This window comes from Pseudomonas sp. TR47 (genome assembly GCF_044143025.1).
Classification (GTDB): domain Bacteria; phylum Pseudomonadota; class Gammaproteobacteria; order Pseudomonadales; family Pseudomonadaceae; genus Aquipseudomonas; species Aquipseudomonas putida_E.
In genome coordinates, this window is record NZ_JBHFCS010000017.1 from 54,720 (window position 1) to 111,362 (window position 56,643).

The 56,643-nt window shown below is 61.3% G+C and carries 53 protein-coding genes and 1 pseudogene (2 of these 54 running past the window's edge); 21 read left to right on the plus strand and 33 right to left on the minus strand.

The genetic code is table 11. The features are described 5' to 3' along the window. Both ACEWE8_RS17890 and ACEWE8_RS17895 read right to left on the minus strand, forming a co-directional pair. Positions 1 to 68: the 5' end (the start) of a GNAT family N-acetyltransferase gene (locus ACEWE8_RS17890; protein ID WP_046785827.1), read on the minus strand. It extends 502 nt beyond the left edge of the window; 68 of the gene's 570 nt are visible here — the first part of the coding sequence; it begins with the start codon at positions 66 to 68; the stop codon falls past the left edge of the window. A 108-nt stretch (positions 69 to 176) separates the two neighbouring features. Beyond that, the gene (locus tag ACEWE8_RS17895) at positions 177 to 602 is read right to left on the minus strand and encodes a potassium channel family protein (protein WP_046785828.1); all 426 of its coding nucleotides are present in this window, start codon (positions 600 to 602) and stop codon (positions 177 to 179) included. Positions 603 to 836: 234 nt separating this feature from the next. Here ACEWE8_RS17895 and ACEWE8_RS17900 point away from each other — a divergent pair, with 234 nt between their 5' ends. From ACEWE8_RS17900 to ACEWE8_RS17930, 7 genes are read left to right on the plus strand one after another with little or no spacing between them, the layout of a single operon-like run. Continuing rightward, positions 837 to 1,514, plus strand: a complete 678-nt coding sequence (locus ACEWE8_RS17900) for a thermostable hemolysin (protein ID WP_046785829.1) — start codon at positions 837 to 839, stop codon at positions 1,512 to 1,514. Then, positions 1,504 to 2,967, plus strand: a complete 1,464-nt coding sequence (locus ACEWE8_RS17905; RefSeq protein WP_046785830.1) for an AMP-binding protein — start codon at positions 1,504 to 1,506, stop codon at positions 2,965 to 2,967. Before ACEWE8_RS17900 ends, ACEWE8_RS17905 begins: the two co-directional genes overlap by 11 nt. Before the next feature lie 8 nt (positions 2,968 to 2,975). Continuing rightward, the gene (locus ACEWE8_RS17910; RefSeq protein ID WP_046785831.1) at positions 2,976 to 3,656 is read left to right on the plus strand and encodes a TenA family transcriptional regulator; all 681 of its coding nucleotides are present in this window, start codon (positions 2,976 to 2,978) and stop codon (positions 3,654 to 3,656) included. Beyond that, positions 3,643 to 4,449 (plus strand): SDR family oxidoreductase, encoded by an 807-nt coding sequence (locus ACEWE8_RS17915; protein ID WP_046785832.1) that lies wholly within the window; start codon positions 3,643 to 3,645, stop codon positions 4,447 to 4,449. The genes ACEWE8_RS17910 and ACEWE8_RS17915 overlap by 14 nt, the downstream gene beginning before the upstream one ends. Further along, positions 4,446 to 5,087, plus strand: a complete 642-nt coding sequence (locus ACEWE8_RS17920) for a hypothetical protein (protein WP_046785833.1) — start codon at positions 4,446 to 4,448, stop codon at positions 5,085 to 5,087. Before ACEWE8_RS17915 ends, ACEWE8_RS17920 begins: the two co-directional genes overlap by 4 nt. Positions 5,088 to 5,089: 2 nt before the next feature. Continuing rightward, complete coding sequence (locus ACEWE8_RS17925) at positions 5,090 to 5,752, plus strand: response regulator (protein WP_046785834.1); 663 nt, start codon at positions 5,090 to 5,092, stop codon at positions 5,750 to 5,752. Continuing rightward, positions 5,749 to 7,113, plus strand: coding sequence for a sensor histidine kinase (locus ACEWE8_RS17930; protein ID WP_046785835.1), 1,365 nt, complete (start codon positions 5,749 to 5,751; stop codon positions 7,111 to 7,113). The genes ACEWE8_RS17925 and ACEWE8_RS17930 overlap by 4 nt, the downstream gene beginning before the upstream one ends. Here ACEWE8_RS17930 and chrA read toward each other — a convergent pair. Next, a complete protein-coding gene (gene chrA / locus ACEWE8_RS17935; protein WP_046785836.1) occupies positions 7,088 to 8,314 on the minus strand; it encodes a chromate efflux transporter in 1,227 nt (408 codons plus the stop codon). The two genes, ACEWE8_RS17930 and chrA, sit on opposite strands and share 26 nt — an antisense overlap. A gap of 48 nt (positions 8,315 to 8,362) precedes the next feature. After that, positions 8,363 to 8,671: a hypothetical protein gene (locus ACEWE8_RS17940; protein ID WP_052750418.1), complete on the minus strand. Its 309-nt coding sequence runs from the start codon at positions 8,669 to 8,671 to the stop codon at positions 8,363 to 8,365. Positions 8,672 to 8,785: 114 nt separating this feature from the next. Between ACEWE8_RS17940 and ACEWE8_RS17945 the strand changes: the two genes are divergently transcribed. After that, the gene (locus ACEWE8_RS17945) at positions 8,786 to 9,346 is read left to right on the plus strand and encodes a hypothetical protein (protein ID WP_046785837.1); all 561 of its coding nucleotides are present in this window, start codon (positions 8,786 to 8,788) and stop codon (positions 9,344 to 9,346) included. A gap of 18 nt (positions 9,347 to 9,364) precedes the next feature. On the opposite strand, the gene ACEWE8_RS17950 is transcribed toward ACEWE8_RS17945, so the two are convergent. The 10 genes from ACEWE8_RS17950 to nikA all read right to left on the minus strand — a co-directional run bounded on the left by ACEWE8_RS17950 (position 9,365) and on the right by nikA (position 19,809). Beyond that, positions 9,365 to 10,099, minus strand: a complete 735-nt coding sequence (locus ACEWE8_RS17950) for a peptidase (RefSeq protein WP_046785838.1) — start codon at positions 10,097 to 10,099, stop codon at positions 9,365 to 9,367. Between the two features lie 78 nt (positions 10,100 to 10,177). After that, complete coding sequence (locus ACEWE8_RS17955; RefSeq protein ID WP_046785839.1) at positions 10,178 to 10,957, minus strand: transglutaminase family protein; 780 nt, start codon at positions 10,955 to 10,957, stop codon at positions 10,178 to 10,180. Beyond that, on the minus strand, positions 10,954 to 11,904 hold the full coding sequence (locus tag ACEWE8_RS17960; RefSeq protein ID WP_046785840.1) for an alpha-E domain-containing protein: 951 nt from the start codon (positions 11,902 to 11,904) through the stop codon (positions 10,954 to 10,956). The genes ACEWE8_RS17955 and ACEWE8_RS17960 overlap by 4 nt, the downstream gene beginning before the upstream one ends. A 3-nt stretch (positions 11,905 to 11,907) precedes the next feature. Beyond that, a complete protein-coding gene (locus ACEWE8_RS17965) occupies positions 11,908 to 13,317 on the minus strand; it encodes a circularly permuted type 2 ATP-grasp protein (RefSeq protein WP_012314860.1) in 1,410 nt (469 codons plus the stop codon). A gap of 308 nt (positions 13,318 to 13,625) precedes the next feature. Next, positions 13,626 to 14,672, minus strand: a complete 1,047-nt coding sequence (locus tag ACEWE8_RS17970) for a diguanylate cyclase (RefSeq protein WP_046786381.1) — start codon at positions 14,670 to 14,672, stop codon at positions 13,626 to 13,628. Between the two features lie 188 nt (positions 14,673 to 14,860). Next, complete coding sequence (gene nikE, locus ACEWE8_RS17975) at positions 14,861 to 15,682, minus strand: nickel import ATP-binding protein NikE (RefSeq protein ID WP_046785841.1); 822 nt, start codon at positions 15,680 to 15,682, stop codon at positions 14,861 to 14,863. Beyond that, positions 15,679 to 16,449 (minus strand): nickel import ATP-binding protein NikD, encoded by a 771-nt coding sequence (gene nikD / locus ACEWE8_RS17980; RefSeq protein ID WP_046785842.1) that lies wholly within the window; start codon positions 16,447 to 16,449, stop codon positions 15,679 to 15,681. The genes nikE and nikD overlap by 4 nt, the downstream gene beginning before the upstream one ends. Then, positions 16,450 to 17,295: a nickel ABC transporter permease subunit NikC gene (gene nikC, locus ACEWE8_RS17985; RefSeq protein WP_046785843.1), complete on the minus strand. Its 846-nt coding sequence runs from the start codon at positions 17,293 to 17,295 to the stop codon at positions 16,450 to 16,452. Further along, a complete protein-coding gene (gene nikB, locus ACEWE8_RS17990) occupies positions 17,292 to 18,233 on the minus strand; it encodes a nickel ABC transporter permease subunit NikB (protein WP_046785844.1) in 942 nt (313 codons plus the stop codon). The genes nikC and nikB overlap by 4 nt, the downstream gene beginning before the upstream one ends. A 1-nt stretch (position 18,234) precedes the next feature. Beyond that, positions 18,235 to 19,809 (minus strand): nickel ABC transporter substrate-binding protein, encoded by a 1,575-nt coding sequence (nikA, locus tag ACEWE8_RS17995; RefSeq protein WP_046785845.1) that lies wholly within the window; start codon positions 19,807 to 19,809, stop codon positions 18,235 to 18,237. 87 nt (positions 19,810 to 19,896) lie between these two features. Here nikA and nikR point away from each other — a divergent pair, with 87 nt between their 5' ends. Next, positions 19,897 to 20,313 (plus strand): nickel-responsive transcriptional regulator NikR, encoded by a 417-nt coding sequence (nikR, locus tag ACEWE8_RS18000; protein ID WP_012314853.1) that lies wholly within the window; start codon positions 19,897 to 19,899, stop codon positions 20,311 to 20,313. Positions 20,314 to 20,358: 45 nt separating this feature from the next. Here the strand turns inward: nikR and ACEWE8_RS18005 are convergent, their stop codons facing one another. From ACEWE8_RS18005 to ACEWE8_RS18015, 3 genes are all read right to left on the minus strand, one after another. Then, the gene (locus ACEWE8_RS18005; RefSeq protein WP_046785846.1) at positions 20,359 to 20,850 is read right to left on the minus strand and encodes a DUF1543 domain-containing protein; all 492 of its coding nucleotides are present in this window, start codon (positions 20,848 to 20,850) and stop codon (positions 20,359 to 20,361) included. 119 nt (positions 20,851 to 20,969) lie between these two features. After that, positions 20,970 to 23,123 carry a TonB-dependent siderophore receptor gene (locus tag ACEWE8_RS18010; RefSeq protein WP_046785847.1) on the minus strand — a complete coding sequence of 718 codons (2,154 nt, stop codon included), beginning with the start codon at positions 23,121 to 23,123 and terminating at the stop codon, positions 20,970 to 20,972. A 62-nt stretch (positions 23,124 to 23,185) separates the two neighbouring features. Then, positions 23,186 to 23,536, minus strand: a complete 351-nt coding sequence (locus tag ACEWE8_RS18015) for a DUF2946 family protein (protein ID WP_144415465.1) — start codon at positions 23,534 to 23,536, stop codon at positions 23,186 to 23,188. Positions 23,537 to 23,831: 295 nt separating this feature from the next. Here ACEWE8_RS18015 and ACEWE8_RS18020 point away from each other — a divergent pair, with 295 nt between their 5' ends. From ACEWE8_RS18020 to ACEWE8_RS18030, 3 genes are all read left to right on the plus strand, one after another. Beyond that, complete coding sequence (locus tag ACEWE8_RS18020) at positions 23,832 to 24,137, plus strand: DUF6482 family protein (protein WP_046785849.1); 306 nt, start codon at positions 23,832 to 23,834, stop codon at positions 24,135 to 24,137. 8 nt (positions 24,138 to 24,145) lie between these two features. Then, entirely contained in the window at positions 24,146 to 25,672 is a 1,527-nt protein-coding gene (locus ACEWE8_RS18025) for a cryptochrome/photolyase family protein (protein ID WP_046786382.1), read from the plus strand. 137 nt (positions 25,673 to 25,809) lie between these two features. Next, positions 25,810 to 26,748 carry a LysR family transcriptional regulator gene (locus ACEWE8_RS18030; RefSeq protein ID WP_012314847.1) on the plus strand — a complete coding sequence of 313 codons (939 nt, stop codon included), beginning with the start codon at positions 25,810 to 25,812 and terminating at the stop codon, positions 26,746 to 26,748. Here ACEWE8_RS18030 and ACEWE8_RS18035 read toward each other — a convergent pair. Then, positions 26,725 to 27,864, minus strand: coding sequence for a porin (locus tag ACEWE8_RS18035; RefSeq protein ID WP_046785850.1), 1,140 nt, complete (start codon positions 27,862 to 27,864; stop codon positions 26,725 to 26,727). The genes ACEWE8_RS18030 and ACEWE8_RS18035 overlap by 24 nt on opposite strands. A 378-nt stretch (positions 27,865 to 28,242) precedes the next feature. On the opposite strand from ACEWE8_RS18035, the gene ACEWE8_RS18040 reads away from it, so the two are divergent. Together ACEWE8_RS18040 and ACEWE8_RS18045 are read left to right on the plus strand one after the other, a co-directional pair. After that, positions 28,243 to 29,544, plus strand: coding sequence for an MFS transporter (locus ACEWE8_RS18040; protein ID WP_046785851.1), 1,302 nt, complete (start codon positions 28,243 to 28,245; stop codon positions 29,542 to 29,544). A gap of 1 nt (position 29,545) precedes the next feature. Next, positions 29,546 to 30,730, plus strand: a complete 1,185-nt coding sequence (locus ACEWE8_RS18045) for a M20 aminoacylase family protein (protein ID WP_046785852.1) — start codon at positions 29,546 to 29,548, stop codon at positions 30,728 to 30,730. 11 nt (positions 30,731 to 30,741) lie between these two features. Here ACEWE8_RS18045 and ACEWE8_RS18050 read toward each other — a convergent pair whose 3' ends face one another. The 6 genes from ACEWE8_RS18050 to ACEWE8_RS18075 form a co-directional block, all read right to left on the minus strand. Next, a complete protein-coding gene (locus ACEWE8_RS18050; RefSeq protein WP_046785853.1) occupies positions 30,742 to 31,704 on the minus strand; it encodes a 2-oxoglutarate and iron-dependent oxygenase domain-containing protein in 963 nt (320 codons plus the stop codon). A 57-nt stretch (positions 31,705 to 31,761) separates the two neighbouring features. Next, complete coding sequence (locus tag ACEWE8_RS18055; protein WP_046785854.1) at positions 31,762 to 32,871, minus strand: BMP family ABC transporter substrate-binding protein; 1,110 nt, start codon at positions 32,869 to 32,871, stop codon at positions 31,762 to 31,764. A gap of 87 nt (positions 32,872 to 32,958) precedes the next feature. Beyond that, complete coding sequence (locus tag ACEWE8_RS18060) at positions 32,959 to 33,885, minus strand: ABC transporter permease (protein WP_012314841.1); 927 nt, start codon at positions 33,883 to 33,885, stop codon at positions 32,959 to 32,961. A gap of 58 nt (positions 33,886 to 33,943) precedes the next feature. After that, entirely contained in the window at positions 33,944 to 35,044 is a 1,101-nt protein-coding gene (locus ACEWE8_RS18065) for an ABC transporter permease (RefSeq protein ID WP_012314840.1), read from the minus strand. Between the two features lie 12 nt (positions 35,045 to 35,056). After that, positions 35,057 to 36,598, minus strand: a complete 1,542-nt coding sequence (locus ACEWE8_RS18070; protein ID WP_046785855.1) for an ABC transporter ATP-binding protein — start codon at positions 36,596 to 36,598, stop codon at positions 35,057 to 35,059. A gap of 498 nt (positions 36,599 to 37,096) precedes the next feature. Next, positions 37,097 to 37,339 (minus strand): hypothetical protein, encoded by a 243-nt coding sequence (locus ACEWE8_RS18075; RefSeq protein ID WP_046785856.1) that lies wholly within the window; start codon positions 37,337 to 37,339, stop codon positions 37,097 to 37,099. 611 nt (positions 37,340 to 37,950) lie between these two features. Here ACEWE8_RS18075 and potE point away from each other — a divergent pair. Together potE and ACEWE8_RS18085 are read left to right on the plus strand one after the other, a co-directional pair. Then, entirely contained in the window at positions 37,951 to 39,282 is a 1,332-nt protein-coding gene (gene potE / locus ACEWE8_RS18080) for a putrescine-ornithine antiporter (RefSeq protein WP_046785857.1), read from the plus strand. After that, the gene (locus tag ACEWE8_RS18085) at positions 39,282 to 40,220 is read left to right on the plus strand and encodes a transporter substrate-binding domain-containing protein (protein ID WP_223255102.1); all 939 of its coding nucleotides are present in this window, start codon (positions 39,282 to 39,284) and stop codon (positions 40,218 to 40,220) included. Before potE ends, ACEWE8_RS18085 begins: the two co-directional genes overlap by 1 nt. Here the strand turns inward: ACEWE8_RS18085 and ACEWE8_RS18090 are convergent. Next, the gene (locus ACEWE8_RS18090; protein WP_262982427.1) at positions 40,217 to 40,633 is read right to left on the minus strand and encodes a DUF2252 domain-containing protein; all 417 of its coding nucleotides are present in this window, start codon (positions 40,631 to 40,633) and stop codon (positions 40,217 to 40,219) included. The two genes, ACEWE8_RS18085 and ACEWE8_RS18090, sit on opposite strands and share 4 nt — an antisense overlap. A 92-nt stretch (positions 40,634 to 40,725) precedes the next feature. Next, a pseudogene (locus ACEWE8_RS18095) lies at positions 40,726 to 41,631 on the minus strand (DUF2252 domain-containing protein); the annotation flags it as partial. Between the two features lie 349 nt (positions 41,632 to 41,980). Between ACEWE8_RS18095 and ACEWE8_RS18100 the strand changes: the two are divergent. Next, entirely contained in the window at positions 41,981 to 42,523 is a 543-nt protein-coding gene (locus tag ACEWE8_RS18100) for a DUF3237 domain-containing protein (RefSeq protein WP_395589340.1), read from the plus strand. Between the two features lie 205 nt (positions 42,524 to 42,728). Here the strand turns inward: ACEWE8_RS18100 and ACEWE8_RS18105 are convergent, their stop codons facing one another. Continuing rightward, positions 42,729 to 44,363 (minus strand): phosphoethanolamine transferase, encoded by a 1,635-nt coding sequence (locus ACEWE8_RS18105; RefSeq protein WP_196996487.1) that lies wholly within the window; start codon positions 44,361 to 44,363, stop codon positions 42,729 to 42,731. Between the two features lie 261 nt (positions 44,364 to 44,624). Continuing rightward, positions 44,625 to 45,308 carry a response regulator transcription factor gene (locus ACEWE8_RS18110; RefSeq protein ID WP_012314833.1) on the minus strand — a complete coding sequence of 228 codons (684 nt, stop codon included), beginning with the start codon at positions 45,306 to 45,308 and terminating at the stop codon, positions 44,625 to 44,627. 168 nt (positions 45,309 to 45,476) lie between these two features. Here ACEWE8_RS18110 and ACEWE8_RS18115 point away from each other — a divergent pair, with 168 nt between their 5' ends. The 4 genes from ACEWE8_RS18115 (at position 45,477) to ACEWE8_RS18130 (ending at position 48,438) form a co-directional block, all read left to right on the plus strand. Beyond that, complete coding sequence (locus ACEWE8_RS18115; protein ID WP_069974011.1) at positions 45,477 to 46,238, plus strand: phosphatase PAP2 family protein; 762 nt, start codon at positions 45,477 to 45,479, stop codon at positions 46,236 to 46,238. A gap of 148 nt (positions 46,239 to 46,386) precedes the next feature. Then, positions 46,387 to 46,776: a hypothetical protein gene (locus tag ACEWE8_RS18120; RefSeq protein ID WP_196996485.1), complete on the plus strand. Its 390-nt coding sequence runs from the start codon at positions 46,387 to 46,389 to the stop codon at positions 46,774 to 46,776. A 136-nt stretch (positions 46,777 to 46,912) separates the two neighbouring features. Beyond that, positions 46,913 to 47,602, plus strand: a complete 690-nt coding sequence (locus tag ACEWE8_RS18125; RefSeq protein WP_046785860.1) for a histidine phosphatase family protein — start codon at positions 46,913 to 46,915, stop codon at positions 47,600 to 47,602. A 2-nt stretch (positions 47,603 to 47,604) separates the two neighbouring features. Further along, a complete protein-coding gene (locus ACEWE8_RS18130) occupies positions 47,605 to 48,438 on the plus strand; it encodes a phosphatase PAP2 family protein (RefSeq protein ID WP_046785861.1) in 834 nt (277 codons plus the stop codon). A gap of 336 nt (positions 48,439 to 48,774) precedes the next feature. Here ACEWE8_RS18130 and ACEWE8_RS18135 read toward each other — a convergent pair whose 3' ends face one another. The 5 genes from ACEWE8_RS18135 to ACEWE8_RS18155 all read right to left on the minus strand — a co-directional run. Then, positions 48,775 to 50,562 (minus strand): thiamine pyrophosphate-requiring protein, encoded by a 1,788-nt coding sequence (locus tag ACEWE8_RS18135; protein WP_046785862.1) that lies wholly within the window; start codon positions 50,560 to 50,562, stop codon positions 48,775 to 48,777. 161 nt (positions 50,563 to 50,723) lie between these two features. Next, a complete protein-coding gene (gene leuS / locus ACEWE8_RS18140; protein WP_046785863.1) occupies positions 50,724 to 53,318 on the minus strand; it encodes a leucine--tRNA ligase in 2,595 nt (864 codons plus the stop codon). 1,634 nt (positions 53,319 to 54,952) lie between these two features. Beyond that, positions 54,953 to 55,576, minus strand: coding sequence for an RraA family protein (locus tag ACEWE8_RS18145; protein WP_046785864.1), 624 nt, complete (start codon positions 55,574 to 55,576; stop codon positions 54,953 to 54,955). Beyond that, on the minus strand, positions 55,573 to 55,962 hold the full coding sequence (locus ACEWE8_RS18150) for a RidA family protein (protein WP_046785865.1): 390 nt from the start codon (positions 55,960 to 55,962) through the stop codon (positions 55,573 to 55,575). Before ACEWE8_RS18150 ends, ACEWE8_RS18145 begins: the two co-directional genes overlap by 4 nt. Positions 55,963 to 56,020: 58 nt before the next feature. Next, positions 56,021 to 56,643, minus strand: partial view of an OprD family porin gene (locus ACEWE8_RS18155; protein WP_046785866.1) — the end only. 685 nt of this gene lie beyond the right edge of the window; only the last 623 of its 1,308 coding nucleotides appear in the window; the start codon falls outside the window, past its right edge; its stop codon occupies positions 56,021 to 56,023.

Genomic DNA, 56,643 nt, shown 5'->3' on the forward strand with positions numbered 1-56,643 from the left:
CAGTGTTCGCCGGTCGTGGCAGGAAATGCCGGTGCTGCTTGTGGGCGGGGTGTTTCGGCGGGTGCCATGGCAAGCCTCCTTACATTCAGGGGTGTACAAAGGAGGTTCAGTTTCAGCGCCTCGCCTTCTGCGCGCTTGATAGTTGTCAATTGCCGCGCCTTCAGGCCCACGCCTCGCTACTTGGCCTTCCAGTACTTCTGCATTTCCAGAAACAGAAAGGAGGCCGTCCAGGTGATCATCACCAGGCCCGTGAGTGCCTGCAGGCCTGTGAGGTATTTGAGGTCGCCGCTGGGCGAAATATCGCCGAAACCGATGGTGGTATAGGTGGTGAATGAGAAGTACACGCAGTCCATGAACGTGCCGTCGAAGTTGCCGCTCAGCGTGCCCCAGCCTTCGGCACTGGCCATCAGATAATAGACCAGGGCAAAGCACCAGACTTCCAGCGCGTGGGCCGCCAATGCGCCGAACACACCGATGACGATGCGAAACCGGCTCCAGAGCTTGAGCCGCGGCAGCCAGTCGTTCAGGCGCAGCAGGCATTCGTAATGAATCACCACCACCAGCACCACGACCAGCGCGTTGATCAGCGTGACGGTAAGCATCGACGGCTCCCTTGTGGCCCTGACAGAAGTTTGGCCGGTAATGGCCTTCGTGTCGGTTTTACACCTGAACATCAGTTGATGATTGATAAAGATCACTGCGTGGGCCCTGTAGGAGCCGGCTTGCCGGCGATGGCTGCGTAGCAGCCCAACAACGCAGGTCGAATCCGTCACTTCAGATTACCTTCAGATTGACCACTGATACTCACCCCATCAAGCCCAAACGGGGGGAGTTTCATGACCCAGTCTCAGTGGAGCAGCCTGCTCCCATTGCCTATCGGCAGCCACGTCGACCATCACGCCCACTTGTCGCTTCATTTGCACAAGGACCCAGGGCGCGATGAGCTTGAGCACTTCATCCACCAATGTTTTGCCAGCGTGCATCACGCTGATGTGCACCATTACCTGCCAGAACTGCTGGCGCTGCAGGACAGCCAGGGTCGGCTGGTGGCTGCCGCAGGCATGCGCCCGGCCAGCAGCGGGCCGCTGTTTCTGGAGCACTATCTGGACGAGCCGCTGGAAGCTGCAGTATCACGCGTGGCGGGCTGCACCCTTGAGCGCGCGTGCATGGTCGAAGTCGGCAACCTGGCTTCGCTCAGTGCCGGTAGCGCGCGAATCATGATCATAGCGGTGACCTGGTTGCTGGCCACACGCGGCTTGCGGTGGGTGGCGTTCACCGGCGCGACGACATTGATCAACAGCTTTCAGCGCCTGGGGTTGGTGCCATCGGTGCTGGCGTCGGCCGACCCGGCCCGGCTGAATGGGCAGGTGGACCAATGGGGTACCTACTACGCCCAGCACCCACAAGTCTTTGCCGGCAATATTGGTCATGGCTTCGATGCCTTGAGCAAGGCCGGGGTGTTCCAGCGCCTGGGGTTGCCAACGGCCCTTGAGGAGACTGGTCATGCCGCATGAGCTGGAGCGCTTTCATCAACTGCTGGTCACGTTTGCACGTGATCACGGTGACGCGATCGCCATACAAGATGAGACACAGCGCTTCACTTACAGGCAATTACTGGCAGAGGTGCAGTTGCGCACCCACAACTTGCGTAGCCGCTCGCCAGGCACGCTGGTACTGGCCCTGGATAATGGCCCGCAGTTGCTGTTCTGGGATCTGGCGGCGCTTTTTGCCCAGCGTCCCTGCGTGATCGTGCCCTCGTTCTTCAGTGCCGCTCAATTCAGCCATTGCATCGAGCAGAGCGGTGCCAGCCATGTGCTGTGCGACCCGCAATGGCGCGGTACGCTGGCCGAGCTGGGGTTCGCCCAGCAGGACGGGTTCTGGGTTCGCCAGGCACAACCCGCTGCGGCGCTGCCTGCCGGTACCGCCAAGATCACCTACACCTCCGGCAGCACGGGCAAGCCCAAGGGCGTGTGCCTGTCGTCCGAAGCCCTGCTGCGTGTAGCCCGGGAACTGGAGGTGGCCAGCCGGCCCAGTGAACCTCAGCGTTACCTGGCGGTGCTGCCGCTTGGTGTGCTGCTGGAAAACCTCGGTGTCTACGCCGCCTTGATGGCCGGGGCGAGTGTGCTGCTGTACCCCCAGGCGCTTCTGGGCATGGGCGGTGCGAGCCAGGTCGATTTCAAGCGCTTGCTGGGGGCGATCGCCCTGAGCGGCGCGCAGAGCCTGATTCTGGTGCCGCAGTTGTTGATGGGGCTGATCGCTGCCATCGAGCGCGGGCTGATGCGCGTGGGGGCGCTGCGGTTCGTTGCCGTCGGCGGTGCCCGGGTGGCGCCCAGCCTGTTGGCCCGCGCCGAAGCGATCGGCCTGCCGGTGTTCGAAGGCTATGGCTTGTCCGAGTGCGCATCGGTGGTGGCCTTGAACCGGCCTGGCGCAACCCGCCGGGGCAGTGTCGGCAAGCCGCTGCCCCATGTGCAGGTGCGTATCGCCGAAGACGGGGAGGTGCTGGTGGCGGGCTCGGTGTTGCTCGGCTACCTGGAGGAACCACCCGTCTGCGATAGCTGGTGGGCTACAGGCGACCTCGGCCATTTCGACGAGCAGGGCTACCTGTACCTCGATGGCCGCAAGAAACACCAGTTCATCACCAGCTTCGGGCGCAACGTCAACCCGGAATGGGTGGAGGCTGAACTGACCCAGAGCGGTGTGATCGCCCAGGCGTTCGTGCATGGCGAGGCCCTGCCAAAGAACCTGGCATTGCTCTGGCCGCTGGACCCAGCTACCCCCGACACACTCATCGACCAGGCCGTGCAGCAGTGCAATGCCTCGCTGCCCGACTACGCCCGGGTCCATGCCTGGCGTCGCCTGCCGCGCCCACTGTCCAGTACCGACGACACACTGACCGCCAATGGCCGCCCGCGACGCGAGGCCATCCTGCGGCGTTACCACTCCCAGTTATCCGATATCCCGTTGTGAGGTCCGCCATGTCCTTTTTTGACACGCTGCAACTGCAAACCACCCAGGAGCGTCAGGCCCTGTTCGCCGTGCCGGTCATACGCGATGCGTTGGCGGGGCACGTCAGCCTCGACAGCTATGTGGCCTTCCTGACCCAGGCCTACCACCATGTGCGCCATACCGTGCCGCTGATGATGGCGTGCGGCGCGCGCCTGCCTTCGCGCCTGGAATGGCTGCGCGGCGCCGTGTGCGAATACATCGAGGAGGAGTACGGCCACGAGCAGTGGATCCTCGATGACATCAAGGCCTGCGGTGGCGACTGGCAAGCGGTGCGTGACGGTCGGCCGGCACTGCCGATCGAGCTGATGGTCGCCTACCTTTATGACGTGATCGCCCGGGGCAACCCGGTCGGGCTGTTTGGCATGGTCAACGTGCTCGAAGGCACCAGCATTGCCCTGGCCACCCAAGCCGCCGGCACGATCCAGAGCACTTTGGCGCTGCCGGACCGGGCCTTCAGCTACCTCAGCTCCCATGGCGCGCTGGACCAGGACCACATGGTCACCTACAAGCGGCTGATGGACCGCCTTGATGATGCTGATGACCAGCGGGCTGTGATTCATGCGGCCAAAGTGGTTTACCGCCTGTATACCGACATGTTCCAGGGGCTGCCGCGTGCGGGCCTGCAAGAGGTGCGTCATGCGCTTGCCTGAGTGTGTGGTGATACTCACCGGCGCCAGCGGCGGCATCGGCCTGGAGCTGGCCGAACAGTTGTGCGCAGCCGGTGCCCGGGTACTGGCGGTGAGCCGGCAGATGGGCAAACTCGCCGGCCTGATGAACCGTTACCAGGGCAGGCTGCTTTGGCAGTCGGCCGACCTGCGCAGCCATGAGGGGCGTGAGCAGGTGCTTGCCCGTGCCCGGGAGATGGGTGGGGTCAATGTCCTGATCAATGCCGCGGGCGTGAACCGCTTTGCCCTGCTCGAGCAGATTGACGAGCAGGCGCTGGACGAGCTGCTGGACATCAACCTCAAAGCCGCTGTGCAACTGACGCGTGTATGCCTGCCGCTGCTGCGCGCGCAACCCCGGGCGCTGGTGGTCAACGTCGGCTCCACCTACGGCTCGATCGGTTACCCCGGTTATGCCACCTACTGCGCCAGCAAGTTTGCCCTGCGCGGTTTTTCTGAGGCGCTGCGCCGCGAGCTGGCCGATACCTCGGTGAATGTCATGTACGCCGCACCCCGGGCAACCCGCACCGCGATGAACAGCACCGCCGCCACGGCGCTCAACCAGGCGCTGAAGGTCGGCATGGACGACCCGGCGGATGTGGCCCGCGCCGTGCTCAAGGCCGTGCAATCAGAACGCAGCGAGCTTTACCTGGGCTGGCCGGAAAAGCTCTTCGTGCGCATCAACGGCATGTTGCCCGGCGTGGTCGACCGTGCGCTGCGCAAGCAACTACCGGTGATCCATCGTTATATCGCGAGCCATTCCAAGGAGTCGATCAAATGAAACGTCTGTTCATCGCAGGCCTGCTGGCGTTCGCACCGCTCACCTGGGCGCTGGACCAGGCGGGTAGCCAACAATTGGCCAACCTGCAGCAGCGCTGGGCGCAGATTCAGTACCAGACGCCTGAAGGCAAGCGCGCCGATGCGTTCGAGAAACTGGCAGCCGACGCCTCCATACTCGTTCATCAGCACCCGGGCTCGGCCGAACCTTTGATCTGGGAGGGCATCATCAACAGCAGTTGGGCGGGTGCCACTGGCGGGCTGGGGGCGCTGGGCAAGGTCAAGTCGGCCAAGGCCAGCCTGGAAGAGGCGATCAAACTCGACCCCAGTGCCCTGCAGGGCTCGGCGTATACCAGCCTGGGTACCTTGTATGACCAAGTGCCTGGCTGGCCTATCGGTTTTGGTGACAGCGAAAAGGCCGACACCTTGTTGCGCAAGGCGCTGCAAATCAACCCCAATGGTATCGACAGCAATTACTTCTGGGCCGATCATCTGTTCCGCCAAAAACGCTACGCACAGGCCACTGCAGCCCTGGAAAAAGCCCGCCAGGCTCCACCACGCCCGGGGCGCGAGCTGGCCGACCAGGGCCGGCGTGGCGATATCGATGCTTTACTCAAGGCCATCAAGGACAAACAGGACTGAACATGCGGCTGCTACTGGTTGAGGATGATACCGCTCTGGGTGAGGGGATCTGCGACGGGTTGCGCCAGGAGGGCTATACCCTCGACTGGTTGCGCGATGGCCTGAGCGGGCTGCATGCCCTGCAACACGAAGCATTCGACCTGGTGATCCTCGACCTCGGGCTGCCGCGGTTGGGTGGCATCGAGTTGCTGCGCCGGTTGAGGGCGGGGGGCGACAGCCTGCCGGTTCTGATCCTTACCGCGCGCGATGCAACCGAAGACCGCATCACTGGCCTGGATGCCGGCGCCGACGATTACCTGGTCAAGCCTTTCGACCTCAACGAGCTCAAGGCCCGCCTGCGCGCCTTGCTCAGGCGCAGCGCCGGGCGGGCCACGGTGCTCATCGAGCACGCGGGCGTGAGCCTGGACCCCGCCACTCAGCAGGTGCACTACAACGGTGTGCCTGTGGTACTGACGCCCAAGGAGTACCGGCTGCTGCACGAGTTGCTGGCGCAACCGGGCAAGGTGTTCACCCGTGAGCGGCTGACCCAGCTGCTGTATGGCTGGGACGAGGAGCCTGAGAGCAACACGCTGGAGGTGAACATCTATCACCTGCGCAAGAAGCTGTTCAACGGCCTGATCCGCACGGTGCGCGGTATCGGTTATCTGGTCGAGGGCAAGCTATGAGCTCACTGCGCCAGCGTACGCTGTGGCGGGTGATGGCGCTGATGCTGCTCGGCACCGGCTTGTTGGCGCTGTACAACTATCACGACAGCCGGCGCGAGATCAACGAAGTCTACGATGCCCACATGGCTCAGAATGCCCGGCTGTTGCAGGGGGTGATGAACCTGCCGGTGCAGGATGGCAACCGCGAAAAGCTTTATCGGGCGTTCAACGAGGCGCTGGGCAAGGCCGGACGCCATCGCGTGGGCCACCCCTATGAAAGCAAGCTGGCGTTCCAGGTATGGGGTGATGGAGCACGGCTGCTGGTGCACACGCCCAGTGCGCCGACGCTCGACCCACCGCCCACGGCCCCGGGCTTTTATGATTTCGCCAGCGGCGGCGAACAATGGCGCGGCTTCGTTCTACCGGTGCCCGAAAAGCAGTGGGTGATCTGGGTGGGTGAGCGCGACGATGTGCGTTACGACCTGATCGACCGCATCGTACGCCATACCCTGTTCCCGTTTCTGCTTGGCAGCCTGGGCCTGGCGCTGCTGGTCTGGGCAGCTATCGGCTGGGGATTGCGCCCGTTGCAGAACATGGCCGATGTGATTCGCGCGCGCCATGCCGACTCCCTCGAACCGCTGCAACTGGTGCCGTTGCCGACCGAGCTCGAGCCCATGCAGGCGGCCATCAACCGCCTGCTAGCGCAGATCGAGGACCTGCTGCGGCGCGAGCATCGCTTCATTGCCGACGCCGCCCATGAGATGCGCACCCCGCTGGCGATCCTGCGCCTGCATGCGCAAAACGCCCAGGCCGCCAGTACCGATGCCGAGCGCCAGAAAGCCCTGGGTTTTCTGATTGGCGGCGTGGACCGGCTGACTCGGGTGGTCAACCAGTTGCTGACCCTCGCCCGCGTCGAGCCGCGCCTCGGTCAGCGTCCCACCACCCTTGTCGACCTGGGTGAAGTGGTCACCGATGTGCTGGCGGATCTCACGCCCTGGATACTGGATCGCGGCCTGGAGCCTTCGCTGGATATCAGTGAAGGTGACCATGGCCTGATGATCGATGCCGGTGCGCTGGGCATCGCCTTGCAGAACCTGGTTTCCAATGCAGTGGAGCACTCACCGCCGGGCGGGCGCATCACCGTATCACTCAGGCGCCTGGCCAATCGCTTCGAACTGGTTGTCGAAGATGAAGGGCCGGGTATCGACGAGGCGAATCTTGGGCGGGTGTTCGAGCGCTTCTATAGCCGCAACAGCCCCAATGGAGCAGGGCTTGGCCTCTCGATCGTGGCTACCATCGTCGAGCGGATGGGCGGGCAGGTACGCCTTGAAAACAGGGCCAGTGGCGGGCTGGCAGCTACCCTGACGTTTGCGTTGCAGTAAGCAGCCAGCCAAAGAGGCCGCAACCCAGCACAACCAGCCAGGGGGGCATCTTCCAGAACATCAGGGCCACGAGGGCGGTCAGCGCAAAAGCGAAGTCCGATGGCTTGGCAATGGCGCTCGTCCAGACCGGGTGGTACAAGGCGGCTAACAGCAGCCCCACTACGCCTGCGTTTACACCACCCAGCGCGGCCTGGCTACGAGCGCTGTGCCGCAGTTTTTGCCAAAAGGGCAATACGCCGATCACCAGCAGGAAGGAGGGGGTGAAAATGGCGAGAATGCAGACAGTCGCGCCCACCCAGCCGGATGGCTGCACGCTCATGGACGCCCCCAAAAATGCTGCAAACGTGAAGAGGGGGCCGGGTACGGCCTGCGCCAAACCATAACCCGCCAGGAAGGTGTCATTGGCGACCCAGCCATTGGGTACTGTCGCCGACTGCAGCAGCGGCAGAACCACATGCCCGCCCCCGAAGACCAGTGAGCCTGCACTGTAGAAGGCGTTCACCATCGCCATGGCCTGCGACGGCCAGAAGTGGGCCATCAGCGGCAGGCCGAGCAACAGACCAAAGAACACTGTCAGCGCGATCAGGCCGGTTTTGCGGCTGACTGAAAACGGCAGTTTCTCCCCTGCTGGAGGCGGGGTGGACTTGAACAGCAGCAAGCCTGCGACGGCAGAACACACAATCACGCCTATCTGTCCCATTGCAGTGGGCCACACAAGCGCAGCGCAGGCGGCGAACAGGGCGATGGTCACGCGCGGACCATCGGTGCAAAGGCTGTGTGCCATGCCCCACACTGCCTGCGCGACAACAGCGACTGCGACGATCTTCAGGCCGTGCAGCAAACCACCAGAGACGGCTCCTCCCCATGCCCAGATGCCCTGAGCAAACAGAACCAGGATGATGGCCGATGGCAATGTGAAGCCTGCCCACGCTGCCACAGCGCCCGCTAAACCAGCGCGTGAGAGGCCCAGGCCTATGCCGACCTGGCTGCTCGCCGGCCCGGGAAGCAGCTGGCACAGGGCGACCAGCTCGGCATAACTGCGTTCACTGAGCCATTGGCGGCGGGTTACCAACGCTTCGCGAAAGTAGCCCAGGTGCGCAATGGGGCCACCGAAAGAGGTCAGCCCCAGGCGCAAGAACACCAGAAATACCGACCAGGCAGAGTCGCAAGAGGTCACGGCGCTGTTACTGCGTTCTGACAATGCAGGCTCCTTGAAGTATTGCCGTTGAGGTGCAAGAGGGTACGCAGATCAGAGCTTGCCTTCCGACCCGGTGTAACTGGCGCCTTGTAACTTGCCATTGGCATCGGCCAGGCATGACCATGGCGCTTGCGCGCCGGGTACCTGGATATTCACGCCGATGCCCGCTTCGCTGGTCAGCACTTCGATCACCGATAGCGTGTTGCGTGCCATACCGGTTATTTTCGCGACCTCGTCCAGGCAGGCATTGCGGGCCTTGGCAGTGCCGGGCACCGCCGCGGTGTTGGCACCCTGATCTGCTGAGCTGGCCGCTGTGGCGAACAACAACAGCACAGCACCAGCCAGGTAGTTGCGCTTCATGACGGTGACCTCGGTCGATAGGGCAGAGAAGAGAATAGCCGGTCAGGCAGGTATTTTTCGAGAATCGCTGCTGCCCGGCTACGCTTGCCAGAGCAATGGCTTACAGGAGGTAGCATGAGCAATTTCCCAATCGTCGCCACTGTCTTATCGATGATATTGGGTTTATCCGTCACCCGCCTGCTTCTGGGCGCGCTGACCGTCTTCCGCATTCGCCGCAGCGCTGCCCCCGATTGGGTTGCCCTGGTCTGGGCGGTCATGCTCTTCACCACACAGATGGATTTCTGGTGGGCGGTCAATACGCTGCCGCAAATAAGGGCGACCTTCTCGTTCCAGGAATTTTTGCTGCTGGTGCTGCTGGCGCTTTCGCTGTTCGTTTCCTCGGCGCTGATGTTGCCCAGCCGGAGCGAGGACGAACTCGAAGGGCTTCGCGTGTATTTCGAGCAGGATGGCCGATACGCGCTGCTGTTTCTGTCGGGCTATTACCTGCTTGGCTTCATCGTCAACGTTCTGTTGTTCGGCGTTTCGCCCATGGCGCTTTGGGGTGCCTTTGACGTGATCATGATCGTGATCCCGCTGTGTGTGTTTGCAGCCCGCTCGCGCAAGGCCTATGCCCTGCTGACCGTGGCATTCGTGCCTATCAATATTGCGGACCTGGTGATATCGCTACTGGCGTGACCGAGGGAAGGCCCCGGCTCATTCGGCCATGAACCCCGGCGGTGGCGGCGTCAGCTCGCCCAGCAGGCTTTTCAAACCGTCGCTCCATTGTTTGCGGATGTGGCTGTAGTAGGGGTCGTCTTGATGGATGCGCACCGGCTCCCTGGCCTTTAGGCTGTCCTTGCCATACACCAACAGGTCCAGTGGCATCCCGACCGACAGGTTGCTGCGGATGGTGGAGTCGAATGAGATCAAACCGCAGCGCAGTGCTTCGTCCAAGGGGGTGTCGTAGGTGAGGTTGCGGTCGAGAATCGGCCTGCCGTACTTGCTCTCGCCCAATTGCAGGAAGGGTGTGTCTGGCGTTGCCTGGAAGAAGTTGCCTTGGGCGTAGACGTTGTAGATGCCCATGGCGCTGCCCGCGATCTGGCCGCCCACCGTGAACGAGGCGCTCAGGTCGATCTGGGCCGTCAGCTTGCTGCGGTCACGGGTAATGACTTCGCGAAGGGTTTCGGCCACCAGCACCGTTGCATCGTAGAGCGTGCCGACGTTCAGCAGGTGGGTGCCGGTGCCTCGGCTGCGTTGTTCAAGCAGGTTGACCACCGATTGCGAGGTGGCAAGGTTGCCGGCGGTCTGCAGGACGATCAGCCGGTCCCCCGGCACGCTGAAAACGAACAGCTTGCGAAACGTGGATATCTGGTCGATACCGGCATTGGTGCGTGAGTCGCAGATGAATACCAGCCCGTCCGCCAAGTGCATAGCGACGCAGTAGGTCATGCTGTTTACCTTGTTCCTGGAATGGAGCGGCCCCGCCGCGCATGGCACGACGGGGCCCGCTTGAGTTGCGCCAGGTGATTACTGGCGGTGTACGTGGACGCTTGCCTGCATGGATTCGACGCCGCCACCGCGGCGCACGCCCCGGACCGGGCAGGCGTCGAGGTAATCCAGGCCTACCGCCAGCTTCAGATGCCGTTCGGGCCGGGTGAGGCGGTTGGTGACGTCGAAGCTGTACCAGGCTTCATCGATCCAGGCTTCGGCCCAGGCGTGGCTGGCCAGGTGGGTTTCGTCTTCGGTACACAGGTAGCCCGACACGTAGCGTGCCGGGATGCCGAGGCTGCGGGCGCAGGCCAGGAACGCGTGGGTATGGTCCTGGCACACCCCGGCACCGCCGGCAAATGACTCACTCGCGGTGGTGCCCACGGAGGTAGCACCTGGGCTGTAGGGCATATGGTCGGCCAGGCCTTGCATAAGTGCGGTCAGCGCGCCCCTGTCGCGGCGCTCGCCGCACTGCTGGGCGGCGAAGGCCATGAGTGCGTCACTGGCCTGGGTGAGGTGGCTGCTGCGCAGGAAAGGCAGGGGCGACTGGCCGCCGGCCTCGTGTTCGCAGTCCGGGTCGATTTCTACCTGGCCACTGGCGGTAAGGGCGAGGTGGCCATGGGGTTTTTCCAGGGTCAGTACGTGCAGGATATTGCCATACGGGTCGATCTGGCTGTTCACCTTGCAAGGCAGGTCCAGTTGCCATTCGAGGATGCGCTGACGCTCGCTGCTGCGCGGTGTCAGGCGCAGGAACTGGATGCTGTTGCACACGTCACTGGCATAGCTGTAGGTGGTGTCGTGGCGGATGGACAGTTTCATACGACCTCCAGATAGGAATTGTGGACGGTCTGGCCCAATTGATGGATGCGGCCGATGAAGTCGGTCAGCCACAGGTGCAGCCCGGCTTCGAGAATCTCGTCGATGGCGGTGTAGCGCAGTCGCGCGTTGAGTTCGGCAGCCATCCGTTGTGCAGGGCGGCCGGTAGTGCCAGGCAGGCCGGCGAGGATCTGGTCGAGCTCTTCGATGCACGCATGCAGCGAACGCGGCACGTCAACGCGCAGCAGCAACAGCTCCGACACCGGGCGTGCGCTGGGCGCATTGCGGTAGATTTCGTTGAACGCTTCGTAGGAGGTCAGTGCGCGCAACAAGGCGCTCCACTGGTAGTAACCCCTTGCAGAGTCGTCGCTGACTTCCTCGGAGGTTTCCCCGAACATTTCGTAGCGTGCATCGAGCAGGCGCAGGGTGTTGTCCGCCCGCTCAAGAAAGGTACCAAGGCGAATGAAGCTGTAGGCATCGTTGCGCATGATGGTGCCGGAGGTCGCGCCGCGGAACAGGTGGGAGCGTTCCTTGACCCAGTCGCAGAACTGGCTGATGCCATAGCGCCCAAGGCCATTGCTGGCGATGTTGCGCATTTCGATCCAGGTGGCGTTGATGTTTTCCCACATGTCGGCGGTTATTCGCCCGCGCACCGCATGCGCGTTGGTGCGCGCCGCCTGCAGGCAGCAATAGATGCTGCTGGGGTTGTTCGCGTCCAGCGCAAAGAAGTGCAGCATGCGCTCGGTGTCCAGCTCGGAGTGCTTGCGGATGTAATCGTCCAGCGTACCGGAGGCCAGCAGCGACATGGCAAGCTCCGCGTGGCCATCGGAGCGGCCGTCTTGCGGCATCAGCGACAGCGAGTAGCTGACCTCGAGCATGCGCGCGAGGTTTTCGGCGCGCTCCAGGTAGCGGGACATCCAGTACAGGTCGGAAGCGGTTCTCGAAAGCATGGCTCAGTCCTCCACCACCCAGGTGTCCTTGGTGCCGCCGCCCTGCGACGAGTTGACCACCAGCGAGCCTTCCTGCAGGGCAACGCGGGTCAGGCCGCCGGGCACCAGGCGCGTTTCGCTGCCTGACAGTACAAACGGGCGCAGGTCGATGTGGCGCGGCGCGATGCCGCTTTCAACGAAGGTCGGGCAGGTGGACAGGCACAGCGTGGGCTGGGCGATGTAGGCGTGCGGGCGCGCCTTGATGCGGGCGCGGAAATCCTCGATCTGCGCAGCGGTTGCGGCGGGGCCGACCAGCATGCCGTAGCCGCCGGAACCTTGGGTTTCCTTGACCACCAGCTCGGGCAGGTGCGCCAGGACGTGGGACAGGTCCTGCGGCTTGCGGCATTGCCAGGTGGGCACGTTCTTCAGGATCGGCTCCTCGCTCAGGTAAAAGCGGATCATCTCGTCAACGTAGGGGTAGATCGACTTGTCGTCGGCAACGCCTGTACCCACCGCGTTGGCCAGCACCACGTTGCCTGCCCGGTACACCGAGATCAGCCCAGGTACGCCCAGCATCGAATCAGGGTTGAACGACAGCGGGTCGAGGTATTCGTCATCCAGGCGGCGGTAGATCACGTCCACTTGCTGCGGGCCTGCGGTGGTGCGCATGTAGAGGTGGTCGTTGCGCACGAACAGGTCGGCGCCTTCGACCAGCTCGATGCCCATCTCCCGCGCCAGGAACGCATGCTCGAAGTAGGCGCTGTTGAAGCGCCCCGGGGTAAGCACCACGGCGGTCGGGTTGTCCAGCGGGCTGGCACTCTTGAGTGTGTCGAGCAGCAGGTTGGGGTAGTGGTCGATCGGGGCGATGCGCTGGGCGGCGAACAGTTCGGGGAACAGGCGCATCATCATCTTGCGGTCTTCGAGCATGTAGCTGACGCCGCTGGGCGTGCGCAGGTTGTCTTCCAGTACGTAATACGTACCATCACTGTCGCGTACCAGATCGACACCGGCGATATGCGCGTACAGCCCCCGGTGCAGGTTCAGGCCTTGCATGGCGACCTGGTAACCCTCGTTGGCCAGCACTTGCTCGGGCGGAATGATGCCTGCCTTGAGAATGCGCTGATCGTGGTAGATGTCCTGGAGGAACAGGTTCAGCGCCTGAACCCGCTGAATACACCCGCGTTCGACGATGCGCCATTCGCTGGCGCGGATGCTGCGCGGGATGATGTCGAAGGGGATCAGCCGCTCGGTGTCCTGCTGGTCACCGTACAGGGTGAAGGTGATACCGGCCCGGTGGAACAGCAGGTCGGCTTCGTGCCGGCGTTGTTCCAACAGTTCCAGCGGTGTGTTCGCCAGCCAGCGGGCGAACTCCTGATAGTGCGGGCGGCAACTTCCGTTTGCCTCATACATTTCGTTGAAAAAAGCCCGGGACATACCCACTCCTTGCCACGACTCGTCGGCAGTTTCGTTTCTCGCTTGCCAAGCGATCCACTGGAGCTTTGCAATGACAATGCCGGAACGGGCAGGGCGCAAGGGGCAGGAAGAAAAATGGCTCTGAAAAAGCGAGAGAGCGCTTTTTGATATCAATAAAACGACGGAATCAGGCGAATTGTCGGAGTTTTGCGTAGATCAGCCGCAGCGAAGGCAGGGGCTCACTGCATCAAATGGGTGCAGGACTTGGCTTGGTGAAAAAGTCGAACCAAATCAGGGCAAGCGATGAGTACGTAAGGCCAGCCGTGCCATCAGGCGGCGGCATGCACATGGTCGACGATCGTCACCCGGTTACGGCCCGATGCCTTGGCACGGTACATGGCCTTGTCGGCGCTGCTGAGCAACGCATCGAGTTCACTGGCGGGTGCTTTGGCGAAGGCCAGGCCTATGCTGGCGGTAACCGCGAATTGCGTGTCGACGTTCAGCATTGCGATCAGGGCCCGCAGGCGCTCGGCAATCTCGCTGGCAGTGACCAGAGGCGTATCGGGCAGCAGGATGGCGAACTCCTCGCCGCCCAGCCTGCCGGCGATGTCGTCGTCACGCAGGCTGGCGCTGATGGCTGCACCGATCCGTTGCAGCACCTGGTCGCCCGCCGCATGCCCGGCGGTATCGTTGATCTGTTTGAAATGATCGACGTCCAGCATCAGCACGGCTACATACGTCTGCCCCTCCTTGCACAAGGTGTGCTGCGCCAAGGCACAGTCAAAAAAGGCACGGCGATTGTTCAGACCGGTCAGTTCGTCCGTGCACGAGGCCACGATGGCAAGCCGGTGTGCGCGTTCCATTTCGTGCTTCAGGCGCCAGGCGGTCACCAGCGCTGAAGACAGGCTGTTCGTCGCATTGACGACGAACGAAGCGAACACCAGCACCGCCAGAGCGATCCCCTGCTGCAGCGCGGATGGCTGCAGCAGCAGCCAGCCGGTGCTGGGCAGCAGCACCAAAGCGATCGATACCAGGGTCATGTTGCGGTACGAGGAGTAACACGAGACTGCGCTGACAGACATGCCCACGGCAAACAGCATGATCAATGCCTGCCCCAGCAGGTCGTCGGCAGGCATCACAGCCAGTGCGCCCAAGCCCCAGACTGCCGCCGACAGCGCCAGGGTGGCCCAGTAGCGCCACTCCCAGCGTTCGGCCGTGCGCTGGTTGGCCGGTGCCCGCAGATAGGCGACGAACATGGCGGTGCGCAGGGCCGTCGACAGGCTCAATACCGTCATCCAGGCGGCCACTTTTTGCTGGTCGAAACGCTCCCAGCCCAACCAGCACAGCATTGCGGCAGCCAGGAAGCTGCCAAGCACAGCGGGCGCCGACTGGACGAACAGCTGGTGCAGGCGGTCCGTCCTTACACAGTGCGCTATTTCATCGCCAGGATTGAGCTCTGTCATGGCATTCGCCGCAATTCGTGATCGGTGGCGCATTGTGGCACTTTGCCTGCGCCCTGGAAAAGCGTTCTGGCGTTCACGCGGGATGCCCTCTGTTGTTGGCGTCAGTGCATACCCATTGGCAGCGCTTGTCTTGCCTGCCTCTTGTCGGGCCGTATGGGCAACATGGCAGACTGTAGCTGCTTTCCCACTGGATGCTCGAAACCAGTGCAGTGCGTGACGGGCCGATCCTCGACGATGCAGCCGTTGTCCAGCAGCACGACCCGCTGGCAGAAGTACTGCACCAGGCTCAGGTCATGGCTGATCAGCACGAAGGCGGTGCCGCTGCGCTGGCGTAACGCCTCCAGCTGCTGCAGGAGCTGTAACTGCAATACCCGATCCAGGTTCGACAACGCTTCGTCGAGCACCACCAGTTGCGGCGAGACGGCCAGCGCCCGGGCGATGTTGGCACGCTGCAACTGGCCGCCACTCAACTGCTGCGGCAGGCGCTGGGCATGCTCGGCGCGCAGGCCCATTGCCTCCAGCAGTTCAAGGGTGCGAGCTTGTCGGCCGGCTTCATCCAGGTCGGTGAGGTGGCGCAGCGGCTCGGCGATGCTCCAGCCGATGCTGCGCTGCGGGTTGAAAGCGCCGGGGGCGTCCTGGAACACCAGTTGCACGGTGCGCTGGAAGTCGCGCGCCTGCTCACCTCTTAGCTGGCTGACATCCTGCCCGGTAAAGCTCACCTGGCCCTGGGTGGGTTTTTCCAGCCCGAGCAGCAGCCGCGCCAGTGTGCTTTTGCCGCTGCCACTGCTGCCTAGCAGTCCGATGGACTCACCTGCGTGCAGGTGCAGGTCGATACTGTCGAGCACCTGCAGCCAGCCCCGTTTGCGCAACAGCCCCCCGGTGCGATAGCGATGGCCAACGTTGTGGACGTGCAGCAGGCTCATGGTTGGCTCCGGCAGAGTATCTGGTGGGCGTGGAGGAGGGTGCGGGCAGCGGCGCTGGCAGGGTTCTGGAAAAGCTCATGGACCGGCTGGCATTCGACGATGCGGCCGGCTTCCATCACCGCGACCTGGTCTGCGCAGCGCGCCACCACGCCCATGTCGTGAGTCACCAGCAACACCCCCAGCCCATGCACCTGCACCAGTTCCATCAGCAGGTCGAGAAAACGCGCCTGGCTCAGGGCATCGAGGTCACTTGTGGGTTCATCAGCCAAGAGGAACGGGGTTTCGGCCATGAGCGCCAGGGCGATCATCATCCGTTGCAGCATGCCCCCGCTGAGCTGAAAGGCGAACGCTTGCAGCACACGCTCACGGTCTGCCAGGCCCACCGCATCCAGGCAGTGGGCCATCCGCGCACGGGCTGCTGCACCGGTGACGCCGCGCTGCCTGAGCGTCTCCAGGCCGTGGCTGGCCATATTGCGCACCGGGTTGAAGGCGCTGCGCGGGTTTTGCAGTACCAGGCTGGCCAGGCGGCCACGGACACTGCTTGCAGCCAGCGGCTGGCCGTCGAGCAGCAGTTGCCCGTGGGTACGGGTAAGGCCTGGCGGCAGCAGGTCGAGCACACCCAGGCAACTGAGGGATTTGCCTGAGCCACTGGCACCGACCAACGTGCAGACTTCGCCGCGGCGCAGTTGCAAGTCAACGCCGTGCACCAGCACGCCGGCCTGAGCCTCGATGCGCAAGCCGCGGATTTCAAGTACCGAGGGGTTCATTCAATGGCGCTCCTGTGTGGGGTCGAGGCGGTCGCGCAGCGCATCGCCCAGCAGGTTGAAGGCCATCACCGAGAAGAAGATCATCAGCCCTGGCAACAGCAGCAGTTGCGGGTGCGTCCAGATGAATTCCTTGGCGTCGTTGATCATCACGCCCCATTCGGCGGTGGGCGGCGCCACCCCGAGGCCAAGGAACGACAGGCCGGAGACGTGCAGCATCATGTGGCCGATGTCCATGGTCGCCAGCACCAGCAATGGGCCGGCGATATTGGGCAGCACATGCTGGCGCAGCCGCGCCCAGCGTGAAGCGCCGGCCAGGCGTGAAGCCAGCACGTATTCGCGGCCGCGCTGGGCAATCACCAGGCCGCGCACCATGCGCGCATACCAGGCCCAGTGGGACAGGGCGATGGCGATGATCACGTTGCTAAGGCCGGTGCCCAGCAAGGTGACGAAGAAGAATGCCAGTACCAGCGTGGGGAAGGTCATGAACATGTCGCACAGGCGCATAAGCAACAGGTCGGTGCGCCCGCCGACGAACCCGGCCACGCCGCCGACCGCGAGCCCAAGCGCCAGCACCAGCGCCAGGGTCAGCATCACGCTGCCCAAGGACAGGCGCGTGCCGACGATCAGCCGCGAAAGCAGGTCGCGCCCGAGGTGGTCGGTGCCCAGCCAGTGGCTGGCGTCGGGCGCCTGCAGGCGCTGGCCGAGGTCGACCAGGTCGGGGTCATGCGGGGCAATCCAATGGCCGAACAGCGCCAGCGATGCCAGCAGGCCGACCAGGGCCAGGCCGATCATCAGGCTGGGGCGGCGCAGCAGCAATGGCTGGGGCAGGGCAGACTGCACACTCATGCGTTCACCCCTTCCAGCCGGCTGCGAGGATCAAGCCAGGCGTAGCAGACATCGACGATCAGGTTGCAGACCATCAGCAGACCGGTCAGTAGCAGGGTGAAGCACTGCATCACCGGGAAGTCGCGGTTCAGCACTGCAGACACCGCAAAACGGCCAACGCCGGGCCAGGCGAAGATGGTCTCGATCACCAGTGCGCCACCGATCAGTTCGCCGATGTGCATGCCGGTGGCCGTCACCAGCGGCAACCAGGCATTGCGCAGGATATGGTCGCGCCAGACGTGCCGTTCGGGCAGGCCGCGGGCACGGGCATAGGTGACGTGGCGCTGCCCGCCGGCTTCCAGCAGGCTGGCACGCAGCAGGCGGGCGTTGATCGACATCGACATCAGGGCGATGGCCAGCACCGGCATAACCAGGTGCCCGGCCCCCCCACGCCCCAGCGGCGGCAGCCAGCCCAGCCACAGCGAAAACAGCGCGATCAGCAGAAACGCCAGCCAGAAATTGGGCATGGACACCCCCAGGAACGTCACTGCCCGCACGGCGTGGTCAGGCCAGCGCCCTTGCCAGCGGGCCGCCAACAGCCCCAAGGGTATCGACAGCAGCAGCGTGCAGGCCAACGCCAGGCCGCCGAGTTGCAGGGTGGCGGGGAGGTAGTAGAGCAGGTCATCAAGCACTGGGCGGCCGGTGATATAGGAGATGCCGAAGTCCAGATGCACGGCGTTCCACAGCCAACTCAGGTATTGCGCATACAGCGGGCGATCCAGCCCCAGGGTATGGCGCACCTCGGCGATGGCTGCGTCGGTCGGTGGGATGTGCGAAAGCCGGAGGTAGTCCAGCGCCGGGTCGGTGCTGCCCAGGTGCAGCAGCACGAACACCAGCAACGAAACGCCAAGCATGACCGGTACAAGCAGCGCCAGGCGCAACAGGATGTAGCGCAACATGTCAGTCTTCCTGTTTGGGTGTCATGGTTTCGAACGGCACATCGAACAACGTGCTGCCGAACTGGACCTTGGCCACCGAGTCTCGGCGCACGCTGATGGCCGTGAGATGCGAGATGGGCAGGTAGACGGCCTGTTCGTGCAGGGTGGTGAGGATGAAGCGGTACTGCTCGGCACGCTGCTGCTCATCCGTGCTGGCCAGCACCTGGCCTATGCGCTTGTCCAGTTCGTCCTTGATTGCCAACCCACGCTGAGCCATGTAGTCGGCATGGCCGGCGTAGCGCATGGAACTGACGAACGAATGCGGGTCGTAGGGCGTACCCCAGGTGTCAGCGAAGATCATGCCGAAGTCGCCGTCGCGCTGGCGCCGCACCAGCGCCCCTTCCTCAACCGCACGCAGGTCGATGCGGATGCCGATTTTCGCCAGCTCGCCCTGCAGCACTTCGGCCAGGCTCTTCTGCAAGGCGCTGGTGCCGAGGAACACCAGCTCGATGGCCAATGGTTGGCCGCCTTTGCTGCGCACTGAAGCGCCTGGCGCCAAGGTCCACCCGGCAGCGTCGAGCGCACTGGCGGCCAGCGCAGGGTCATACGGGTAGGGCTTGAGGCCGATATCGGCGTAGGGCATGTTGCTGGCGAACAGGGTGTCTGCGCGGGGCTCAAGGCCGTAGAGGATCTTGTCGATGATGGCTTGCTTGTCCACCGCCTCGTTGATCGCCTGGCGTACCGCCAGATCACGGGTAGCGCCACGGCCGGTGTTCATCGCCAGGGTGCGGGTGGCCAGCGGTGCCGACAGTGCGGTGGCAAAGCCCTGGTCACGCAGGCGTACGAACGTGCCGGCCGTGATTTCGCCGGCAGCGCCCTGGATCAGCTCGACTTCGCCGGCCTGCAGGGCCAGTGCGCGGCTGTTGGGGTCTGGGATGACCTTGACCATGACCTCGCCGTAGGCCGGCTTTGGCCCCCAATAATGAGGGTTGCGCACGAAGCGGTCGTATTCGCCCAGGCGCGATTCGGCGCGCATCCACGGGCCGGTCCCGGCGGGTTGGCCGGGTTTTGCCTGAGGCGAGGCAAAGCGTAAGGGGCGAACCTGGGCCAGTTCCATCAGCGTCGGGTAGTAGGGGTGCTTGAGGACCAGGCGCAGGGTCAGGCGTTCAGGTGCTTCAACGTGGTCCAGGGTGGTCACCAGCTCCATCCAGCGGTGGCGCTGAGCGTTGGCCAGCACTGCATCGAGGTTGGCTTTGGCCGCAGGCGCGTCGAAGGGTGTGCCATCACTGAAGCGCACGCCGTCACGAAGCGTGAACGTGTAGGTCTTGCCGTCATCGGAAACCTGCCAGGCCTCAGCCAGCCAAGGCTCCAGCGTACCTGCGGCGGTATAGCGCACCAGGGGCTCATAGACCATGGCCTGGGCGTACATCTGGTTCGGGGAGTAGCCACGCGGGTCGAGCGGCCCGGCATTCACAGGCCATGAGTACACCAGCCTTGGCCCTTGCTCGGCGGCGCTGCTGGCCGGCGCAACAGTGCACGCAGCAAGAAAAAGGATGCCCAAGAGGGCGGGCTTTCGTTTACCTGGCTGCTGCTTCACACTGCGTTCCCCACTTTCACGGAGGCCGTAGGCTAAAGCGCGGTGGGTATGATGTCTACGTGAAATCATCTTACCGGAAGTTACAGAATGCAACGAATCACCATCACGCTGGATGAAGAGCTGCTCGACGTCATCGATCGGCGGGTGGCGAGCCAAGGCTACCAGGGCCGTTCGGAGGCCATTCGCGACCTGTTGCGTGCGGGCATGCGCGAGTCTGAAGCATTGCCGGACGATGCCGCCTGCGTGGCCGTGGTCAGCTACCTGTACGACCACAGCACCCGCGAACTGCCCAGGCGGCTCAACCAGACCCTGCATGCCCACCACGATCTGACCCGGTCCACCCTGCACGTGCACCTGGACGCCGGCCACTGCCTGGAGGTCTCGGTGCTGCAGGGCGAAAGCGGCCGTATTGGCGAGCTGTCTCGCCAATTGATGGTCGAACGTGGGGTGGAACATGGCCAGGTGCAGGTGATGCCGGCGCCGGGCCAGGCGAAGGTGCGCTGAGGGTCCAGATCGTTGCCCCATGGCCAATGACAGGCAGTCGGCGCCTCAGAGCAGAATGTAGTCGCTGTATTGACGCAGCCCGCCATGCGCACCTTCGATCAAGTGCACATAACGCCCGCCCACCAGGTCGACTGGCAGGCAATCGTCTACCTCAAGCACTGCGTCGGTATGCGGCTTGAGCCAGCCTGCCTGCATGCGTTGCTTGCCCAGTTGCTTGGCCTGGGCCTTGTCCCTGGCCACTACCAGCAGGTAGCGGTGCGCCTCCCCAAACACCTGCGGCTCGTAACCGCCCAGGTTGATGAAAAACAGCCGCGGATCATCCGGGCCTGGCGCCAGTTGGCTGAACGCGACACGGTAGTGATCGATACCGTCGACCTCCAGCCACGAGTCGATGTGCAGGCCTGCACGGCTGCCGAACCAGCCCTCGCGCAGTTGCGGGTACGCCTGCTGCAGTGAGTCCGCCTGCGCGAACAGCACGTCGTGCACCTCGATACTGGCCCGTGGGTGGCGGCCACCGAGCATGACTACGTACAGCATGAGCAATTCCTTCAGGTGGCGGAAGACGCCGTATTCTGCGGGTTATGGCGTCTGTCGACCACCGTCTCTTTAGGCGCCTTTACCTGGCGGCTCTGGCGCCGCATGCGACGCCAGGCCCATCAGTAACGCCACTGCACAGCGACTTCCAGGCTGCGCGGCTCACCCAGGTAGTACTGGGTATTGCTCTGGTGGATGAAGCGGGCGTAAACCTCGTCGGTGAGGTTGCGCAACCGTGCGCTGAGCTGCACATGCTTGTCCAGGTCGTGGGTCATGGACAGCCCGTATAGGGTGTAGGACGGCACCCAGGCGGTGTTGGCGGTATTGGCGTACACCGAGGCCACGTAGCGGGCGTCGGCACCCACTTGCCAGCCCGGCGCCAGGTCGTAGGTCAGCCAGAGGTTGGCCACGCGGTCGGGGATGTTCACCGGGTTCTTGCCCTTGCGCGAATACACCACACCGCCAATGGTCTCGTTGAACTCGTCGTACTCGGCATTCACCCAACTGAAGTTACCGGCCGCCAGCAGCTTGGGCGTGACCTTGAACGACGCCGCCAGCTCGATACCGGTGGAGGTCTGCTGGCCTGCCTGCTCGGTGGTGTTGGGCACGGTCGAAGAGGGCACCGAGATGTTCTTGCGCACGATGCGATAGGCCGCTGCGGTGGCCGAGCCGCGGCCGTCGAGGAAGTCGAACTTGCTGCCCACCTCGACCTGGCGGCCGGTGCTCAGGTCGAAGTCACCGACCTGGCTGATCGACGCACTGGTCAGCGTGCCTCCTGGTGGTTCGGCCGAGGTGCTGTACTGGGTATAGAGGCTGACGTGCGGGGTCAGGTCGTAGACCAGGCCCAGGCGACCAGTGACCGCGTCCCAGCGCCGGTCGAGTTTCGAGCGTGCGACATGGTCGACAACGTCGAAGTCGATGTGGTCGTAGCGCAAGGCGGTGATCAGCGACAACTGGTCGGTCAGGCGCGTGCGGTTCTCGACGAAGCCCGAGGAGGTGTCGGTGGTCGTGCTGCGGCCTTTGCTGCGCGGTGCGTCCATGCCGGGGATGTCGAGGAAGTCACCGGGCTCGAAGCCGTTCGGGTTGACGGTGTCGAAGGCCCCTTTGGACAGCGGATAGTTGGTTTGCTGGTTGTGGTTGTAGTCAACGCCAAATGCCCAGTCGCTGGCCAGGCCGAACAGTTGGCCTTGGTGGGTCAGCTCCAGGCGGTTGCCATTGACCTCCTGGTCGTGACGTTGGCGGTAGCCCCCGGAGCGGGCAATGGCGCTGTTGTCGGCGTTGTAGCGGTACACCTCGAGGTTGCGGTAATCGCGCTGGCCGTCGTAGTGGTAGAACGTATTGCGCAACTGGGTGGTGTCGTCGAAACGGTAGTCGGTGATCGAGCGCAGCCAGCGGGTGCGCTGCTCGTAGCGGCCGTCTTCGACGTTGTAGTTGTTGAAGCGGTTGCCTTTGTCAATGTGCAAGGTCCCTGTCAGCGGTTGCAACACTGGCGTACCCCAGTAGGGGCTGTCTTCCTTTTCTTCCAGGTATTCAAGTGCAAGGGTGTGCGACAACTGGTCGTTGATGTCACTGAGCAGCGAGAAGGCCAGGTTGCCGGCACCGTTCTCTTGGCGGTCGATATAGCCGTTGGTGTGGGTGCGGCTGTAGTCGAGCCGCGCATAGTGGCGTGGGCCGTCGCCACTGTTGAGCGCCTTGTTGAAGCCTACTGCGGTTTCCCAAGTGTCATAGCGGCCATAGCTGACCCGGCCTTCGAAGGTGTCCTCATCGCGGTTGGCCAACTTGGTGATCACGTTGAGGCTGCCACCCACGGCGCCACTGCCGTTGAGGAACGACGACGGGCCACCCAGCAGTTCGACGCGGTCATAGATCCAGGCACCGACCGGGCGTGCCGCTGCGCCGTACTGCAGGTTGATGCCGTTGAACAGCTGGCTGACCTGGGCACCGTTGAAGCCCCGGTACGCCACATAACCGCCCCAGCCGGGCGGCGCCGACGCATTCACCCCTGGCAGTGCGTTGGCGGCGTCCTGGAAGTTGCGCGCGCCGATACGCTCCATCGTCTCGCGGTCGGCCACACTGACCGAAGCAGGGTTTTCACGGGCGCTGAGGTTCAGGCGCGAGCCGCTTTCGATGGGGGTATCAAGGTTCAGGCCGGTGGCCTGTTTCGGTTGGTCGGCGCTGGCCGTCACGTTGCTGGCAGGCAGTGTCAGGGTTTGATCCTGCGCCCACGCGCAGGTTGCGCTGCCAACGAGCAGCGCCAAAGTGGTCATGCGGAACATGCAAGGCTTCCTGGCTGAAATAGATTAACGCCCGCCGCAGGCGATGCCGCGGCGTGGCGATGTCAGAGCACGGGAAGTGGGGCGGGTGAGGCGCGGGGGTTGACTAACGGCCAGCGGTGTTTGGGCAGGCGCGGCGGCGGTTGCCTGGGCAAGGGTGTGCGCGACTCGCCTGCGAGCAGGGCCAGCAGGCCGAAGAAGGCGGCAAGCAGGCTGGCGCAAAACAGGCTGGTGATCACACAGTCGGCGCCGGTGGGCGGCATCGGGTCGGTGATGTCCTGGTCACCCTTGAATGCACCGCTGCTGTCGGCGGCGCACCAAGCGGCGTCGTCCAGGCCGCTGAGGCGCAGCCCGGCCATCTGCCCATGCCCCATTGCGCAGAGCAACGAGCCGAACAGGATGCTGAAGTACAGCATCCAGGCAACCAGTGCTTTTTCGGGGCGGGCCAGGTTCAAGGGCAGCTCGGGGACGGGTGAGGGGATGAGAACGCGATTCTAACGGTTTTGCAGTATCTGAAAAGAGGTGTGTGCACACAAAGGGCACTGGATAAACGCTGCATCGTTTCATCTGCTGAACGCGGCTCGGGCACGGAAGGATAAATATATAAAAGTCCAAAACCTGTACAAGAAGCTATTCTTGTATAGGATTTAGCGAGCCTGACGTTTGCAAATGCCCCCGCGCAGGTGATGCCTGCCTTATGGAGTACACGCCATGAATCTGCACAACCTGACGGAGCTGGCAGCAGCCGGTGACGTTAAAGAACTTGAGCTGCTGTCGCTGGAAGGCGGCTTTTACATCCTGCGGGCGCTGACTGACGCCGGGCCGCTCACGCTCAGCGATGCAAACGGCCAGGCGGTGCGCTTTCGCTCGACCACCGAGCTGCGACAACTGCTGGCCGATCTGCCGCCTGTGCCGTGCATGCTGGTGCAACAGGTGGTGCATGACGAGATGTGCGGGCAGCGCAACGGCCCTGTCGAGCCCCTGCGTGTGCCGGTGACGCTGGCCAGCCAGTGGTAGACCGTGCATTGCGCCTGGGCCTGGTGCTGGGGGATCAACTGTCGTTCGACCTGGCAAGCCTCGCCGCGCTGGACCCTGCACACGACGTGATCCTGATGGCGGAAGTGCAGGGCGAGGCGCGCTACGTGCCGCATCATCCGCAAAAGATCGTGCTCATTTTCAGCGCCATGCGCCATTTTGCCCAGGCGCTGCGTGAACGCGGCTGGCGGGTGGAGTATGTGGAGCTGAACGCACCCGGCAACAGCGGCAGCATTGCTGGTGAACTGCGACGGTGGCAGCAGGCGCTGGGTGCGACGCACATTCACCTGACCGAGTGTGGCGAATGGCGCCTGGAGCAGGCTTTGAATGACGCCGGCTTACCACTGGTATGGCATCGCGATACACGGTTTCTTTGCTCGCGCGATGCTTTCGCACGCTGGGCAAAAGACCGTCGCCAATTGCGTATGGAGCACTTTTACCGCGGCATGCGCAAGCGTTGCGGCCTTCTGCTGGAGCCCGATGGCAGCCCGGTGGGTGGCACCTGGAACCTGGATGGTGACAACCGCAAACCCTTGCCACGGGGGCTGCGCGGACCGTTCCCGGCGCGCTTTGCCCAGGACGAAATCACCACGGCGGTCGTGGCGCTGGTCGGCGAATGCTTCAGTGACCATTACGGGGCGGTAGAAGGGTTCGACTATCCCGTGACCCATGAACAGGCCCAGCAGCTCTGGGAACATTTTCTCGAGTTTGGCCTGGCCGCGTTCGGCGACTACCAGGACGCCATGGCCGAAGGCGAGCCGTTCCTGTTCCATGCGCGTATCAGTGCGGCCCTGAACATCGGGTTGCTGGATGTGCGGCGGTTGTGCGAAGACGTGGACAATGCGTGGCGTGAGGCGCGGATACCGCTCAACGCGGCTGAAGGTTTCATCCGCCAGCTGATCGGCTGGCGCGAGTATGTGCGCGGCATCTATTGGCTACGCATGCCTGAGTATGCCGGGCTCAATTACCTGGGCAACGACCGTGCGTTGCCGGAATTCTACTGGACCGGGCATACCCGCATGCGCTGCATGGAGCAGGCCATCGGCCAGACCCTGCAGTTGGGCTATGCACACCACATTCAGCGGCTGATGGTCACGGGCAACTTCGCACTGCTCGCCGGCATTGTGCCCAGCGCGATATGCGAGTGGTACCTGGCCGTGTACATGGATGCCTTCGACTGGGTGGAACTGCCCAACACGCTCGGCATGGTGATGCACGCTGACGGCGGCTACCTGGGGTCCAAACCGTATTGCGCCAGTGGCCGTTACATCCAGCGCATGTCCGACCACTGCAAGGCCTGCAGCTACAAGGTCGAGCATGCGGTAGAGGAGGATGCCTGCCCATTCAACGCGCTGTACTGGCACTTCATCATCCGTCATCGTCACCTATTGGCTGGCAACCCCCGCCTGGCATTGGTCTATCGCAGCCTTGACGGCATGTCGGTTGCCAGGCGCGAGGGCGTGTGGGCGCGTGGCGAAGCCTTGTTGGCCCGCCTCGACAGTGGTCAGAGCCTATGAAATAACCGTTCGATAAGCGACCACTTTTCCCTGATCTGCAGATACCGCCAAGCAGCCATCATGCACATTTGTGATTCTCTTTGGCCAACCGCTCGGCGCAAACCTGAAACCCGCCGCTCTCGATAAGGTGTTCACGCTTGAAACTTCATCAGCTCAAGGCGCTCGTTGCCATTCACCAGGGGGGAAGCATTCTCGAGGCCTCCAAAATCTTGCACATCACGCAACCTGCCCTGAGCCGCTCGATCAAGGAACTGGAGCGGGAGTTGGGGTTCACCCTCTTGCAGCGTTCGTACAAGGGCATGGCGTTGACCGATGAGGGCAAGCGCATCATCCGCCATGCCAACCTGGTGGTGGAGAGTATCCGCCGTTTGCAGATCGAGGCGGCAAGCATTCAGGATGCCGCATTGGGGGCGGTGTCGATCGGCGTCACCTCGCTGACGGCGATGCTTGACGGGGTGGATGAAAGCATTCTGGCGTTTCGGCGCAAGTACCCGCGGGTGAAAATCACAATCACCGATCTGCGTCCCAGCCAGATCCTGCAACGCCTGCGCGACGGTAGCCTGGACTTTGCCATCACCTCCCAGCAACCCTTGAGCCGTCTCAATCTGGATTGGGAGGCAGTGGGCAGCATCAAGGGCAAGGTGATCTGCCATGCGTCCAACCAGCAGAAGTTTTCCCAGTCACTGCGTTCGCTGCAATACGCCAACTGGATCAGCCTGGACGAGCTGACCGATCAGGCATCGCAGTTTCACCAGTTGTTCGAGGTCAACGGCCTGCGCGTGCCGCAGAGCGCGGTGGAGTGCACGTCGATAATGATGGCCCTCAAGCTCCTGAAGAACACGGAGTCGCTGATGACCATCAGTGAACTGGCCGTAAACGATGCCTTCACCTTCGCTACCCGGCCGGAGTTCATTCAAGTGGCGGTGCAGGAGCTGGTACCAGACTATCCAATCAATCTCGTCTGCATCGACCGTGATAGCCTCACGGCCCCCGCTCAGGAACTCTTCCACAGCTTGCGCGCAAGAGTCCTCAAGACGCTGCCGCGGGACGTTTCAGAAGTGGTAGTACATGCCTAGTGAAATATTGCTTGGGTCATCTCCCACCTGATCAACCGGAGTGCCTGCGTAGGTCACCGATGACGCGCCTTGGTTGGCGATCACACCCAGGCGCGCATAGGCGGCCCAGCGCGGGTTGAAGAAGTGGTCGTAGCCAAGCACTACCCCCAGCGCGTCCTTTTCGCGGGCCGATACCGTCCGCTGGACCACCGCCAGCCTGAGCACGTCAAGCTTGCCCACCGGGGCCATCAGGCCGAAGGTGTACACGGTGGTAGTGGGTGTGCCCGCTTGGTCTACATCCTGGCGTTGCCAGGTCAGGCTGGTGGCCAGTGGGCCGAAATCATAGAACGCCGACAGGCTTGTGTAGTGGTTGGCAGTCTGGCGAGAGCTGCCACCATCGTCCCATGGGTCGCTGTAATACAGGTTGTAAGACCCCAGCAGCATCACACGGCTATTTCGGTACTGCAGCTTCGCACCGCCACCACGCACCGTACGCCCCTGGCTGGCGACATCATCGAAGCCGAAGCTCAAGGCCGTTGCCAGGCTGAAGCCGTTCATGCTCGGGCTGGTGTAGGCCAGGGTGTGCTTGGGCCGCAGGTCGAGATAGTAGGCGCCTTTGCCGGCCGCAGGTATGGACAGAAACGTATACGGTGAGCCGTATGCCGCCAGAAACGGGTCGGCGTAGGTCGGGGTCCCCACCCCGTAGGTTTTGCCGAACTCAAGCCTGCCCAGGCTCCGCGAGCGCAGGGCGAGCGTTGCCAGGCGCAGCGTGCCGATGTTGTCCCAGGTCCCTTCCAGGGCCTTGCCGTTCAGATTGAAGCCTTCTTCGACGTCCAGTTCCAGCACCGTATCGGGATCAAGTGCCTTTCGGGCATACACCCCGAGTTTGTTGGTCCAGGCGCCGCCGCCCGCCATTTGGAAACCTGAGTGGTGCTGAGAGTCGTGGTAGCTGGCGAACGCATCCACGGTACCGTAGATCTTCAGCTTGTCATCGAACCCCTGATCCACCCCGTAGTAACCGAACCCGGAGGCTAGCCGGTTGAGGGTAGGGAAGCCCTCGGCCTGTGCCTGCATGGCAAGACAAAGCCCTTGGCTCATCAACAGCAACGACACAGTGCGAGTGATGCAAGTATTCATTCACGACTCCAGGCACGGGATGCGGTCGCGCTAGATTCGATGAACAGCAGGTTGCAGCGTGATTGCTTGTTTGGCCAACGTATGTCTTTTGGTTAATAAGGTGGGCGGGATCTCGCTGGGCCGGGAAAAGTTGCCCGCAAAGCTGCTACATGGCAGTGACCAATGTTTGTTTCCATCCCCCTGAGTGGCCAACTTCGATGACCCCTATCGGGGCACAAGGACGATGCCAGGGCATCTGTGCGCCATCCCAAGGCAAAGCGGCCACGTCAGCGCCCGGTCAATTAACCATTGGTTAGTTCATTGCCAAAACTGCAAGTGTGTTGGCTGCGCGATTGGCTGATAGTCACTGCATGCCGTGATTCGCCATCGGAGATAACAATGAACAGACCGCTACCTGCACCTACGATCCTGGAGGCCGGCTCAAAGCATCACGCGCAGGCATCGTCCTCACGCAGAACCCTGATAGCGTGCTCACTGGGCAACGCCCTGGAGATGTACGACTTCACCATCTACAGCTTCTTCGCGGTGCTGATCGGCCGGCACTTCTTCCCTTCAGAGTCGGCACTGGCCTCGCTCCTGATGTCGCTGGCAACCTTTGGTGTGGGCTTTTTGATGCGGCCAGTGGGGGGCATCATCATCGGCCGCTACGCCGACAGGCATGGCCGCAAAGCCGCCTTGAGCCTGACGATCGGCCTGATGACGTTGGGCACTGCCTTGATCGCCTTCGCGCCTACGTATTCGCAGGTCGGTATCTTTGCAACGTTCATGCTGGTCGCCGGTCGGCTGATTCAGGGGGTGTCGGCAGGTGGCGAGGTCGGTACCGCATCGGTTTATCTGATGGAGTCCAGTACTGCCTCCAAGCGATGCCAGAGCGTGAGCTGGCAGGCGGCCAGCCAGGGTTATGCCGCGCTGGTCGGGGCGGGGTTCGGGTTCAGCCTGAGCCAGTTGCTGGACCCGGCCAGCCTCGAAAGCTGGGGCTGGCGCATTCCATTCATTTTCGGCCTGTTGATCGGCCCGGTAGGCTTGTATATCCGCAACCGTCTACCAGAAACCCACGAGGCCGCGGCGGCACAGGAGGGCAGGCAGCCGCTGGACCCGGAGTTGCTCAAACGCATCGGCCTGGGCATCGGCCTGATGGCCAGTTCTACCATCGGCATGTACCTGTTCGTGTTTTACATGCCCACCTACCTGACCACCGCCATGCACTACCCGCAAAGCAGTGCCATGGCGATCGCCGGCATCAGCAGCGGCTGCATGGCGATCATATGCCCGCTGGCCGGCAAGTTCGCCGACAAATACCAGCTCAGGAAACGCCTGCTGGTCTGGACCATTCTCGCGCCCGTGGTGTTGACGCTGCCGGTGTTCTACGTGCTTGGGCACGTCGAGCACATGGGCCTGGCAATGATGTGTGTCGCGGCGTTGATTCTGCCCACTTGCATAGGCGCCGGAGCGTACTTCGCGTTGATCATGGAAGGCTTCCCCAAGGCGCAGCGTGCCTTTGGCACCTCGGTCAGCTACAGCCTGGGGGTGACACTTTTCGGCGGGTTTTCGCCACTGATCGCTACCTGGCTGATTGCTGCAATGGGCACGCCATTGGCACCGGCCTACTACCTGTTGGTGGGTGGCGCGGTAAGCCTGGTCTGCCTCAAGTACTTCCCTGAAAACAAAGGATGCGAGTGACATGGGTACCTTCGAGCGAAATCAAACCCCGCAGTCGGCTGAAGAGCTGGACACGTTCATCAGGATCCGCCGCCAGATCCATGCGGCGCCAGAGCTCGGCGGCGACACGCCTGACACGGCTGCCCTGGTGGCTGAAAAGCTGCAGGCCTGGGGCTATGAGGTGCACCGTAATGTGGGCGGGCACGGCCTGGTAGGTGTGCTTAAAGTGGGCGACAGCCCCCGCAGCATCGGGCTACGGGCAGACATGGACGCTCTGACCATGAGCGAGAAGAACCCCTTCGAGCACGCCAGCAAGATCCCCGGGCGCATGCATGCCTGTGGCCATGACGGGCATACCGCGATCCTGCTGGCGGCGGCTTCGCGATTGGCTGCGACGCGAAACTTCAACGGTACCTTGAACCTGATCTTCCAGCCCGACGAAGAAGGTTTGGCCGGCGCCAAGGCCATGATCGACGACGGTCTGTTCGAGCGTTTTCCGTGTGATTCGGTGTATGCGCTGCACAACATGCCAGGCATGCCGGTGGGCACTTGCGTGGTGCAGAGCGGGCCGACCATGGCGTCTTCCCAGCGCGTGAGCATTCGCATTTGCGGCAGAGGTGGGCATGGCGCGATGCCGGAGCTTGCGGTGGACCCCATCTCGGCCCTCAATAGCCTGATCAGTGCCATCCAGACCATCAAGTCGCGCAACCTGAGCGTTGAAGAGTACGCGGTCATCAGTATCGGCATGATCCAGGCGGGCACGGTCTACAACATCATTCCCGATGAAGCGAGCATGTTGCTCAGCGTGCGCACCGATACGCCCGAAACCCAGTTGAAGATAAACCAGCGTATCGAGGCGCTGGTCAAGGGGCATGCCGAGAGCTTTGGGGTAGAGATCGCGCTGGACTTCACCCAGCTGGCGCCTGCGCTGAGCAACAGCGATGCGCAAAGCGCACAGCTGCGTGAAAGCCTGCGCCCTTTGTTTGCCGAGGGGCAGATGCTGGCGCGGATGCCCAAGAAGGTGATGGGCACTGAAGACTTCGCCTACATGCTCCAGGCGCGACCGGGGTGCTACTTCATGTTGGGTAACGGCACAGGTGAGTTCCACGGTTGCTCGGTACATAACCCGCACTATGACTTCAACGATGCACTGGTGAAGATCGGCTCCGATTGTTGGGTGAAGTGGGTCGAGGATTATCTGAGTTGACGGGGCGCAGGCTACGTAGCCTGCTCACGGCGATAGGCATAGGTTTCGGCGAAGCGCGACAGCATGTAGGCACTGCACGAAACCGGCGGGTATTTGGGCGGGTTGTCGGGGCTGGAGCAGTTGGGCAGGCAACTGATCATCGTGTCCGGGTGCGGTTCGGCAAAGAACGGCATCGAGTAGCGGTGCGCGCCCTGCGGGCTGACCACCCGGTGGGGCGTTGAGGTGTACCTGTCGTTGCTCCACCGCGCCATCATGTCGCCGATGTTGACTACATAGGTGCCCTCGATCGGTGGCGCATCGATCCACTGGCCATCCACACTCTGCACCTGCAGGCCGCCGGTGCTGTCCTGGTACAACAAGGTCACGCATCCGTAGTCGGTGTGCGCGCCGGCGCCTTGCTGGTCGGTGCTGCTGGCGGCCTGGCGCGGCGGGTAGTGGATCATGCGAAACACACTGATGGGGTTGGCGAAGCGCTGATCGAAGAAGTCGTGCTCGATACCCAACGCCTGTGCCATCGCCCGCAGCAGGGTCAGGGACAAGGCGTGCATGTCCTGGTAATGCGCTTGCAGCAGCGCCTCCCACCCGGCAATGGCGGGATGCCGATTGGGACCGCGCAGCGGTTTTTTCGCGAGCACGTCGGGATGATCCGGGGCCATGTGAAAGCCCATGTCGAAGGTTTCCTTCAGGTCGCTTGGCCGGTTCGGGTCCAGCTGCTCGGTGGCGATGGCGCCGTAGCCGCGATGGTGCTCGCTCTGGGTGATGTCGATGCGCAGCTTTTCTTCGGCCGGGCAGGCGAAGAACTGTTCGGCGGCCGCTTTCAGTTCGCCAATGCGTGTGGCCGGGATGGGGTGCCCCTTGATGTAGTAGAAGCCCCACTGCCGGCAGGCGGCGTCGATCTGGCGGGCTACGGCCAGGCGTGCGGCAGGATCGTTCTGGTACAGCGGGCTGATATCGATGATCGGCAGGGTGTTCATGAATGGCTCCGTGAAATGGCGGTGCAAGCGGGAGCGGCTGGCGCTCCCACCCGGCGTTTACTTGGGCAGTTGCGCCGTAATGCCTTTGACGTAGTAGTTCATGCCTGCGAGTTCGGCATTGCTGGCCACGGCACCTGCGGGGATCTTGACTGCGCCAGCCTGGTCCAGGATCGGGCCGGTGAAGGGGTGGAAAGAGCCGTCCTTGATACTGGCGATGATCTGTTCGGCGCCGCTTTTGACCTCGGCCGGCACCAGGTCGCTGATGGGCAGTTGTACGGTGCCATCGGCAAGCCCGCCCCAGTAGTCCTGGGGTTTCCAGGTGCCGTCCATGACCGCCTGAGTGCTCTTGATGTAATGCGGCCCCCAATTGTTGACGATGGAGGTCAGCACCGCCTTGGGCCCGAAGTGGGCCATGTCCGAGGCGTAGCCGACGGCGTAGATGCCGCGGCGTTCGGCGGTCTGGATCGGTGCAGGGCTGTCGGTGTGCTGGAACAGCACGTCAACGCCCTGGTCGATCAGGGCGTTGGCGGCATCGGCCTCTTTGCCCGGGTCGAACCAGGAGTTGACCCACACCACCTTGATTTCGGTGCCGGGGTTGTATTTGTCCAGCGCCAGCTGGATGGCATTGATATCGCGCAGCACTTCCGGAATCGGGAAGGAGGCGACATAGCCGATCTTCTTGGTCTTGGTCATCTTCGCGGCCAGGTAGCCGCCAACGTAACGGCCTTCGTAGGATGTGGCCAGGTAAGTACCAAGGTTCTTGTCCTGCTTGTAGCCGGTGGCATGTTCGAAGGTGACCTTCGGGAACTGCTTGGCGACTTTGGCGGTGGGGTTCATGTAGCCGAACGATGTGGCGAACACCAGGTCGTAGCCGCCCTTGGCCATGTTGCGGATGACCCGCTCGGCATCGGCGCCTTCCGGCACGTTCTCGACGAAGCTGCTGTCGACCTTGTCACCGAACTGCTTGATCAGGGCCTGGCGGCCCTGCTCATGCTGATAGGTCCAGCCATGGTCGCCGATCGGGCCGATATAGACGAAGCCGACTTTCAGCGGGTCGGCGGCGGCGGCGGACAGGGCGGTGCTCAGGCCAATGGCGGCAGCCAGGGCGCGCAGCAGGTATTTGCTTTTGTTGTGAGGCTTCAAGGTGTGGCTCCTGTAGGTCTTCATGTTGGCTATGTAGGGCGCGTTGGTAATGCAAGAAAACAGAACAGAGGGGCATGAATTGCGGTGCACGGTGCGGCCAGGCGCGAGGCCTCAGCGCCCGGTCTTCCACGGCTGACCCAGTGAAACCGGTGCATACAGGCGGGTTTTGATGGCATCGCGCGATAGCACCACCAGCACCAGGATCGTGGCCACATACGGCAGCATGGCCAGCAGGTTGGCAGGGAAGCTCACGCCGATACCCTGGGCCACCAGGTGCAGGATGCTCGCCAGGCCAAACAGGTAGGCGCCGAGCAGCACACGCAGTACTCGCCAGCTGGCGAACACCACCAGCGCCAGGGCGATCCAGCCGCGGCCTGCGGTCATGTTTTCCGCCCACATCGGGGTGTAGGCCAGCGACAGGTAACCCCCGGCCAGCCCGGCCATGGCGCCGCCGAACAGCACCGCCAGAGTGCGCACGCGCAGCACGGGCAGGCCCATGGCGCTGGCGGCGTCGGGGTTTTCACCGACGGCCTGGAGGATCAGGCCGGTGCGGCTTTTGAGCAGCGTCCAGGCAATCAGCACGAACAGGCCGAAAGACAGGTAAACCAGAACATCCTGGTTGAACAGCATGTGGCCGATGACCGGAATGTCCGCCAGCAGCGGTATGGCCACCGGCTCGAAGCCGCTCAAGGGCTTGCCGACCCAGGCGGTGCCGACGAATGACGACAGGCCGACACCGAAGATGGTCAGCGCCAGCCCGGTCGCCACCTGGTTGGCCTGGCAACCGAGTGCTACCAGGGCGAACAGTGAAGCCAGCAGCATACCGGCCAGGCACGCCATCAGGACGCCCAGCCAGAGGTTGCCGGTGGCGTAAGCGGCGATGAACCCTACCACCGCACCGAACAGCATCATGCCTTCCTGGCCGAGGTTGAGTACGCCGCTCTTTTCGCACACCAGTTCGCCCAGGGCGACCAGTAGCAGTGGGGTACCGCAGCGCACCATGGCGTAAAGAATGTTGCCAAGCAGATCGAGATCCATAGTCGAAGCCTCAGCCTGCACGCGTTGAACGGCAGGTAAACGAAAGGGTCATGGGAATTCAGGCACTGGCGGTTTTTGCCAACGGCGCTCGGCGGTGCCCTTTCAGCTTCAGGCGCAGCCGGTAGAGGATCAGCACGTCGCAGGCCAGCAGGTAGAACAGCATCATTCCCTGGAACAGCCCGGTCAGCGATTGCGGCAGGTTCAGGCTCATCTGCGCGTTCTCGCCGCCGAGGTAGAGCAGGGCCATCAACAACCCGGCGACCAGAATGCCAAACGGGTTGAGGCGCCCGAGAAACGCTACGGTGATCGCCGCGTAGCCATAACCTGGGGAAACCTGCGGCACCAATTGGCCGATCGGCCCACTGACTTCGCTGACCCCGGCCAGGCCTGCCAGGCCGCCGCTGATCAGCAGCGCCAGCCAGACCAGGCGCTTTTCACGGAAGCCGACGAAACCGGCAGCGCGCCGGTCCAGGCCGAGCACTTTGATCTGAAAACCAAGGAAGCTCTTGTGCAGCAGCACCCACACCGCCACCAGGGCCATCAGCACGAAGTACAGCCCGACATGCAGTCGGCCATCCTCGAACAGCGCCGGCAGGCGGCTGGCATCGCCGAACATCGCCGATTGCGGGAAGCTGAACCCTTCGGGGTCCTTGAGTGGCCCGTGGACGAAGAACAGCAGCAGGTTCAAGGCGATGTAATTGAGCATGATGGTGGTCAGGATTTCGTTGGCATTGAAGTGCGTGCGCAGCCAGGCCGCGAGCGCCCCCCACAGCGCACCGGCCAGCGTGCCGGCGAGTAACACCCAAAGCAGTGCCCAGCGGCTTTCCCAATCGATGAGGTGGATCGCCACGGCACTGCCGGCCAGGGCGCCCATCAGCAACTGGCCTTCTGCGCCGATGTTCCAGATCCGCGCCTGGTAGGCCACGGCCAGGCCGAAGGCGCAGAGCAGGATTGGCAGGGCTTTGAGCAGCAGCTCAGAGAGGCCGTAGAGGTCGCTGATGGGTTCGATCAGCAAGGTGTGAAATGTCTGCAAGGGGGCATGCCCCTGGGCGCTGAACAGGATCGCCCCGCTGAGCAGGGTCAGCAGGGCGGCGAGCAGGGGTGACAGCACGAGCATGGCACGGGACTGCTGGGTGCGGGGTTCGAGGGATAGCAACATGAAGGGCTCTCGTCAGGCGGCGTCTTGCGGGGCATCGAACTGGCCGGCCATCCAGCCGCCGACCTCCACGGTATGGGTCTGTGCGGTGGCCTTGAGCGGCGACAGGCGGCCACTGCACAGCGCGCCGATGCGGTCGCTGATCTGGAACAGCTCTTCCAGGTCTTCGGAGATCACCAGGATTGCCGCACCGGCGTCGCGCAGGGCAATCAGCGCACGGTGAATCGCCGCGGCGGCGCCGACATCCACGCCCCACGTCGGGTGGGCAGCGACCAGCAGCTTGGGGGCCTGGAGGATTTCGCGGCCGAGGATGAACTTCTGCAGGTTGCCCCCGGACAGGCTGCGTGCCGTGGCCCGGGCATCCGGGGCCTTGACCGCGAAGCGCTGGATGATCTGCTCGGCCAGCGCCTGCACTTTGCCCGAGCGGATCAGGCCGCGGTTGACCAGGCCGTGCTGGAAAGCGGTGAGCAGGGCGTTGTCGGCCAGGCTCATGTCCGGCACCGCGCCGTGCCCAAGGCGCTCGGCCGGTACGAATGCCACCCCCAGGGCGCGGCGGGCGTCGGGGTACAGGTGGGCCATCGGCCGGTTGTCGAGGGTGATGCGTTCGCGCTCGCCTGCGGGCAGGCGTGTTTCACCACTGAGCAGGGCCAGCAGTTCGTCCTGGCCATTGCCGGCAACCCCCGCGATGCCGACGATCTCGCCGCTGCGCACTTCCAGGCGCAGGTGTTCGAAGGACGTGCCGAACGGGTCCTTGTTGCGCCAGGACAGGTCGTCCACGCGCAGGCGTGGCAAGCCCCCGGCGCTTTTCGGGTAACTTGCCTCCAGCCCTTCGGCATCGCCGACCATCATCCGCGCCAGCTGCAGGTCGCTGCATTGCGCCGGGCTGCAAGCGCCGGAGACGCGGCCGCCGCGCAACACCGTGGCACCGTGGCACAGGGCACGCACTTCGTTGAGCTTGTGGCTGATGAACAGGATGCTGCAGCCCTCCGCGGCGAGTGCGCGCAAGGTGACGAACAGTTCGTCGACCTCTTGCGGGGTAAGCACCGAGGTCGGCTCATCGAGGATCAGCAGCTTGATCGGCTGCATCAGGCAGCGCACGATCTCCACCCGCTGGCGTTCACCGATCGACAGGCTGTGCACCAGGCGCTCCGGTTCCAGGCCCATGCCGTAGCGTTGGGACACTTCGCGGATACGCGGCGCCAGCTGCTTTGGCGTTCCGGCATCGCGGCCAAGAGCCAGGGCAATGTTTTGCGCGACACTCAGGGTTTCGAACAGGGAAAAGTGCTGGAACACCATGCCGATGCCCAGCGCGCGGGCACGGGCGGGGTCGCGCACGTGCACGGGCTGGCCTTCCCACAGCACCTGGCCGGCATCCGGCGCGGTAACGCCGTAGATGATCTTCATCAGGGTGCTCTTGCCTGCGCCGTTCTCGCCGAGCAGGGCGTGGATTTCACCGGCAGCGATGCGCAGGTCGATGCGGTCGTTGGCCAAGGTGCCCGGGTATCGCTTGGTAATGGCACGCAGCTCAAGGCGCAGTTGCGAGGGGGATCTGGACATGGACTGCTCGGGGTCAGGGTTGTGAGCAGTTGCACAGCAAAAACATGGCCAATTGGTCAGATTATTGTTCAAGGGCTTGTGTTAGAGGGGCTGCCGGCCGAGAGCGGTGCACGCTTGGTGAACGTTGCGGCAGCGGCGTGTGTGGTTTTGGGGCGCCAAGGTGCCAAGTTGGGGCGCTGTGTTCAGCGTGGTCGCCATGTTCGGCCGGCTACGACACGGGCGTCACTGCTGGAGCGCAGTGCGGCCCTTCGCGGGCAAGCCCACAGGTACCGTGCTGGTCCCTTAAGCGTGGTTGGTTTCACGTTTTCAGCATGCGCACTACGGCAGTCATTGTTTGAACTCCCCGAAATTCTGGATGCCTGGGCTGGCCCTATCGCCGGCAAGCCGGGCTTCCACAGGTTTCACCGGGCACCTAAGGGTCGTCTACAACCTCAGGGGCGGTGCTGTGCGAGGAAGCTAGCCGGGGAAAGAGCCAGGCCAGGCAGATCATGATGAGGACTAATGCAGCGTCTGCGGGTCGGCTGGTTTCTGTATTTGTGCCAGAGCTGACTCGAGCAATTTGCGCAGGGCATCAAGCTCGTGCATCGAGGTCATGATCATCAAGGACACGGGTGCTTTGGGCTGCATCAACATCGCCTGTTGGGCAACGACCTCGGCGCAGAGCGCGTAGTCGGCAGCCATCATCAGCGTGTTTTCGAGGGAGTGAAGGGTGTGCGGGGGATCGGGGACTATCTTCAACATGCTTTGGTATCCATTTTCAGGGCCGCCTGCTACCTGCTGTCAAACAGTTAGGTGGCAGCTGTGCATAGGTTGACAGACCGGCGGATACCAGAACCGGCGCACGCGAACGTGCCCCATACACAGCCGCCATTAAAGGCAAAGCTCTGCAAAGTATCTCGTCGCGGCCTGTCAAAGCCGGTCGTTGATGTGCAACGACCCACCGAGCCTAAAACTCAGAAATAACGACCGCAACGAAAAACAGGCGTAGCGAGTATCTTTGGGAAATGGACTACAAGAAAGGGGACAAATCTGATTTTTTTTGCGGTCGGGCGTGACTGCTTGTAATGCCGGTCGGCGTCCTGCATGTCTCGTCATCCTGCATCCGCTCGATAACCAGCCTTTCCAATAATCCGTGAATAACCATTGCCTAAGATCAGCGCCGACGCTCCTTCGCACTATTCTTGACATTTGATAACCACTGCAGCCGACGCATTGCTAGTGTGGTTGCACAAGCTCTGTGTGATGGGCAACACCCTGTATCAGGCTCTGGCCCTCCTGGGTTGGGCCGGGGGGGGCAGTCGCACCGTCAGAAACGCTATCGAAGCCGGCTTGTTTTCTCGGAGGTCATTCCTGTGCGCGATCCAGCAAAGAAAATGGGTTTGGTCGGGCTGACCACGTTGGTCACCGTCAACATGATGGGCTCCGGTATCATCATGCTGCCCGCCAGCATGGCGCAGATCGGTGCTGTGTCGCTGCTCTCGTGGGGCGTGACGGCTGTGGGTTCGATGGCCATCGCCTACTGTTTCGCGCAATGCGGCATCTACTGCACGCGCTCGGGCGGAATGTCGGCCTACAGCGAAGAGGCCCATGGCAAGTCCGCATTCTTCCTCTGCTCCTACCTGTATTTCCTCTCGCTGATGATCGGCAATGTCGCCATTGGTATATCCGCGGTGGGTTATCTGACGCCTTTCCTGCCCTGGCTTGGCACGGGCCCAGGCCCGCTGGTGGCAGGGACGGTGATGCTGATCTGGTTCAGCACCCTGGCCAATGTCGGCGGTGCCAACATAACCGGCAAGCTAGGCGCGATCAGTGTCTGGGGCGTCATCATTCCTGTGGCCGGCCTGAGTTTCGTGGGTTGGTACTGGTTCAACCCACAGACGTTTACCGATGCCTGGAACCCCGACAGCATACCGGTGAGCCAGGCGATCACCGCCAGTATTCCCCTGACGCTGTGGGCCTTTCTGGGCATGGAGTCGGCCGCGCAAAATTCGGATGCGGTAGAGAACCCCAAGCGCAACGTGCCGCTTGCATGCCTGTTCGGCACACTGGGCGCGGCGGTGATCTATATCCTGTCGACCACCGTCATCCAGGGGATCGTGCCAAACCCCGAACTTGCGAATTCCAGCGCACCCTTTGCACTGGTCTATGCGCGCATGTTCAATGACACGGTCGGTAACGTGATCATGGGGTTGGCAGTCATCGCCTGTGTCGGTTCATTGCTGGGGTGGCAGTTCACCCTGGCCGAAACGGCCAAGGTTACCGCCGAGCAAGGGCTGTTTCCCACGTTGTTCACCCGCGTTACTGCCAGGGGCGCGCCACTGGCGGGCATGCTGACCTGCGCGGTCTTGCAGAGCCTGATTGCGTTGTCGACCATTTCGCCCAATGCCAGCGCCCAGTTCAGCAAGCTGGTCAACCTGGCGGCAGTGACCAACATCATTCCCTACATCACCTCCCTGACCGGGTTGCTGGTGATCATGTACAAGGCCCAGGTGGATATAAAGATCTTCCGCCGTAACAGCGCAATCATGCTGGTTGCGGTGTGCTATTGCTTCTATGCGCTCTATGCCTCGGGCCTGGAAGCGGTGTTTGGCGCTGCGCTGATCATGGCGCTGGGTTACCTGCTGTTCGGCTTCATCGCCAAACGTTTCGTCAAGGTGCTGGACTTGATTGGAGGTGCGCCATGATGCGCAGGTCGAAATGGGTTGCCCTGTGCCTGGCCCTTTCGGTGCCGTTTGCGGCAGTGTGCAGCGCTGAAGCAGTGGCCGACAAGCTGAGCCGGCTGCGCGACAGTCAGGTCCTCAATCTGGGTTTCATCGCAGACCTTGCCCCGTTTTCTTCAGGCAGTACCCATTCACCTCAAGGGTATGGCATCGAATTGTGCCAGGCAGTGGCTCAACACCTTCGCCAGTCACCTGGCCTTGCCGACTTGCAAGTGCATTGGCATGTGGTGCCGCAGGAGCAAGCCGTCCGCGCCTTGGGCGAGGGAACGGTTGATCTGCTGTGCACGCCGATGGTGGAAACGATCACAAGACGGGAAACCCTGAATTTTTCCATACCGGTCTTCACCACCGGCCTTGCGGTGCTGGTGCGGCGTGATGCTCCGGCCAGCCTTCTGGAGCCACTGCGTGGTAAGCCTGTCGATACCGGCCCCAGGTGGCGCGCAACCCTCAATGCGGGGTTGAGCAAGCACAGTTTTGCAGTGCTGCGCGGCACGCTGAGCAGTCAGTGGGCGCGGGAGCGTATTCGCAAGCTTGGCCTGCAGTCCAGGCTTGAAGAGGTGTCCAGCTACCAGGAGGGTGTGCGCCGGGTGGTCGAGCGCAAGGTCGATGCGTTTTTTGGCGAGAGGATGATTTTGCTTTCCCTGCAGAGCCAGCAGCCTGAGCGCGATAGGTTATGGATCCCGGATCACCTGTTTGTCACGAGCCGTGTCGCACTGCCCATGGCCCGTGGCGATGATGGTTTTCGCCTGTTGGTCGATACCGCGCTGAGTCAGGCGCTGTCCGGCCCCGATGGAGAAGCCTTGTTCGTACGCTACCTGGGGGTACAAACAGCGCAGGACAAACTGTTGCAGAGCCTTTACGTGTTGCCGGATGACCGTGAACGGCTGGCGCCGCAACATTAGTCTTCTTCGCGCAGTGCCTTGATTCTTCCTTTTTTCTCAGCGCTGATCAGTGCCGCGTAGTCCTTCGCATTCTGCTCGGCGTAAGCGAGTGAAAAATCGCCTATGGCCTGATCGAAGGTGTTCGATTTACCTAGGTAGCCACTGATCAAGGCGGCGTCACCTGATTTTGCATGCGCGCGCGCCAAGGTAATGCCGCATACCTCGGCGTACATCATCATCTGTTCGAGTGATGCACCTTCTACAGGTAGTGACATTTTCATGTCGCGCAATTGCCGGACAAAAAACTGCCGGCCCTTGGTGCTCTCGGTCCATCCGAGAAAAATGTCACTGGCAGATTGCATAAGCCGTTGGCCCGTGACCACCCGTTGGCCCTGGTTGGCAAATTCGCTCTTACCCGCATAGGGTTCAAGCACAGAAGGACAAGCCTGCTTGAATTGCAGGGCAATGGGTTGTTTTGCGCTGAAAAGAACAAACCGACGAAGCAATAGGTGCCGACGCTGCCGATACCTACTGCCTTCATGGCAAAGTCTTCCAGGCGATAACGGTCATACAGGACCCTGCGTTCAGGCAGAAGAGAAGTACGATAATCCTCCAGCGCAAGGTGCACCCGGTTGATGAAGTCGGCTTCATCGACATGAAAAAGAATCGGCGGCTGATCGACCAGGCGTCTCCGGCCGCCCACTTCGTCACTGATTTGTGGGTACAGGTAGTCGCCGATGCGAGTCCTGGCCTTGGCCATCAACTGTTCACGTGCTTTACGGTATTTGAGACTAGGGGCCATATCGATGAGCGTTTGTGCATCGAGGCGGTCGTACCAGATTTCCAGCGGGCTCATCGTCGTCAATTCGCGCATGCGTTCCCGGTAGGCGCGAACGCATTCCATAGCCAGACGCCTGGCATCTTCATCGATGAGGCGGTTATCGCGGGCGGCTACGGCAAAACTGGTTGCCAGACGCTTTATATCCCACTCCCAAGGGGCGGGTAACGTTTCGTCAAAATCATTGATGTCGAAGATCAGGTTACGTTCGGGGGTGGCGAATAATCCAAAATTCAGCAGGTGGCAATCACCGCAGGCCTGAACACGAATACCTGTGTGGGGAAGTGTCGCGAGGTCGCGTGCCATCAAGCCGGCTGAGCCCCTGAGAAAAGTGAACGGGCTACGCAACATGCGCCCATAGCGCACGGGCACCAAGGCCGGATGCCGGCTGCGGTTGGACTGTTCGAGAATGTCGACAGGGTCGCGATGCTTGTGCGCCGGTTTCCAGAATGCATGGGACGAGCGCGGCACCGTTTCGCGCAGTTTCTTTCCTGCGTCCAGGCGCTCTGTTCGTGACGCGAAGCGCTTGTGTTCCCGAAGGCCGGGCTCATCTGCTTGCAGGTGCGAGCTGGCCTGTTTCCTGATCTCGGGCATGTGAGCACCTTTGGTGATCAAAGGCAGAAGGGCAGGGCCTTGATTCTAGCGCCAAGACACTGTTCACAGCTCATTCAAGCGTAGCATGTGCTGCGTCCAAGCCTGCACCGGGTGACCAGATCGCCCTTCGGCGCTCATCCCAGGGCGCTCAAGATTTTGCGGCAAGCACCAGAGGAACCTTGACAGATCATTGGTTAACAAAAATAATCATTAACAATATTATCCATTAACAATAACAAAGGATATCTGCACTCATGAAAGCGCCTATAGCACGCCCCCCAGCAAACCGGGTCGCATCACCAGGCCCGCACCCGACAAATCCCGATGCCCGGTCAGTGCAGGAGGCAGCATGATGAACCTTCGCAGAGGATTGCTTGGGCTGCTGCTTGGCGTTTGCACGGGCCTTGCCCAGGCTGCCAGTTACGCTCCGCCCCCGCTCAAGCTCGAACCCCTGGCGCGCTTTACGGTGGACCTTGTCGCGCCGGTGTGGGAGCTGGGCGAAACCAGCGCGCAGGGCAAGCGGCGTATCATCCCGATCACAGGCGGCCGTTTCGAGGGGGCCAGGCTCAAGGGCACCATCCTCAATAACGGCGCGGACTGGCAGATTGTCAGCCCCGAGGGTGTGGCGATCATCGACACCCGCTACCTGCTGCAGACCGACGATGGCGCACTGATCTACCTGCGCACCGAAGGCTACCGTTACGGGCCGGCTGCGGTCATGAAGAGGGTGGCCGCGGGCGAAGACGTCGATCCCAGCCTGTACCAGTTCCGCATCACCCTGCGTTCCGAGACATCCGCGCCCCAATACGCATGGCTCAATCGTACGGTCGGCGTGGGTAGCGCAATGCGCTTGGGCAATGCAGTGGTCTACGACGCGTTCGAGGTGAAATAGTTATCTATAAAACTATGCTCTTCTGAACACTGTGCGTCGCTGAATCAAGGCGGAGAAAGCCTGCGTGACCGAAATGGCGAAGCAAACCGGTCTGCCCGCCAGCTAACTAAGGCGCACAGCCTATGGCTTGGACTCGCGCCAACCCAAGCTTTACGCAGAATAGGGTAGACATCTCGCAAGGTTGTGCTGCTACTTTCATTTCTGCTTAGCCCACTGGCATTGGGGTCCGGCAGCTTGTGAAAAGATCCAGGGATGACTCGTAGACCAGCGTGTTCACCTTCAGCAGCCCCAGCACGGAATGGAACAGGTTGTCTTGGCTGAGCGCAGCATCGCGCTTGGCCTGCAGGCAGCGGCCGTCGAGCTGTAACGCGCGTTGATAGCCCTCGGAGAACCAGGTGATCATCGGCACATGCTTCTGCTCCTCTGGTGCAAACAGATAGGGCGTTCCGTGAAGATAAATGTTGTATTCCCCAAGCGATTCCCCGTGGTCGGCCAGATAGATCATGGCGCTGTCTACCTTGTCCCCGTTGCGACGTAGCACGTCGATCAGGGTAGCCAGCACATGATCGGTGTAGGCGATGGTGTTGTCGTAGGCGTTGACAATGCTTTCCCGGCTGCATGTTTCAAGCGCATTGCTGTGGCATACCGGCGTGAATCGTTCGAACGCGCCAGGATAGCGCTTGAAATACTCGGGGCCGTGGCTGCCCATCTGATGCAGGACCAGAACGGTGTCCTTGTCGAGATGATCGATCAGTGACTGCAGTCCTTGCAGCAGGATCTCGTCCCGGCATTCGTGGTCGGCGCACAGCAGTGAATCTTTGTTCTTGCTGACGTCTTGCCGCATGACGCGATCGCAGGTGCCCTTGCAGCCAGACTGGTTATCGCGCCATATAACCGCCAGGCCCGCACGCTTGAGCACGTCGAGCAGACCCTCCTGGTTTTTTGCCCGGGCCACGTCATAGTGCTTGCGGCCCATGTTGGAAAACATGCAGGGGACAGAAACTGCGGTTTCCGTGCCACATGAAGTGACATGGCTGAATGCGACCAGGCCGTCTTCCTTGTTCAACTCGGGAGTTGTATCCCGTGGATAGCCGAGGATGCCGAAGTTTGCCGCCCGCGCGCTCTCGCCCACGACGAGCACAGTAAGGGACTTGCGCGAGTGGCGCGCCCAACTGCCATCGAGTCGTGCGTCCTGCGCAATCGGCATGAAGGGTTGCTGCGCCGTCTTGAGTTCTTCGCGTGCATAGCTGATCGAAGCACCGATGACATTGCTCGGCACGATCATGAGGCGCAACTCGTGATGGTTGCGAAACAATGAAGACAAGCCCTTGTAGTTGAGGAGGCTGACGCCACCGATCAGCGATACGCAGAGCAGCACTGTCAGGCCTTTACCAACCAGCTCCTGAGGCCATGGACGGTAATGGATGGGCGTTTTCCAAAGGATGTAGCCAGGCAGCACGCCCAGCGCCAGCAGGTAGCCCAGCAAGGTTGTCGACAGCAGGGCCTGGACTTCGCTGGTATCGGTTTGCGCGACATTGCGGATCATGCCGACATCGATCAGTACGCCATATTGGTTCATGAAGTAGGCTGCACCCGCACTGATGATGAAGAGCAGCATGAGTGTCGGTTTCAATGTGCGACCGAACGTGAATAGTGTAATAAGCAGGTTGAATGCGCACGCTATCAACAGAGCGAAAGCGAACCGCATCATCATGCCCGATCCATTTGGCTCCGTAATGGAAACCAGGTGCACCCAGAGCGGTGCATTGAATCCCATTAACAGAAAGACACTGGCAAGCATTGTTACCAAGGCAGGACGCACTGCTTTTATCTTGAACATAAAACCCTACGCAATCAAAACCGGGGCATCAACGCAGACTTGCGTTGGGGGCATGGGCGCGCAAGTTAGGGCATGTTCCGTGGCGTTTTTGTGAAAACGTCAGTGAAAAGATGTCTGTTCAAATGGCTACGGTACCAGGCCAAGCTCAAGGTCGACGGTGCTTGGTCGATGCTTAGGCGACATCACATTTTTTTCACAAGTTGATAACCTCAAGACCACGCTGAGCGACTTAGGATCCGTAGCGGCAACCTCGCTGAATGTTCAAGGGTCCGGACTGCAGATCTTGTAGCCATCACCGCGCACGGTATGCAGCAGTTTTTTAGCGAACGGCTTGTCCACGGCCTGCCTGATTTGATGGATATGGTTGCGGATACTGTCGCCTTTCCTATTGTGCCAGGTCGATCCCCAGAGCAACTCTTCAAGTGTCTTACGCTTGACGATGGCGGGGCTACTTCGCATCAGCAGTTCGAGTATCTTCAGATTGGCGGAACTGAGATTGACCAGCGTGTTCCCTCTATGGACTTCCAGCGTGTCCAGATCGAGTTCGAGATCAAGCAAGTGAAGCTTGCGGCCGTTATGTCCGGTACGCCGGTAAAGGATGGCTTCGAGCCGGGCAAGTATCTCGGCCATGGCGAAAGGCTTCACCACGTAGTCGTCGGCCCCTGCTTTGAAACCCATCAGCCGATCATCCAACTCATCTCGCGCGGTGAGCATGATGATGGCGGCCGGCGACTTGGAGCGCATGCGTAAAAGGTGGCAGATCTCGTTACCATCAATGCCAGGTAGCATTATATCGAGGATGATCGCGTCAAAGCATCCGGTCTCGGCCAGGTGCAAACCGGTCAGGCCATCACGTGCGCCCTCGACGGCGTGCCCCCTGAGTTCGAAAAAATCAACAAGGTTGTCATGGATGTCACAATTGTCTTCAACGATCAGCAGTTTCATTCGAGCGCTTTCCTAAAGGCCATGGCTAGCATTGTCAGGTGGGCTGGCCCAACAACGGGCTTGCATTTGATGTTCCTGGCAGTCGCTGGTGTGTCGACAAAATGTTAAGTATTCGTGAAAAGCCACGGCTTGTTAGTGAGAAGGCGTCACGGTTCTGGAATTGATTACATGAAAAGATTCTCATTACATGCAGTGCCTGTATCCCGCCCTTTTAACTTTAGACTTGCAGTCGGACTGCCGATTTTGGCCATGATGGCGATGCTTGCTTCCAACGTAACTACCATCGATTTCTATTTTGCGCGGATGTCCTATATTCCCGGTTTCGGGTTCTATGGCCGGCACAGTTACTGGCTGGAAACCGTGCTGCATGAACGTGTCAAACAGGTCGTCATCCTGTTTGCCCTGGTATTGATCGCCGGCCTGGTGGCCAGCTTGGTGAACCCGAAATTTCGGCTGTGGCAAAGACCGTTGGGCTACGCCGTTCTGACGATCGGGCTGTGCACCAGTATCGTGACGCCGCTCAAGGCACTGACCGAAGTGCAATGCCCGTGGAGCTTGCAGGCGTTTGGTGGCAGCGAACCTTATGTTCCCCTGCTAGCAGACCGCGTGGACTCGCCCAAGCCGGGCCGATGCTGGCCGGGCGGGCATGCCTCCACTGGATTTGGCCTCCTGGCCCTGTATTTCGCGTTGCGCGACCGCCATCCACGGGCCGGCCGGGTGGTTCTTGCCCTGGCCTTGGGACTTGGGACGCTGCTATCGGTGGGCAGGATGCTGCAAGGCGCGCACTTTCTTTCTCACAATGTCTGGACCCTGTTGATCGACTGGCTGATAGCGGTGTTGTGCTACCGATGGCTGCTCTATCGGCCGAGCGCTGATGGCATCGAAGAAACACCAGTGCGAGGGGGCGACGAGGTGCGCAGTGTGGAATGATCCCGCTCGGTTCGACGCAGACTTTTTTCACATCCGCTTCACCGCGCCCCAATCTGTCCGCACTTACAGTTCGAGCAATCGAGAAGTGCCAGCTTGAACGCGTTATCGGCACGCCAATCAGAAATCTCGCGGCATTCAGGGGCATTAGATGAGTATTTTGCGGTATTGGCAGCACACTGCCTGTATGGGGGCAGCTGTCTGTTTCGCGCTTGCGTTGCTGAGCGGATGTCAGAGCACCAGTCAGCGCCTACTGGCTGAAGGTTATCCCGCGCCCTTTGTCAGCGGCTTCGATGATGGGTGTGCAAGCGGTCGACAAGCGGCCGGAGCACTGGGTGAATTCCGAAAAAAGGTCAGCACCTACCTCCAAGACCCGCAATACGCTACGGGTTGGGACGATGGCTTTCGCCAGTGCCAGGCCAGTGCTGCCAGCGACATAGAGCGAAACTTGAAACTCGATAGCCAGGCGGATCGCGAATGGAGACATGAAAAGGCCCAAGCATGGGGCAGCACATTGAGAAAGTCGTCGAAAAAACCATGAACCGCCGCGCCCCTCCTTTCAGGTTTTTTTCACATGGGCTTCACTGTCGTGCCATGCATGCCTCCCTACAGTGCCGCGACTCATAGGGGCACGCGCCTGGTTGCTGCCTGCCTCGTCTACTTTTCGGAGCGACACCATGCAGCAAGGCATCATGCAGCGTCACGCTGTTCCTCAGCGTTCACAAGAACGCCGATTTCACGCAAGCAATCTGAAGAAAGCTGCGATAGGCGCTCTTATTGCGCTTGCTGCCGTTTCCACATGGTATGCCTCTCAAGCGCAGGTATTAGATGTAAGTAGTGCGAAGGAGATGCACGATAGCGGGATCTACACACAATGGGCCAAGGGCGAGGTGATGGTGCTGATCCGTCACGCCGAGCGCTGTGACCGCTCGCATAACGCCTGCCTGGATGACCCGGCGGGCATCACTGTCGCCGGTAGCCAGATGGCCACCGATGTCGGCAAGGGGCTTGCACGGCTTGGCCTGGAGAATGCCGAACTCCTGAGCAGCCCGAAAGTTCGCACTCAGCAGACGGCCCACTTCATCTTCGGCGGGCCGATTCTCACACAAGACTGGCTGAGCCAATGCAACAAGGGCTTCGCCGACGCCGCGCTTAGCCATAAGAACAGCGGGCGCAACCTGGTATTGATTACCCACAGCGGTTGCATCGACCAGCTGGAGCGGCACTTTAAAGTGGCTGGGGGAGAACGCTCCAGCGCTTACGCCAGCGCGCTGTTTATCTCTGTGGCCGATAAGGGCAAAGCACGCATTCTTGGACAGATGAACGCCAGTGTCTGGAACCACCTTGTTTCCAGCACAGGACTGTAAGCATGCAGCTTTCTCGCCGTACTGCCTTCTATGCGAGCAACCTGGGCATACCGCTGTTGCTGGCCGTGATCGTCTTCCTGCTATTCGATATAACTCACCTGGACCAACAGATCAGTAATTTGCTGCTCGATCCAGCGACCGGCCAATTCCCATTGCTGCACAATCAATGGTTCGAAAAAGCAACCCACAAGCTGCCACGCGTTCTGCCGAACTGGACAGGGGAACTGGCGATTATTGGCAGCCTGCTTTCCTTTGTCTGGCCGCTGAGCGCGAAGTTTCCTCACCTGGTCTCAAGCCGGCTTTTTCAAGCAACCCGCATCGGGACTGCTTTGCGATACACCACACGTTATCGCAGAGACTTTTTCTATGTTGTGGTGACGTTCGCGGCATGCACTGGAGTGATCCACTACCTTAAGAGCCACACCGGCATCTACTGTCCAGTGGAGACAACTCTTTACGGCGGAGCAGCACCCCATAAGGAGTGGTTCACCCACTTCCATTGGCTGGATAAGGCCCCCGCTGGCCGGTGCTGGCCGGGCGGCCATGCCTCCAGTGCCTTTACGTTGTTGGCCGTTTATTTCGTGGCCCTCCGACACCGATGGCCGCATACACGCAAACTCCTGGTAGTCATCCTCTCGCTCGGCTTCGTGTACGGCACCACCCGTGTATTGCAAGGCTGGCACTATATGTCACATACCTTCTGGGCCGGGATTTTCGTCTGGCTAACTGCCTGGACGAGCGCATTGTTGTTTTACGGACGTCCCGCGTTGCAGATCGCACCACAGGAAATTGAAAGCCAGGCATCGATGGTCGTCATCGATGCTACTGAACCCTGAAGCAGTAAGTGGAAACGGTCTCTATGACTGGATGGCAGCCGGATCGAGATCGAGGTTTTTGCTCAGAACTCAAGGCGCACGATAAAACGTCAAGGGCGCTGACTTTTTCGCCGAACAATGCACTAGTGTACTGTCTCAAAAATAAATATCTCTGTTCTAGCTACGCTTCCAAAGATCCGTGCCCTATGGGGCGATGTCACGGGCGCCAATGGCCTGAATCGATGCACACCGGGCAAGCTGGCGCGCTGCGCCCCTGCAGCGCGTGTCTGTTTGCTCGGCGCGTCATCGTTGCTATCACTCACGCCTGCTTGGCTGATTGATGGCCAGAGGATTGCGTCACTTCTTACCAGGAAGCACCGAGCTCAGTACCTGCTTGGCTGTCTGGACCATGACGCTGGCCTGGTCCGGGTCGCCCTTGAACAAAGAGCCGGCGAGTTTCTTCGCCTGTTCGAGTTTGATATGAGGCGGCAAGGGCGGCACGTTGGGGTCGGTCTTGAACTCGATCAATACCGGCCGATCGGCGCTTAGCGCACGCTCCCAGGCCGCTGCGACGTCATCTTCACGGTCGACGAAAATGCCCTCCAGGCCGATGGAGATGGCAAACAGGTGATAAGGCACGTCAGGGATCGTCTGGGACGCCTCGAACTTGGGGTCGCCCTCCATCACACGTTGCTCCCAGGTGACCTGGTTGAGGTCCTCGTTATTGAACACCGCGCAGATCCATTGCGGGTTCTCCCACTGCTGCCAGTATTTGGCTACGGTAATCAGCTCGGCCAGGTTGTTCATCTGCATCGCGCCATCGCCGACCAGTGCCACCACCGGGCGCTGCGGATGGGCGAACTTGGCGGCGATGGCGTACGGTACCGCAGCGCCCATGCAGGCCAGGCCGCCTGACAGCGAGCACTGCATGCCTTGCCGAATTTGCAGGTCACGGGCATACCAGTTAGCGCAGGAACCGGAGTCGCTGGTCACCAGAGTGTTGTCGGGCAGGCGAGGGGACAGCTCGTACACCACGCGTTGCGGGTTTATCGGGTCCGCTTTGACCATTGCGCGTTTGGCCAGGGTCTTGTCCCAACGTGCACGCCAGCCTTCGACTTTCTTACGCCAGCGGCGGTCGGATTTTGTCTCGAGCAATGGCAGCAATGCGCGCAAGGTCTCCCCGGCATCACCCACCAGGTTGACCTCCATCGGGTAACGCAGGCTTAGCATGTCTGGCTGAAGGTCGATCTGCACCCCACGGGCCTGTCCTTCCTTGGGCAGGAACTCGGAATAGGGGAACCCTGAGCCGATCATCAGCAGGGTGTCGCATTCGGCCATCAATTGGTAGCTCGGTTCGGTGCCCAGCAAGCCGATGGCGCCGGTCACCCACGGCAGGTCATCGGGCAAGGCGGCCTTGCCCAGTAGCGCCTTTGCCACACCTGCGCCGAGTGTGTCGGCGATTTCGATGATCTCTTCGGTAGCCTGCAAAGCACCGGCTCCGACCAGAATGGCCACTTTGCGCCCAGCGTTGAGTACCTCGGCGGCACGCTGCAGATCGCTGTCGTAGGGCACCACCTTGGGCTTGCTGTAACCAACGCCGGAATGCACGGTGCCATGGGCGCGGGCCGGCTCCTGGTAGGGCAGGTCCTGAAGGTCATTGGGCAGGATCACCGCCGTCACACGCCGTTCGCCGACGGCAGTGCGCACGGCGCGGTCGAGTAAATGGCGTACCTGCGAGGGTGTGGAGGCTTGTTGCACGAATGCACCGGCCACATCCTTGAACATCGACAGCAAGTCCAGTTCCTGCTGATAGTGGCCGCCCAAAGCCGCTCGGGCTTGCTGGCCGACGATGGCCAGCACTGGCATGTGGTCCATGCGGGCGTCATACAGCCCGGTGAGCAAGTGCGATGCGCCAGGCCCGGAGGTGGCAATGCACACGCCCAGTTCACCGGTGAACTTGGCATGGGCGCAGGCCATGAATGCTGCCATTTCCTCGTGGCGGGCCTGGATGAATTCGATCTTGCCGTTGGCCCGGCTCAACGCGCCGAATACACCGTTGATACCGTCGCCGGGGTAGCCGAAGATGCGCCGCACCCCCCATTGATACAAGCGCTCTACCAGAAAGTCGCCTACCGTGCCTGCCATTGCCTTCTCCCGTTCGCTGGTCGATAGGGGTCTGGACTTGGCGCGGTTTAGGAAAGTTTCAACTGATATGTCTGCCTGCGCGGGTCAGCCGCCGTTTCAAGCGTTTTGGTCCTGGACCTTGAGTCGCACTGACCTGGCGTCTTCAGGGGCAGTCAGCAAGGTCAGACGATGAAGTTCACCAATCTGTTAGGTACCACTATCATTCTCTCAGCGCCTTCCAGATATTTGCTCAACACCGCATCGCAGAGCGCCTGGCGACGGATTGTGTCATGGTCGGCGTCTGCCTGGACGAGGATTTCCCCACGCAGCTTGCCATTGACCTGCACCATCATCCTCACTTCATCCCGTTTCAGCGCTTCGCTGTCTGGGGTCGGCCAGGCACTGTCATAGATCGCGCCAGGGAACGCCAGCTCTTCCCATAGTACTTGGGAAATATGCGGCGTCACCGGATGCAGCACCTGGAGGAGAATGGACATGGTCTCCCGGCAGACTTGGCGGCCAGCGCCGCAGGCTCCTTCGAGCACCTTGAGCACATTCATCGCGCCCGATACGACGGTGTTGTACTGCAGGCGCTCATAATCGTAATTGATCTGTTGCAGCAAGCCATGGGTCTCGAAACGTACACGGCTAGCTTGCGCGGCATCCGTCGCCAGGTCGTCAACTTCGTTCCAGCGAGCTTGCTCGTCAACGGCAAAGTTCCAGAGACGGCGCAGGAAGCGATAAGCCCCTTCGACACCGCTGTCGCTCCAGATCGTGCTCTGGTCCGGAGGCCCTGCGAAAATGGTGAACAGGCGGGCGGTGTCCGCGCCGAATCGGTTGATGATCTCCTTAGGCTCGACCACGTTGTTCTTCGATTTGGACATCTTCTCCACGCCGCCCAGGCATACGGGCATGCCATCCTCGATCGCTGTGGCGTTGACCGGACGGCCCTTCTCATCGTAGTGAACCGATATCTCGGACGGGTAGAACCAGCGCCGGCTGCCGTCTTCGGCCTTGCGGTAGTAACTCTCCCGCAGCAGCATGCCCTGAGTGAACAGGTTCTTGAACGGCTCACTGAAGTCAACCAATCCCTCGTCGCGCATCGCCTTGGTCCAGAACCTGGCGTAGAGCAGGTGCAGAACCGCATGTTCGATGCCGCCGATGTACTGGTCGATGGGCATCCAGTAGCGATTGCCAGATCCGACCATTGCGGTATGGCAGTCCGGGTCGCAGTAGCGCATGAAGTACCAACTGGAGTCGACGAAGGTATCCATGGTGTCCGTCTCCCGAAGCGCGGGCGCGGCACAACGCGGGCATGCGACGTGGCGGAACGCATCATGCTGCTGAAGCGGGTTGCCACTGCCGTCGGGAATGCAGTCAGTCGGCAATACCACTGGCAGGTCTGCGTAAGGCACCGGAACATCGCCACAGCATTCGCAATGGATGATTGGAATCGGTGTTCCCCAGTAACGCTGCCGGGAGATGCCCCAGTCACGCAAACGCCAGGTGATGGTTTGCTCCCCGCATCCGCGCTCGGCCAGGGCATCGAAGATCGCCAGGGACGCCTGCTCCACAGTGAGGCCATCGTACGCGCCTGAATTGATCAGGCGACCTTCCCGACTGGCATAGCGATCCGACCATGCGGCAGGGTCATAGGCCGCCCCTTCGACAGTGATGACGGGGCGCACGGGCAAGCCGTACTGCCGTGCAAAGTCGAAATCACGCTCATCGTGGGCCGGCACTCCCATCAAGGCGCCTTCGCCGTACTCATCGAGCACATAATTGGTGATCCAGACGGCGACTGGCTCGCCAGTCAATGGGTGCTCGACGTGCAAGCCGCTCGGGATGCCGAGCTTCGCTTGTGCACCAGCGGCAGGGCTGGCCTGTGCCGACTGTCGACACGCCTGCACCTGTGGTTCGAGCCCAGGCTCAAGCGCGATGGCTCGCTGGGCCAGGGGATGATCAGGGGAAACAGCGCAGAAAGTCACACCCATCAGCGTTTCGACGCGCGTGGTGAATACCCACAGCTTGCCCGCGTTGATCAACTGCCCGCTGGCATCTTCGATCGCGTGGAGGAAGGCCAGGCGCGTGCCACTGGCCTTGCCAATCCAGTTGCGTTGCATGCTGCGAACCATGTCCGGCCAGCCTTCCAGGGTATCGATAGCCGACAGCAGCTCTTCGCCATACTGCGTAATGCGCAGGTAGTAGCCGGGAATCTCGCGCTTCTCCACCAGTGCCCCTGATCGCCAGCCCCGTCCATCTACCACTTGCTCATTGGCCAGAACGGTTTGGTCGATGGGGTCCCAGTTGACGATCTGGGTTTTCTTGTAGGCCACGCCCTTTTCCAGCAGCTTCAGGAAGAACCACTGGTTCCACTTGTAGTATTGCGGATCGCAGGTGGCAATTTCCCGCGACCAGTCGAACGCCAGGCCGAGCGGTTGCATCTGGGATTTCATGTCGGCGATGTTCATTCGAGTCCATTCGGCTGGAGGCACGCCCGACTGCATGGCGGCGTTTTCCGCCGGAAGGCCGAATGCATCCCACCCCATTGGCATCAGGACGTTGTAGCCCTTCATCCGCAAGTGGCGGGCCAGCATGTCATTGATCGTATAATTGCGCACATGGCCCATGTGCAGTTTCCCGGAAGGGTATGGCAGCATGGAGCAGGCATAGAATTTTGGCCGGCTTTGGTCTTCGACAGCCTTGAAGACTTTATCGCGAAGCCATTTGGCCTGAACCGTGCTTTCGACCCAGGCGGGATCATACAGCTGTCGCATAGACGCTCCTCGAAGTTACTGGCGCCGAGTGGCAATAAACCGCTCGACTCATGCGTTTTTGTTGGATATCACTCGGCCTACTGAATTTCATCTGCCGCCGGTGCGAGGGATTAGGGCAATCTGACAGAGATCGGATTTGAACAGTCTTCTGGCTCTGGGCGGCCTCCCGCCAACCAGCCGCGGGGCCACACACTGAAGGCCCGAGGCGGCTTGTATCTGGCCTTCAGCGACCTGTTAGCGTGAAGAACCTGACCTGCTTTTAAGTTCTGGTCAGTGTCGATAGTGAGTGATTGGTTGGTTAGTGAGGTTGAATATGGTCAAGGCCTAACTTTAATGTCAAGCGTTTCTTTCAAGGGTTTGTGGGGGTTGAATAGTGGCGCCGAATTAGCTGTCAGAAAATTCGCAGGAATATGTAAAATTAATTCACGCAATGTTTGTTGTGCTGCGATTCTGGATATCTCTATGATTTCAAATATAGAGGGTTGTTAGTCCGAGTAGCCATTAGGGTAGATCGCGTCTAATTGTTGTATGTGTTGCCCGGCACGCTATCGATGGTGACAAATTCATGGCGTTTATCATCTTCATCATGGGTTCTGCCAAGTATCCATATGTTGATTTAGCATCACGGGCGGCAATGAGTTTGTAAATGGCCTTTCCGACCGAGCTCGCTATTTTTTACAGGCTATCCGGATCCCCAAAGAACATTTGGACATGGCTCTAGAGCAGCACTTCTGGTGTAAATAATCGGAAATGTACCCCCAAAAATACCCGCGATACCCCCAGTAAGATGCGCGATCAAGAATGGCGATTTCTGACAGGGTGGATTCCAGTGTACCTTCACAGAGTGATGGTCGGAAGGAGGGCGCACGACGCCAAGGTTACCAATGAGCCGGAGTTGAAAATAGCTTTCCACTCCTACCAATGTGAGATGTCATACATCTGTCCATTTGGAGAGCGGGATGAAAGTCAAGCTCAATGAGGTCGCTAAATTCGCATACGTCGGGCTGGCGACAGTTAAACGCATTTTGAACGAGCGGGGCGCGTAATCCGGCGAACCGAGCGAAGGTCTTCGAAGCTGCACGGCAGTTGGGATGGGTCAGAAACATACCTGTGCCTACCGGACGGGCGCGCGATTCGAGGTGCTGCTCGCTCACTGGGAGACCCGAATGTTGAATGTCTGATGGGCAATGTCGCCCGCAGTGTCATTATCCAGCGCTCCGTCGTCGACCATCGACGCCCCGCAGCGTTTGCCATGGCGATGCTTGAATCGAGAAGCAACGCTTTGCCATTATTACGGATTAAAGGACATTGTAAGAGGATCTATCCAGCGGCGTAGCGTTGATCTGTTAACGATTGCCCCCCCAGGATTACGTGATCGTGGAACCGCGCCGCTGTGATTAGATGATGGCACTCTGGCACTATTGTGCGCCCTGAAATTATGGATCACATACTGCAGTGGGAGGCGCTTGTAAGGGTGATGGATTGTCGGCGCTGATTGAAAACTGGCCCAGGCATGCCGTATATGCGGGCCCCAGTTGATCTTCAGGTCAGAAAAGCGGCAGGGGCGCCTGCCGCTAGCATGATCGAGCGCGCCATTGAGGAGCAGACTATGCGGATAGCCGCACGAGGCAGTGCTAGTTGTGTCCGACACCTGTGGCTAGCACGACCTGGAGCATTTCCCCATTGCGCAGGCGCGCCAGGATGCCGGGTTCACTGAGGTCGGACTGCAGTGCTTTGTCGATCACCGTCGCGAGTTCTTCTGCCGGCACTATCAGCACGCCGTTGTCATCAGCCAGGACATAATCGCCTGGATGGACTTCAACCCCCGCGCAGTTCACGGGCACGTTTACCTGGCTCGTTTGGCCGCCGATCAGCTTGGTCGTCAGCTGAGTGGTGCCACGAGCGAACACCGGGAACTGGCAGGTACGCAGTTCGTTGATGTCCGTGACTACGCCGTCGACGATGATGCCGCCGGCACCCGCGCAGCGAGCCGCAAACTGCGTGACCGCTCCGACACAAGCGTGGGCATGGTTACCCGCCATGTCGATCACCAGGACATCGCCTGGCTGAAGGGCGATAAGGGCGCGGTTGACGGCGATGGCATCGGGCTCGGCCAGGCGAAGTGTCACGGCGCGCCCAACAATACGACCGCCCGGCACCATTGCGCGGACTTCATGGCTGACGAACCCGCGCTCGAGGAAGTGGCCAAGCGTGGCGAAGCTGACCTCGCGTAGCTTTGCGATCAGGTCGTCGTTCATTTCTCGCGCTCCATGTCGATCAGTTCGGCCACACAGTCGATTTCCAAACTCACGCCCCACAGCTGCACGCAGACGGTTGTACGAGCGGGTGGCGCATGGCCAAGGATTTCCTTGTACACCTCGTTGAAGGGCACCAATAGATCGGGATCTGTCAGGTAGGCGTTCACCTTGACGATGTGGGAAAGGCTGGAGCCCGCAGCTTCGAGGATTGCGGCAAGGTTGGCGAAGGTCTGCCTGATCTGGTCTTTGAAATTGTCGGGCTGCTCTTCCAGGCTGCCCAGCGATGGGATCTGGCCAGCGGTGAACACCAGGTGGCCGCTGACCACGGCTTGGGAATACGGGCCTACTGGACTGATGGTGCCAGGGGCACTGTGAATACGTTTCATTGAGGACTCCTTGAAGCGAAGGTTTGCCGCCGGCTCGCCGGCAGCACTTGGTCAGAAATCAGAAAAGCGCCAGGGTGTAGCTGACGATGAGTCGGTTCTGCTCTTGGTTGGGGTCGATTTCGGAGTGCAGCAATCCATGGCGCCAAGCCAGGCCGAGGCCTTTGAGCGCACCGTCCTGGATGACATAGTCCAGGCCCACATCCCGTTCCCACTCGGACGCGTCATTGCCGCTGGTGGTGCGGATGTCGTCACCCTTCAGGTACATCAGGGAGAATTTCAGGCCAGGTACGCCGGCAGCTGCGAAGTCGTAGCTGTACTGGACAAACGCGGTACGCTCGCCCGCTCGGTTGAAGCTCGCGAGCATCCGGTCGGTGTAGAGGTAGACACTGGCACCACCTGCGCCCTTGCCGCTGAGGGAGCCCTGGTTCGGTTGGACGAAGTTGCTTCCATCCGACACGGCCTGATAGCCGGCCATGAGCGCGTGGCCCTGGACGGAATAGGTCAGCGCGGCGCTCCAGGTGTGGTTATCGATCTTACCGTCACCGTCCTCGGTGTAGCCACCCACGCGGTATCCACTTGCGCGACCAGCAGGAGAGTCGTTGGCCCCATCGGCGAAGGTGCGGAAGTAGCGCAGATCAGTCCGCAGCGATTGCCCTTCGGAGAGTGGAAGCGTGTGGGTGA

Coding starts and splice junctions, on each gene's coding strand:
- ACEWE8_RS17895 (WP_046785828.1), bottom strand. CDS start 602: ATGCTTACCGTCACGCTGATCAACGCGCTGGTCGTGGTGCTGGTGGTG.
- ACEWE8_RS17900 (WP_046785829.1), top strand. CDS start 837: ATGACCCAGTCTCAGTGGAGCAGCCTGCTCCCATTGCCTATCGGCAGC.
- ACEWE8_RS17905 (WP_046785830.1), top strand. CDS start 1,504: ATGCCGCATGAGCTGGAGCGCTTTCATCAACTGCTGGTCACGTTTGCA.
- ACEWE8_RS17910 (WP_046785831.1), top strand. CDS start 2,976: ATGTCCTTTTTTGACACGCTGCAACTGCAAACCACCCAGGAGCGTCAG.
- ACEWE8_RS17915 (WP_046785832.1), top strand. CDS start 3,643: ATGCGCTTGCCTGAGTGTGTGGTGATACTCACCGGCGCCAGCGGCGGC.
- ACEWE8_RS17920 (WP_046785833.1), top strand. CDS start 4,446: ATGAAACGTCTGTTCATCGCAGGCCTGCTGGCGTTCGCACCGCTCACC.
- ACEWE8_RS17925 (WP_046785834.1), top strand. CDS start 5,090: ATGCGGCTGCTACTGGTTGAGGATGATACCGCTCTGGGTGAGGGGATC.
- ACEWE8_RS17930 (WP_046785835.1), top strand. CDS start 5,749: ATGAGCTCACTGCGCCAGCGTACGCTGTGGCGGGTGATGGCGCTGATG.
- ACEWE8_RS17940 (WP_052750418.1), bottom strand. CDS start 8,671: ATGAAGCGCAACTACCTGGCTGGTGCTGTGCTGTTGTTGTTCGCCACA.
- ACEWE8_RS17945 (WP_046785837.1), top strand. CDS start 8,786: ATGAGCAATTTCCCAATCGTCGCCACTGTCTTATCGATGATATTGGGT.
- ACEWE8_RS17950 (WP_046785838.1), bottom strand. CDS start 10,099: ATGACCTACTGCGTCGCTATGCACTTGGCGGACGGGCTGGTATTCATC.
- ACEWE8_RS17955 (WP_046785839.1), bottom strand. CDS start 10,957: ATGAAACTGTCCATCCGCCACGACACCACCTACAGCTATGCCAGTGAC.
- ACEWE8_RS17960 (WP_046785840.1), bottom strand. CDS start 11,904: ATGCTTTCGAGAACCGCTTCCGACCTGTACTGGATGTCCCGCTACCTG.
- ACEWE8_RS17965 (WP_012314860.1), bottom strand. CDS start 13,317: ATGTCCCGGGCTTTTTTCAACGAAATGTATGAGGCAAACGGAAGTTGC.
- nikE (WP_046785841.1), bottom strand. CDS start 15,682: ATGAGCCTGCTGCACGTCCACAACGTTGGCCATCGCTATCGCACCGGG.
- nikD (WP_046785842.1), bottom strand. CDS start 16,449: ATGAACCCCTCGGTACTTGAAATCCGCGGCTTGCGCATCGAGGCTCAG.
- nikC (WP_046785843.1), bottom strand. CDS start 17,295: ATGAGTGTGCAGTCTGCCCTGCCCCAGCCATTGCTGCTGCGCCGCCCC.
- nikB (WP_046785844.1), bottom strand. CDS start 18,233: ATGTTGCGCTACATCCTGTTGCGCCTGGCGCTGCTTGTACCGGTCATG.
- nikR (WP_012314853.1), top strand. CDS start 19,897: ATGCAACGAATCACCATCACGCTGGATGAAGAGCTGCTCGACGTCATC.
- ACEWE8_RS18005 (WP_046785846.1), bottom strand. CDS start 20,850: ATGCTGTACGTAGTCATGCTCGGTGGCCGCCACCCACGGGCCAGTATC.
- ACEWE8_RS18010 (WP_046785847.1), bottom strand. CDS start 23,123: ATGTTCCGCATGACCACTTTGGCGCTGCTCGTTGGCAGCGCAACCTGC.
- ACEWE8_RS18015 (WP_144415465.1), bottom strand. CDS start 23,536: ATGCTGTACTTCAGCATCCTGTTCGGCTCGTTGCTCTGCGCAATGGGG.
- ACEWE8_RS18020 (WP_046785849.1), top strand. CDS start 23,832: ATGAATCTGCACAACCTGACGGAGCTGGCAGCAGCCGGTGACGTTAAA.
- ACEWE8_RS18035 (WP_046785850.1), bottom strand. CDS start 27,864: ATGAATACTTGCATCACTCGCACTGTGTCGTTGCTGTTGATGAGCCAA.
- ACEWE8_RS18040 (WP_046785851.1), top strand. CDS start 28,243: ATGAACAGACCGCTACCTGCACCTACGATCCTGGAGGCCGGCTCAAAG.
- ACEWE8_RS18045 (WP_046785852.1), top strand. CDS start 29,546: ATGGGTACCTTCGAGCGAAATCAAACCCCGCAGTCGGCTGAAGAGCTG.
- ACEWE8_RS18050 (WP_046785853.1), bottom strand. CDS start 31,704: ATGAACACCCTGCCGATCATCGATATCAGCCCGCTGTACCAGAACGAT.
- ACEWE8_RS18055 (WP_046785854.1), bottom strand. CDS start 32,871: ATGAAGACCTACAGGAGCCACACCTTGAAGCCTCACAACAAAAGCAAA.
- ACEWE8_RS18060 (WP_012314841.1), bottom strand. CDS start 33,885: ATGGATCTCGATCTGCTTGGCAACATTCTTTACGCCATGGTGCGCTGC.
- ACEWE8_RS18065 (WP_012314840.1), bottom strand. CDS start 35,044: ATGTTGCTATCCCTCGAACCCCGCACCCAGCAGTCCCGTGCCATGCTC.
- ACEWE8_RS18070 (WP_046785855.1), bottom strand. CDS start 36,598: ATGTCCAGATCCCCCTCGCAACTGCGCCTTGAGCTGCGTGCCATTACC.
- ACEWE8_RS18075 (WP_046785856.1), bottom strand. CDS start 37,339: ATGTTGAAGATAGTCCCCGATCCCCCGCACACCCTTCACTCCCTCGAA.
- ACEWE8_RS18085 (WP_223255102.1), top strand. CDS start 39,282: ATGCGCAGGTCGAAATGGGTTGCCCTGTGCCTGGCCCTTTCGGTGCCG.
- ACEWE8_RS18100 (WP_395589340.1), top strand. CDS start 41,981: ATGATGAACCTTCGCAGAGGATTGCTTGGGCTGCTGCTTGGCGTTTGC.
- ACEWE8_RS18105 (WP_196996487.1), bottom strand. CDS start 44,363: ATGTTCAAGATAAAAGCAGTGCGTCCTGCCTTGGTAACAATGCTTGCC.
- ACEWE8_RS18110 (WP_012314833.1), bottom strand. CDS start 45,308: ATGAAACTGCTGATCGTTGAAGACAATTGTGACATCCATGACAACCTT.
- ACEWE8_RS18115 (WP_069974011.1), top strand. CDS start 45,477: ATGAAAAGATTCTCATTACATGCAGTGCCTGTATCCCGCCCTTTTAAC.
- ACEWE8_RS18120 (WP_196996485.1), top strand. CDS start 46,387: ATGAGTATTTTGCGGTATTGGCAGCACACTGCCTGTATGGGGGCAGCT.
- ACEWE8_RS18125 (WP_046785860.1), top strand. CDS start 46,913: ATGCAGCAAGGCATCATGCAGCGTCACGCTGTTCCTCAGCGTTCACAA.
- ACEWE8_RS18130 (WP_046785861.1), top strand. CDS start 47,605: ATGCAGCTTTCTCGCCGTACTGCCTTCTATGCGAGCAACCTGGGCATA.
- ACEWE8_RS18135 (WP_046785862.1), bottom strand. CDS start 50,562: ATGGCAGGCACGGTAGGCGACTTTCTGGTAGAGCGCTTGTATCAATGG.
- leuS (WP_046785863.1), bottom strand. CDS start 53,318: ATGCGACAGCTGTATGATCCCGCCTGGGTCGAAAGCACGGTTCAGGCC.
- ACEWE8_RS18145 (WP_046785864.1), bottom strand. CDS start 55,576: ATGAACGACGACCTGATCGCAAAGCTACGCGAGGTCAGCTTCGCCACG.
- ACEWE8_RS18150 (WP_046785865.1), bottom strand. CDS start 55,962: ATGAAACGTATTCACAGTGCCCCTGGCACCATCAGTCCAGTAGGCCCG.